Genomic DNA, 55,415 nt, shown 5'->3' with positions numbered 1-55,415 from the left:
CGCCTGCGCGCCCTGTGCCGTGGCGAGGGGGCCCAGGTGCTGTGCGGCGCTGTCCAGCAGTCCGAGGTCGGCCTTGGTGTGCGCGATGGCGGCGTCGATCAGGACGGCTACCAGCGGCTCGTCGGCGTGAGCGCGGCGCTGCCGGCCCAGGCCCGCGAGCTCGGACATATATGTCTGCCGCTGCGCCTCGATCAGCGTGTCCAGGGCCTGCGGGCCCAGCGCGACAGCGCCGAGGAGCTTCAGGAACAGCTCGTCGCGGAAGCCGCCGACGCGCACCCAGGCGGTGGTCGCCCAGGAGCGCAGCTCGGCCTCGCCCGCCTCGGTGAGCGTGTAGAGGTTCTTGTCGGGCCGGTCGGTCTGTGTGACCTGCGAGCGCGAGACATAGCCGTCACGGACCAGCCGTTCGAGGATCTGGTAGAGGTGACCGATGTTCAGGCCGCCCCACTGCGGGCCGACGGCCTCCTCGAACCGGGCCTTGAGTTCGTATCCGTGATTCGGTCGCCGGGTCAGCAGCGCGAGCACGGCGTGATGGAGCGGCATACATATCCCTTCTACATTGTGACAACATACCCCTGAATTGTCGCAATGCAGGGGCGGCGGCGCAGGTGCCGCGCGGTACGAGGGCGAGGTTGCATCCATGGCTGTGAGCGTGGCGTTGCGCGGGGTGAGCCGCCGGTATCCCGGCCTGACCGCCCTGGACGAGATCGACCTGGAGGTCGCGGCCGGCGAGGTGGTGATGCTGACCGGGCCGTCCGGCGCCGGCAAGTCCACCGTCCTGCACGTGACGGGCGGCATGGACCAGCCCGACGAGGGGCACGTCGAGATCGACGGCGCACGACTGATACCCCGGGATCTGGACCGTCACCGGCGGCGTGTCGGCTTCGTCTTCCAGCGCTTCCACCTGCTGCCCGCGCTGACCGCGCTGGACAACGTGCTCGCCCCCGTCCTGCCGCGCAGAGTGGACTTCGACCGGCGTGCGCGCGGCATGGAGCTGCTCGAGGCCGTCGGCCTGAACCAGCGGGCCGACGCCCTGCCCTCGCAGTTGTCGGGCGGCCAGCAGCAACGCGTCGCCGTGGCACGGGCGTTGATCAACCGGCCGGGACTGTTACTGGCCGACGAGCCCACGGGCAACCTGGACAGCGTCATCGGGCGGGAGATCATCGACCTGCTGATGTCGCTGCGCGAGCGCTACGGGATGACGATGCTGATCGCCACGCACGACGCGGAGGTCGCCGCCGGCGGCGACCGGGTGGTGCGGCTCCAGGACGGCAGGATCACCTCGGACCAGCGGATCACACCCTCCGGCGACGTGCTGCACCGGCTGGGGGGCCTGCGCCCGTGATGGCGATGATCCTCGACCAGCTACGGCGGCGGCGCGGGCGCGCGCTGGCCCTGGCCGCCGGCATCCTGGTGGCGGCGACCAGCTTCACCCTGCTGACCGCGACCGTGAGCACGAGCCAGGCGACCACCGTGGGCACGGTACGGAAGAACGCACGCTCCGCGTACGACGTCCTGGTGCGCCCGCCCGACGCGCAGACGGACGTGGAGCGGCGCAGCGGTCTGGTCACGCCGAACTTCCTGTCCGGCACGTTCGGCGGCATCACCGTCGACCAGTACCGGCGCATCCGCGGCATGGCCGGGATCGACGTGGCCGCACCGGTCGCCAACATCGGCTATCTCATGGTGGCGAGCACCGTCACCGTGGACGTGTCCCGCTTCCTGGACGGCGAGGCGTCCCGGCAGATCCTGCGCATCCGCCCCACGCTCACCTCCGGACTGGGCAGTTACCGCACCTCGGACGAGTACGTCTACCTCACCCGCTCCCCCCTGACGTCGGCCTCGGAGTCGGACGGCCTCTTCGAGTCCGACACCCTGGAGGCGGGTGCGGCCGACAAGAGCACCCGGCGGTACCGCATCAAGGGGAAGTACGACGTCTGCTTCTACTTCAACCGGGACAAGACCGAGCAGACCCAGTTCAACCTGGATCTGCCGCTGAAGCCGAACATCATCGCCGAGGACCTCAGGGACCGGTCGCCGTTCGACCCGGACCTGAGTTCGCACATGAACTGCCAGTCCGGCCAGGACAAGGCCACCATCGACGTTCCGGTCAGCTACCCCGTGCTGCTGGCCGCCGTCGACCCGGTGGCCGAGGACCGGCTGGTGGGCCTGGGCGACACCATCGCCTCGGGCCGGATGCTCACCGAGCGGGACAAGCCGTGGAGGGTGTCGGGCGCCAAGAGCGTCCACGGAAGCCACGACCGCTACATCCCGGGGCTGCTCAGCGACACCCCCCTGACCACCGGCATTCTCGACGCCACCGTCGAGCGGCTCGACGTCGGCGACCCGGCCGGGCTGCCGTCGAAACTGGGCAACCCGGCAGCCGCCGGCTTCGTCCGGAACCTGCCCGGCACCACGGTGGGCAGAACCCGCGTCGACCTGAGCAAGGGCTACCGGAAGGCACTGACCGAGGACTCGTTCGACACCGGCAGCTACTGGACGGTCGGCCCGGTCACCTACCTCCGGACGCCCGACGGCGGCCTCGCCGCGCAGTCGCAGCCCCCGCAGAAGCCCGGCCTGTGGATCACCAACTCCAACCGGCAGCCGTTCCCCAACGTCCCCGAGGAGAACCACCAGGGCACCCAGTACCGGAAGGTGACCAGTCACGCCGCCACGAACTGCATCGGACTGGGCACGTGCGACGGCGTCGACTCCGGACGCCTGCCCAATCCCTTCGTCCACCTGGTCGGCCGCTACGACACCGGCAGACTGCCCGGCTTCTCACCCCTGTCCGACACCCCCCTGGAGACCTACCAGACGCCGCAGGTCACCGGTGCGGACAGCGCGACCCGAGCGAAGCTCCACGGCAAGCCCCTCCAGCCCGACCGCAACCTCGGCGGCTACGTCAGCCCGCCGCCCACCATGCTGACGACGATGGACTCCATCACCGCGCTCACCAAGAGCCGTCGGATCCCGAGCCTCCAGGACAAGGCGCCGGTCAGCGCGATCAGGATCCGGGTGGCAGGAGTGACCGGCGTCGACACGGCCTCCCGGGCGCGGGTGAACGCGGTGGCCGGGAAGATCCGGGCCACCTACCCCCGGCTCCAGGTCGACGTCACCGTCGGCAGCTCGCCCGCGCCGCAGACGGTGGCCCTGGGCGACTCGGCACAGGTGACTGAGCGTTGGGTCGCCAAGGGCGTGGCACTGCGCATCCTCCGGGCGGTGGACACCAAGAGCGCGGTGCTCTTCGTCCTGGTCCTCGTCGTGTGCGCGCTCTTCCTCGGCCAGGCCGCGCTGGCCTCGGTGCGCTCACGTCGCACCGAGATCGGCACGCTGCGCTGCCTCGGCTGGAGCGGCGGCGAAGTGCTCCGCCTGGTCCTCGCCGAACTGGCGCTGATCGGCCTCGCCGCAGGAGCCGTGGGCACGGTGCTCGCGTACGTGCTGGGCCGCATGCTGGGTCAGCCCGAAGCCGGCGCCAAGTCACTCCTCGTCCTCCCGGTGGCGCTCCTCCTGGCCACCGCGGCGGGCCTGATCCCCGCCTGGCTCGCCACCCGGCTGGGCCCGATGGAAGCCGTCCGGCCCCCGGCGACGGCGGTCCGCCGCACGCACCCGGTGCGTTCGGTGGCCGGACTGGCCGTGCTCAACCTGCTGCGGGTACGGGGCCGCACGCTGCTGGGCGCGGCCGGGCTGGCGCTGGGGGTGGCCGCCTTCACGGTGCTGCTCGCCCTGACACTGGCCTTCCGGGGCGAGGTGGCCGGGTCGCTGCTCGGCAGTGCCGTGGTGGCGCAGGCGCGCGAGGCGGACTACTTCAGCGTCGCCCTGTCCCTGCTGCTGGGCGCCGCCGGCGCCATCGACGTCCTGGTCCTCTCGCAGCGCGAACGCGCCGCCGATCTCGCGGTGCTGCGCGCGACGGGCTGGACCGATCGCGAGCTGGCCAGGCTGACCCTCTACGAGGGAATCGGCCTGGCTCTGCTGGGCGGCCTGTCCGGAGCGGTGGCCGGCCTGGCCGGGGTGCTGGCCCTCGGCCGGGGCGTGCTGCACGGACACCTGTTCCCGGTCGCCGGCGCCGCACTGCTGGCCACGCTCGCGGCGACCGCCCTGGTGGTGGCGGCCCTGGCGGTGCCGATCCGGCGGCTGTCCCGCATCGCCCCCGCCCATCTGCTCGCCACCGACTGAGGCGGGCACCACTCTCTTCCACCCCGGTCACGGGCTCACGCGGGAGTCGCGAACACGCACTCCGCCCAGACGGTCTTGCCCGGACCTGTGGGCCTGAGGTGCCAGCCCCAGCGGGTGGCGAGCGCCGCGACCAGGAGCAGCCCCCGGCCGCCGGTGTCCTGCGAGCCGGGAGCGGGCAGCATCGCCGGTTCGGGCGGCGTGCGTTCGGTACGGGTGTCGGTGACCTCGATCCTGACCGTGCGGGCGGGTTCGCTCACGCGCAGGAGCAGGTGGAAGTCCCGGCTCGGGACGTGGCCGTGCCGTACGGCGTTGGCGGTCAGCTCGCCGACCACCAGCGCGATCGATTCGTGCGGGCCGGTGCCGTAGGGGACGCCCCAGGCGTCCAGCCGGTGCGCGGCCAGTCGGCGGGCGAGGCGGGCGCCCCGCGGGGTGGAGGTGAAGCACATGTCGAAGGTGCGGCTCAAGTCACCGCCGGGTCCCACGGGTTGCGAGGTGCTGATGAGGCTGGGGAGTTGGCTCGTCATGCCGCCAACGGTGTCCCCGGTCGCGTAGCGTGACCAGTGGTGACACACCGACGCGGAACGTTGTACGCGTGGAGGCGGTACGGGTACGAGCCGGGCGGCGTGACGGAGGCGGCCGTGACGGCGTTGGGCCAGGGAGGCGGTGGCGATGACCGAGGGCACGGACGAAAGGGCCGAGACCGTGGTGGCGGACGACTCGGGGCAGGCGACGGCGGACACGTCCGGCCAGGCCGTGGTCGTCGCGTTCGGGCACACGCTGAAGACGCTGCGGATGCGGGCGGGCCTGGAGCGCGAGGAGTTCGGACGGCGCATCGGATACTCGGCGTCCACGGTCGCGTCGTACGAGCAGGGACGACGCATCCCGGCGCCCCGAACCATCGAGCGGGCGGACGAGGTTCTGGACGCGGGCGGACTGCTGACGGTGTGGAAGGAGCAGGTGGAGCGGGCGCAGTATCCGGTGTTCTTCCAGGGGATGGCGACGCTTGAGAAGGGGGCTCTGGAGCTGCTCATGTACGACACCCATGTCGTCAACGGCCTGCTCCAGACCGAGGAGTACATGAGGGCCCTGCTCGCCATGCGATGTCCTCCCCTTGATCAGGAGACGATCGAGCAACGGGTGACCGCCCGGCTGGCCCGGCAGGACATCTTCGACCGTCGGCCCGCACCACTGCTGAGCTTCGTCATCGACGAGGCGGTGTTGCGGCACCGCTACGGCGGCAAGGACGTCCTACGCGGGCAGTTGGAACACCTTCTGCTGGCCGGCGACAAGCGGAACGTGGAGATTCAGGTCATGCCGGTCGAGTGCGAGGACAACGCGGGGGTGAATGGACCGTTCACGGTCCTCACACACAAAGACGGCAAGAGGTTCGCGTACTCGGAGGGTTATGCGACCAGCACCCTCGAGACCGACTCGGAGCAGACGGTTCTCGCCGCCGCCCGCTATGGGATCATCCGATCGCAGGCTCTCACTCCGCGAGAGTCACTGAAGTCGATCGAAGGGTTGTTGGGATCGCTATGAGCAACGCTGAGTCCTCAACCTCCGCCTCCGACCTCACCTGGTTCAAGAGCAGCTACAGCGGAACCGAAGGCGGACAGTGCATCGAGGTCGCGGCCGACAGGGGAACCGTGCACATCCGTGACTCCAAGGCCGTCGCCGGACCCGTCGTCCGTGTGTCGCGTGAGGCGTGGGCCGGGTTCGTCGGGGAGGCCTGACGGCCGTACGCGAAAGCGTGAGCCCTGTCGTCTGGTCAAGGACGGCAGGGCTCCTCGCGGGCGAGGCGCCGGAAGTCACTGCGCATGCCGCCCGCGACGGTGGACGGCCCTGTCTTCCCGCGCGGGTCTTCCCGCGCCACCGGGCACGGCTCACTGAGGCGGAGCGCCCAGCGGGCTCGCGGCCAGCGCACGCGCGGTGCCGTGCAGATTGGCGGCCATCGCGCGGCCGGTCTTGTGCGCCCAGTCGTGACCGCGTCGGTCGTCGAGGTAGTCCGGACCCGGCCCGGGGCCCAGGTGCCAGTAGGTCCACGACTGGCCGGGCACGGTGTAGCCGATGTCGCACAGGGCGCCGTTGATCTCGCTGATCACGTGGTGGGCCCCGTCCTCGTTCCCGGTGACGACGACTCCCGCGACGCGGTTGTAGGCGACGGGGCGGTCCTCGTCGTCCGTCTCGGAGAGCATGGCGTCCATGCGTTCCAGCACCCGCTGGGCGACCGAGGACGGGCGGCCGAGCCAGGTCGGGGACGCGATGACGAGGATCTGCGCCCGCAGCAGCGCGGCGTGCACCGCGGGCCAGTCGTCACCGGCGGCGACGGCTTCGCTGACCACGCCGGGGTGGATGTCGAGATCCACGGCCCGGACGTACTCGACCTCGACGCCCGCGTTCTCCGCCAGCCAGTCGCCGACGACCTGGGCCAGTGCGGCGGTGTTGGACGGCTCGGGGGACTTCTTGAGCGTGCAGTTGATCACCAGTGCCTTCATGACACAGCCGTACCCCGCCGCGGGCGGACGACTCCGCCGGGCCACCCGACCGGACCAGGAAGCCACCGGACCAAGAAGGCCCCGGGCCGACGCTCGGGCGACCGGGCGGACTACGTGGGAGCGACGTTTCGTCCCGGCTCCATGGTGAAACAGGGGCTCAAGGCCAAGGTCCAGGAAAAGCTCCCCGGCAGCCGCCACCGCGACGACCGCCCCGGCGCCGGCAAGCACGACAGCACCGAACAGAACAAGTGAGCCGGTACACGGACCTGAGCCGCAAGGCCCGTGGCCGCAAAGGCCGACGCCGTGGGTCAGCGGTCGAGCCGGGCGCCACTTCCGCTCATCCTTCGACGCCGGTGGAGGTGTGGGGGGCGCCGACGGGTTTCGACTCCGGGGAGCCACGCTGGCGCAGGTACACGGAGAGGATGGCCATGGACGCGACGGCCAGCAGCTCGGACTGCCAGTTCTGAAGGCTGCGGCTCCAGAAGTCGGCGGAGGCGATGTACTGCGTCCAGCTGACCGGGGCTTGCAGCTGCCTCAGCTGCTGCTCGTTGTAGGCGGCGACGCCCGCGACGGACTGAGCCAGCCAGGACAGGAGGAACAGCGCGCCCATCACCAGGCCGAGGGACCGGGAGAACACCGCCTGACGCACTCCGCCGCTCTTCGCCCAGCGCGGGGAGTCCGGGCCCGCGTGCTCGCCGACGCGCTGGTCCTCGTCCGATTCCGGACCGGCCTTGTGCATCTCCTTGGACTCCGGTGAGCCGCGTTGGAGCAGCCAGACGGTGGCGAAGATGTACAGGAAGAACTGCAGGTACTCCGACTGCCAGTTCTCCGTCACGTCCACGGCGAAGTCCGAGGACGTCAGGTAGTCGAGGAAGCCGATCTGCGCGAGGCCGTCGGTGGCGAGCTGGTTGTCGAACTCCGTCCAGCCCGCGATCGCCTGCCCGGCGAGTGCGAGCAGGAACGCGCATCCGAAGCTCAGAGTCATGCCGTTGTCCCGGACGAAGCGGCGCATGCGGCTTCCCACGGTGTCGGCCTTGTTCTGCTCCGAGGGGCCGGACGGGGGCGGCGACGTGGGGGCGGTCATCGCTGCATCAGTCCCACCGCGATGAAGTAGGCCAGGCCTCCCAGGACGACGGTCAGGCAGAGGGTGAACATGGTGCGCATGCGTCAGCTCCCTTTGACCGAGCACTCATAGGGCCGACCGGGGCGGGGCTCGCACCCGGCGGCGACGATCTTCCAGCCGCCCGGGAACTGCGAGAGGAACAACGTGTCCGAAGCCAGCACGGCGCGTGCCTGACGGCCATGGACGTCCACGCCACGAACCGGTCCCCCGGCAGGGAGGCCTTGGGTTTCAATGGCGTCGGCGCATGCCTTCTTCGCCGCACTCTCCACCTCCTGGCGTGTCTGCGGGGCGAGAGCCGTGCACAGTGCCGCCCCGTCGCCTTCGCTCAGTGCCTCCTCGAAAGCCGCGGCCGCCGTGGAGACTTGCGCCCGGCGCTGCCCGGTGCCGCCGCAGGCGGCCAGGAGCAACAGGAACACGCAGAGCGACAGGGCCCGAGCCCTGGTGAGACGCCGGCCTCGTCCACGCACGCTGACTCCCTTTCGCCGCGCCCACGCGAACTCCGCCGTCGCGGCCGCCCAGCCGACCGCGGCGGCGGCCGCGGCCCCGCGACGGCCGGCGAGGGCGAGTGCGCACGCCGCGGCGCCGGCCGCGGTGATCGCCAGATGGCGGCGCAGGCGTCCGCGCGGCGCGCCGGCCCTCGCCCACCAGTGGGGGCCGTGCAGGTAGCGCATCAGGGCGTCGTCGGCGTTGCCGCGCTGGGCCCGCAGGGACGCCCAGCGGTCGGCGGAGCGCACGGGATGGCGCGTGGTGCGGCAGCCCTGCCGGATGCTCCACCCGGCGTCCAGTATCCGCAGTGCGAGGTCGGCGTCCTCGCGGAAGGCCCGGCGGAAACGCTCGTCGAAGCCCCCGACCTGCTTGAGCGCGTCGGCGCGGTAGACCATGTCGGCGGTGATCCAGCGGGCCCGGGCGAGGCCGGCCGTCCCCCGCTCCCAGTCGGTGGGGCGGCGCTCACCGGGCAGCGGGACGGCGATGACGCCCTGGACGCCGGCGGTGTCGGGGGACGCGTCGGCCAGGTCCCGCGCCAGCTGCTCGCACCAGTGCGGGCCCACCTGGACGTCGTCGTCGAGGAACGCCACCCACGGGGCGGCGACCGCGTGCCGTCCGGTGTTGCGGGCGGCCGCGGGACCGCGCCCGCCGCTCGCCACGACGAACGTGCGCCCGCGCAGGTCACCGAGGACGCTCAGCGCGCGCTCCAGCGCACCGGGGTCGGACGCGGAGTCGGGCCGGTCGTCCACGAGGACGATCTCCTGCGGCTTCGGGCCGCTCGCGGCGGCGAGCGCCGTCAGGCAGTCCGTGAGGGTGTCCCGCACGAGCGTGGGAATCACGACGGCGTACGCCGTATCCATGCCGGTCACGAGAACGCCTTCCCCCGGCGCACCGCGTACGGTCCGATCGCCAGCAGGTCCACGGGCGCCGAGCCGAAGCACTCCAGGGCGTCGCGGGGATCGTCCACCATGGGGCGGCCCGCGGTGTTGAGACTGGTGTTGACGACGACGGGCAGCCCGGTGCGCCGTTCGAAGCCGCGCAGCATCCGGGCCACCAGGGGTTCCTGCCGCTCGTCGACGGTCTGGATGCGGGCGGTCCCGTCGACGTGCACGACAGCCGGGATGCGCTCGCGCCACTGCACTGCCACGTCGTGCACGAACAGCATGTACGGACTGGGCAGCGGCCCGGTGAACAGCTCGTCGGCCCGGTCGGCGAGGACCATGGGCGCCACGGGGCGGAACTCCTCACGCCCCTTCACGTGGTTGAGCCGCTCCAGATTCTCCGCCCGGCCGGGGTGGGCCAGCAGGGAGCGGTGTCCGAGAGCGCGTGGCCCGTACTCGCTGCGGCCCTGGAACCAGGCCACGATCCCGTCCCGGGCCAGCTCCTCGGCGACCGCCTCCGCGATGTCGTCGGGCTTCTCGTAGGGGATCGCGGCCTGGTCGAGCCAGGCACGCAGCTCCTCGTCGCTCCAGCCGCGGCCGAGGTCCGCGCCGGGCATCGCCCGGGGGTTGTCCGCGAGGTGGAGGGCCCCGCCGAGCGCGGTCCCGGCGTCCCCGGCCGCGGGCTGCACCCACACGTGCCGGTACGGGCCGCGCTCGGCGATCCTGGAGTTGGCGACGCAGTTGAGAGCCACACCGCCGGCCATCGTCAGCGCCTCTCCCCCGGCCTCGCGGTGCAGCCAGTGGACGAGTTCGAGCAGCAGCTCCTCCAGCACCGCCTGAGCACTGGCGGCGAGGTCGGCGTGCACGCGCGCCCATTCCTCAGCCCTCGGGCGGGGCGGGCAGAAGGCGGCCCAGTCGACGCCGTGGGCGCGGAAGCCGCCGTCGCCGGTCGGATGCACCTGCTGCCGCAACTGGGGCAGGAAGCGGGGCTTGCCGTAGGAGGCGAGGGCCATCACCTTGTACTCGTCGCTGCTGCGCAGGAAGCCCAGGTGCTCGGTCAGCTCCTCGTAGAACAGGCCCAGGGAGTGGGGCAGCGCCTGCGCGGCCAGGGTGTCGAGCCTGCCGTCGCGATAGCGTCCGGCCAGGTGGGAGGCGGCCTCGCCGCGCCCGTCGAGGACCAGGACGGCGCTGTCCGGGTGAGGCGAGGCGAGTGCGGCGGAGGCGGCGTGCGCCACGTGGTGGGGGACGAAGACGACCCGGTCCGGGTCCAGGCCGGGCAGGGCCTCGGCGAGGAACTCGGGAGCGCGGCGCGCGTAGTCCAGCCGCAGGGGGTCCCAGGGGTCGTTCAGCCCCATGTCACGGGCCGGGCGCGCGAGCTGCGGATCGAACGAGTAGGCGACCGCGTCGAGTTCCTCCGGCCGTACGCCCGCGTGCTCCAGGCACCAGCGGGCGGAGAGTTCGGGCAGCTCCCAGGCGGAGAACGGCACCGGCCGTTTGCCGTGTTTTCGGCGGCTGAAGCGCTCCTCCTCCGCGGCCGCTACCGTGCGGCCGTCGAGGACGAGAGCGGCGGCCGGGTCGTGAAACAGGGCGTTGATGCCGAGGATGCGCATGGACAGTAGCTCCGCCCCTGGGAAGGAAGTGCTGCCTGGGCCGCGAGGCCAGCCTGGGGTTGTCTCCAACACTTGGAGACAGCACGCCCGCGGGCAACCGCTGGCGCCGCCGCGGACCGCCCGGTCACTGCCCCCGGACGTCAGGGCGCATCAGTCGTCGGAGGCGGGCTGCTCTGGCGGGACGGGCCTGTGGCGTCCGTCCCGCGTGTCCGCGTCCGGCGCGACGCGTCGCACTCAGGCTGCCGCCGAACGGGTGAACCAGTCGATCGTGCGTTCCAGCCCCTCGCTCCACCCGACCCGCGGCTGCCAGCCGAGCCGCTCGCGCGCCAGCCGGGTGTCGGGCCGGCGACGCGTGGGGTCGTCGGCGGGGCGCTCGACGAAACGGATGCGGGAGGCGGAGCCGGTGAGATCGACGATCCGGCGGGCGAGGCCCAGCATCGTGATCTCCTCGCCGCCGCCGACGTTCACGGGCCCCGGCTCGTCCGAGGCCGCCAAGGCGAGGACGCCGTCGACCGTGTCGTCGACGTAGCACAGCGAGCGCGTCTGGCTGCCGTCGCCGGCGACGGTCAGGGGCGCGCCGTCCAGCGCCTGGGCGATGAAGGTGGGCACGGCGCGGCCGTCGCCGGCGCGCATGCGGGGGCCGTAGGTGTTGAAGATGCGGACGATGGCCGCGTCGGTGCCGCGCACGCCCCGGTGGGCCGTCACCAGGGCTTCGGCGAAGCGCTTGGACTCGTCGTAGACGCTGCGCGGACCGACCGGATTGACGTTGCCCCAGTACGTCTCCGTCTGCGGATGCTCCAGCGGATCGCCGTACACCTCCGAGGTGGAGGCGAGAACGAAGCGTGCGTCGTCGCGCCGGGCCCGCTCCAACGCGTGGCGGGTGCCGTCGCTGCCGACGGCGAGGGTCTCCAGCGGCAGCCGCAGGTAGTCGGCGGGAGAGGCCGGGCAGGCGAAGTGCAGGACCAGGTCGAAACGGCCGGGCAGCGCGCGCCAGGCCGCGGGATCGGTGGCGTCGCCCCGCACGAAGCGAAACCCGCTCTCGGCCCGCAGACCGGCCAGGTTCGACCGCGATCCGGTGGCCAGGTTGTCGAGGCAGACGACCTCGGCTCCCGCGCCGAGCAGCCGCCTGCACAGGTGCGATCCCACGAATCCGGCTCCGCCCGTCACCAGGGCCCGGCGGTATGCGCGTCCGCTCATCCGGCTCACCTCGTTCTCGCGTTCGGTGCCTGTCGATCTGAGTAACCCCGAGAAGCATTCGCATGCGCCACCCGGCAGGTGACCGCGTCGGCGACCCGGTCCATCCCTGGACGGGCCAGGCCAGGCGATGTCATGCCACGTCATGCCAGGCCATGCCGGAGCTGTTCCAGTCTCCGACGGGGCCGCGCGGCCCGCCCCCGGGACCGACGCCGCGGGGACCGGTTCCGACCCGTCCGTCAGCGCCGTAACGAAGGGCTGCGGCGCGGCCGGCGCGCGCTCTCTCCGGCCGGAGACGGATGGCGCGGGCGACCTGGAGAGGCAGGCGCGGGCGTCGGCCGGGAAGAGCCCTCCGTAGCCGACGTACGCCTCAGTTCCGTCCCGTACCGTCCCGTGCCCATGGCGTCGAACGTCAGGAAACGGGGAACCAGGCCGACAGGCGCTTGGCGATGGCCGGTACATCGATGTTGTCCTGCGCGACTTCCTCGACGAACGGGCCGGCCAGGGAGACGGGTGGCGGGACGGTACTGGCGCTGACGCCGTTGAACCGCAGGAAGACACGCATGGCAAGCCAGGCGGTGCGCTTGTTGCCGTCGATCAGCGCGTGATTGCGGGCAACGGAGTGCAACAGTGCCGCAGCCTTCTCGTGCGGCGTGGGATACAGCTCGGCCCCGAACACGTTCGTCCGGGGCCGTTCGATCGCCGACACCAGAAGTCCCATGTCACGCACGCTGTGCTCGGTACCGTTGACCGTGCGGGCGATGGCCAGGATCTCGTCGAGCTGGACGTAGCGCACTTCGGTCACTTCAGGTAGTCCAGGATCTCCGCATCGCTGTCCATCAGTTCGGCGAGGACGTCATCGACCTTCAGCTCGGCCCGATTCTGGGCGTCGCGGATGGCCTCGATGGCAAGTTCCTGCTTGCTGCGCCCCTCCCGACGAGCCCGCTCGGTGAGCTTCGCGTCCAGGTCGTCGGGGAGTCGGAGTGTCATCGCCATAGAGGAAATGATACCGGGCTGGTATCTAGGTGGCGAGGTGATACCAGCCGCTCAAGACCTCGGCCCACGACGCCGTCCTTCGTAGCCCGCCCGGGCCGCGGTCTCGGTCGCGAGGTGCGCGCGACGAGACAGCAGCACACGCGCGGGCGAAATCAGGCCGAGCTGACCATCCGACATACAAAACCGCAGGTCAGATCCCCTTCTCGGCAGGCTCCAGAATCGCCACGCACTCCACGTGATGCGTCATCGGAAGGATGTCGGCTTCGGCGAGGTCCTGAAAGGTGCAGTTCAGGGCCCCTTTTGCGGCCTGCTGCACCGCCTGTGGGCACCCGGAGCGTCAAACGAGCGTCATGACCAACACTGCGTCGTAGGGGGCGAGGGGAGGCGCGCCGTGATCGCCCTGTGCACACCCCCTGCGGCACAGGAGTAACGACGCGAAACGTCGCGCGCACTGGTCGCAGACAAGAGGGTGAGCTGCCACCGGCAACCCGCTCACACCGCTGATTGGAGTCCTCGGGCCAAGCGGAGTCCCACCCGCAGGAGGACCGTCCGCACCATGATCATCCTGCCTGGACTCTCGTTCTGCGGGACCTCGGTGAGCGGGAAGATCGGTGGGTGTGGAGGACGAGCAGCGCCAGGGCACCGGTCGCCGCTGACCAGGTGAGGGAGAACAGGCCGTGGACCGAGTTCGCCCGCACCACCAGCGGCCTGGACATCGCCGACCTGTGCGACCGCTTCCTGCACCACCAGCCCGAAGCGGCTTTCCCCGAGACCGAGCCCTTCTCACCCTCCGCTTCCCCCCACTGCCCGGACGGCCCTGCACTCAGCCGAGGGGCAGTTGGCCTCCCAGGCTGCCTCGATCATCCGGAAGATCTCGTCCACCGCGGCCTTCGGGTCGGCCGCCTCTCGGGCCAGCGAATAGGCGTCGATCACGAACCTCGCGATCGCCCGGCAGGCCGTTGTGGTCCGGGACAGGTCGGGGTCGGCGGCGATGGCCGTTGCCAGCGACTCCGCGTGGCGCAGTCTCATCGACTCCTCGTACTTCCGCAGGGCGGGCGACTCGTCGATCATGCGCCAGATCGGGGCGGCGCTGTCCGCCGTGCAGTGGCGCACCAGGGCCTGGACCTCGCGGCGCAGTGCGGGGACGAGCGGCTCGTGCGGCGCCCGTTCGCTGACCGCCCGCGTGAGGCGTTGCTGGAAGTCGTCGTCCCGCTCGAACACCAGGGCCTCTTTCGAGGCGAAGTGAGAGAAGAGCGTGGTGACGGCCACGTCGGCCTCTGCAGCCACGTCACGAATGCCTACGGCGTCGTACCCGCGTTCCAGGAAGAGCTGGAGGGCGGCGTCAGCGATCTTCTGGCGGGTCGCGGCCTTCTTGCGCTCACGGCGTCCGGTCGGCACGGTCATATCCTCACGCTATCAGGTGCGAATCCGTAACAACTCCAAAACCCTATCCGTTAGTGTTACGGTCGCCGCATGAAGAAGGTGAGCTTCGCCGAGTTCGGCGGTCCGGACGTCCTGCAACTCATAGATGCCGAGGAGCCCCACGCAGGCCCCGGCCAGATACGCATCGCTGTGCGGGCGGCGGGCGTGAACCCCGTCGACTGGAGGATCCGTGAAGGCCAGGTCCTGGGCGCCCATCCGATCGAGTTGCCCTCCGGAGTCGGGCTGGACGCCTCCGGGGTGGTTGACGAGGTGGGTGAGGGCGTCGGAGGAGTCAAGGTCGGCGACCGCGTGTTCGGCGAAGGGTCGAGCACGTATGCCGAGTTCGCCGTGCTGTCGGCCTGGGCCCGTATGCCCGAGGCGCTGACGTTCGAAGAGGCGGCCGGGTATCCCTCCGTGGTGGAGACCGCGTTGCGCGTCATCCGCGAGGCCGGTGTGCAGTCCGGGCAGACACTCCTGGTCAGCGGTGCGTCCGGAGGAGTCGGATCGGCGGTCCTGCAGATCGCCCGTGACCGCGGCATCACGGTCATCGGCACGGCTGGGGCCGCGAACCAGGACTACCTGCGGAGCCTGGGTGCCGTCGCCACGACGTACGGCGAGGGCTGGGTCGGGCGGGTGCGGGACCTCGGCCCTGTCGACGCGGCTCTCGACCTGGCCGGCTCGGGCGTGATCCCCGAGCTCGTCGAGCTGACCGGGGATGCGCACAAGGTGGTCTCCATCGCCGATCTCGACGCGCCGCAGTTCGGTGTCCGGTTCTCCGGCGTGGCGGGGAGCGTGCCGGAAGCGCTCGCCGAGGCCGTCGGCCTCATCTCGCGGGGAAAGCTCCACATCCCGGTCGAGAAGTCGTACACGCTCGCCGAGGCCGCGGCGGCGCACATCGACAGCCAGGCCGGTCACACACGCGGACGCCGGGTTCTGGTCGTCTGAAGCCCCTCCTGTGCGTCGCCCTCAAGCAGAAGGCGAGGGCGACGCCAGCCAGAATCTCGCTACTTGCGTCACCACGGACTACGGGCCAGAGCCACTCGTTCGACAGTCCCGGGCGCCACCCACCCGACCGAAGACACCCGCCAGCACGGACCCTCCTGCTCGGGGGCGCGCCACGGGCCTCACTGTCCGGCGGAACGGGACGGGTTCCGCCTGCCGTCGGCGTACAGGAAGCCGAGAAGGGCCAGGGCCTGCGCCGAGGGGCTGCCCGGTTCGGCGTGATAGATGACGAGTTGCTGGCCCGGGGCGTCCCGGACGTCGAAGGACTGGTAGGTGAGGGCGAGAGGACCGACATCCGGGTGGAGAAGCTGCTTGGCGTCCTGCGTCTTTCCGCGCACGGTGTGCTGCGCCCACAGCCGCCGGAATGCGGCACTGTGTTCGGTCAGTGTGCCCACCAGGTCTCGCAGACGCGGGTGCTCGGGGTCGAAGCCGCTCGCCTGGCGCAGGTTGGCGACGGCGGCCTGGGCGGCCCGCTCCCAGTCTCGGTAGAACTCCCGTCCGGCTGGGTCGAGGAAGGTCATGCGGGCCAGGTTGTCCGCGGGGGTGAAGGGGGCGTAGAGCGCGTCGGCCAGAGCGTTGGCGGCCAGGAGGTCGAGGGTGCGGCTCATCACGAACGCCGGGGTGTGCGGGTAGCCGTCCATCAGCTGACGCAGTGCGGGACTGACGTGCTCGGTGGTGTGGAGGGAGCCCTGGCCGTCCGGTGACACTCCAGCCAGGCGGCGCAGGTGGCCGCGGGCGTCCCCGTCGAGCAGGAGGGCACGGCTGAGCGCGTCCAGCACCTGTGGCGAGGGATGACGCTCGCGGCCCTGCTCCAGCCGGGTGTAGTAGTCGGCGTTCACGCCGGCCAGGACGGCGACCTCCTCGCGGCGCAGTCCGGTGACCCTGCGTACGCCGTGACTCGCCATGTTGACGTCCTGTGGCCGCAGGTGGGCACGGCGCGCGCGGAGGAAGTCCCCGAGATGGTTGTCGTCCATGGCCTCCAGGCTAGGCAGTGGATCCGCTCTCTGCCTGGGTGTGCCGCACCCAGGCGGAGAGCACCCTGGTACACCCACGATGACCTGCGCAGACTCGGTCGGGCAAGACACCCGCACCCACCGAGGAAGGCCATGTGATGACAGGCGACGCGCGGAGCGGCCGCGATTTCGGGCATGCCGACGTGGTCGGCATGTGGGTGACCGCGGACGGTCACATCCGTCAGGAGCTGTTGCCGGACGGGCGCTACGACGAGGCCCGCGGAGACCGGCGCAGCGCGTACACCGGCCGGTACACGGTGACCGGCGACCACCTCGACTACGTCGACGACACCGGCTTCACCGCCACGGGCGACATCCGGGACGGCGTGCTCCACCACGAACACCTCGTGCTCTACCGCGAGGACCGGACGGAGAAGCCCTCATGAGAAGGCGCGGCAGCGTCCTCGTCTCTCACCATCACGGACACGGAGTCCGCCGCGGCGGGGGCCCCTGGCCGCCGCCCCGTCACCGGAGGAAGGCAGAGCAATGAAACAGACCGACGAGATCGCCACGGGCGCCGGCGGAACCGGGGCCGTCACGGAGGTCTCCCCGCCACCCGGCACCCTGGCCCTGCTGGTGCTGTGCGCGGCTCATTTCATGGACGCCATAGACCTGTCCGACGTGGGCGTGGCCCTGCCCGCGATCCAGCGCGACCTCGGCATGACTTCGGGCTCCCTCCAGTGGGTGGTGTCCGCCTACGCCCTCGGCTACGGCGGGTTCCTCCTCCTGGGCGGCCGGGTCGCCGATCTGTTCGGCCGGCGACGCGCGTTCCTGACCGCGGTCGCCGTCTTCGGCGTGGTGAGTGTGCTGGGAGCACTCGCTCCGACCGGTGGCCTGCTGGTCGCGGCGCGGCTGGTGAAGGGCGTCGCCGCGGGCTTCCTGGCCCCGGCGGCTCTTTCTCTGATCACCACCAACTGGCCGGAGGGTCCGCGGCGCGGCCGTGCCCTCGGCTGGTACGCCACCGCCGGCGCCTGCGGCTTCATCGGCGGACTCGTTCTCGGCGGCGTGCTCACCGAACTGTCGTGGCGACTGGTCTTCGCGCTCCCCGTGCCCATCGCTGTGGGCGCGCTCCTCGCGGGGCGGCGCCTGCTCCCGGCGGACCCCCGGCGCGGCGTCCGCGAGAAGATGGACGTTCCTGGCGCACTGACGGCCACCGGAGCCCTGGCGCTCCTGGTCTACGCCCTCACCCAGGCTCCGTCGCACGGCCGGCTGTCCGCCCGCACCCTCGTCCTCCTCTTCGCCGCGGCCGGCCTGCTCGTCCTGTTCGTGCGGGTCGAGTCCCGCACACGCAGGCCCTTGGTCCCGCTGTCCTTCCTCACCCGGCGCACGACCGCCGGCGCCAACCTGACGATCTTCGCCATGTGGGGCGCCTACACCTCGTTCGCGTTCCTCGCCACGCTCTACCTGCAGAAGGTGCTGGACTGGTCGCCGTTGCAGACCGCCGGCGCCTTCGTCCCGCTGGGCCTCGCCAACGGCGCGCTGGCGCCGTTCGCGGGGCGGCTCGCCGCCCGGTTCGGAACGCACAGGATGATCGCCGCCGGGATGCTGCTCCTCGCGCTGTCCTACGTGCTGTTCTTCCGGATCGGCCCCCACAGCTCCTTCCTCACCGTGGTCCTGCCCGTCATGGTCGTCAACGGGATCGGCACCGCGGCGACCTTTCCCGCGCTGAACATGAGCGCCGTGACCGGGGTGCCGGACCGAGACCAGGGGCTGGCGGGAGCCCTGCTCAACACCTTCATGCAGATCGGCGGTGCCGTCGTCCTCGCCGTCGTCACCGCGGTCGTCGAAGCCGGACAGGGGACGAACCGGGGTGACCCTCTGGCGGGCTACGGCCTCGGTACCGGCGTCATCGTCGCCACCGTGCTCGTCGGCCTGGGCGCCGCGCTCCTCATCCGGCACCGGCCCGACAGCCGGGACCACTGATGACGGCCCCTCTTTCGGCCACGAAGCCGTCCGTGACCGCGTACGGACACCCCAACCCGACCCCACCGGGGAGCACCCGAATGATATCCACGACCCCGTCCGCCGAGGCCGCCGAGTTCGCCGGGAAGACGGCCCTCGTCACCGGCGCCGCGCGCGGTATCGGCAAGGAGACCGCATCCCTCCTCCACACCCGCGGCGCACACGTCGTCGCCCTCGACACACGTCCCGAACTCGCCGTGCTCTCGGAGGAGTTGCCCGGGATCGTGACCGTGACCGGCGACGTCACCGCGGAAGAAACCGCCGCCCGCGCGGTGGGTGCCGCCGTCGAAGCCTTCGGCGGACTGGACATCCTGGTCAACAACGCCGGACGCACCCTGAACAAGCCCGTCACGCACACCACCGCACGGGACTGGGACATGGTGATGGACGTCAACGCCCGCGGTGCCTTCCTCTTCGCCCGCGAGGCCTTCCGGGCCATGGAGGAGCGGGGCGGCGGCGCCATCGTCAGTACCGGTTCGTACGCGTCCACGGTCGGCCTGCCCGAAGGAGTCGCCTACAGCGCATCGAAGGGGGCTCTCGCCCAGCTGACCAAGGTGCTGGCACTGGAGGGCGGCCCCCTGGGCATCCGCGCGAACCTCGTCGCCGCAGGCGTTGTCGAGACCGACTTCCTCGACACCTTCCGCCCCGACAGCCGTGCCCATCTCGCGTCCTTCGCGGACGTCCACCCCCTGGGCAGGGTGGCGCAGCCCCGCGAGATCGCGGAAGTCCTGTGCTTCCTGGTCTCCCCGCGGTCCGCCTTCGTCACGGGCGCCGTACTCCCCGCGGACGGCGGCTTCACCGCCGCCTGATCCGTCGTCCGCCCACGGCCGGGCGACACGACAAGAACATTCGTTCCTTACTCAATGTGCTTTGTGCTAGTGCGCGAGGCTGCCCGGCGCGATCACCGACCGCCTGGTGGAGCACTTCGGCTCCTCTCAGCCTGAACGCCGGCTCGGACGATCCCGACCACGCGGCCGCCCGGATCGGGATGATCACTTCGATCGGCCACCGCGGCTGCGTCCGCGGCCCGCCGCTGATCGGGGCTCTCCCCGCATGGACCGAGCCAGCCACTTGGCCTTCGCTGCCCAGTGGCCGGACCGCCCGATGAGCGAAGTGGTCAGCTGTCGGGTTTCTTCGAGCGCCGCGCGGCGGCGGCCTGGGTGGGGCGAGCGCCGGCCTCGACCTGGAGGACGTACACGGCGTTCGTCACGAGCTCACGCGCGTATGCGGCGTCCAGTCGGCCAGGGCGGAAGAGGATGCGGTACATGATCGGCGCCACGACACGGTCGATCAGCAGTTCCGTCTCGGGCACCGGCTCCCCCCGCTGCACCGCACGGGCCACCACGACGTCGAGCTGCTCTGCGGCATACGCCGAACACTGACCGGCATTGGCGCCGTCGGGGTCGCCGAGCAGGGCGTCCCGGATGTAGGCGCGCCCGGGCGGCGAGGCCATCTCGTCGAGGAACTGTTCCGCCCACGCGTCGAGATCGGCCCGCAGGCTTCCGAGATCGGCCGGATCCGTTTCCGGGCGCAGTCGTTCGACGGCCACGTCGGACAGGAGTTCCTGCAGGTCGCCCCAACGACGGTAGATCGTGGAGGGGGTCACGCCCGCCCGAGTGGCCACCATCGGGACGGTGAGCGCGTCGCGGCCCACCTCCCCTACGAGCTCACGTACCGCCGCATGGACGGACTCCTGTACGCGCGCGCTGCGCCCGCCGGGGCGGACCATGGGCCTGGGACTCATGCGATCCACCTTAATGCGAATTTGTTGCTTCTAGCCGATGGCCGGCGTCGGCGACCGGCAGGGCTGCGCATCCGGGCAGCCGAGCACGGTGGACGCCCCTGCGGCGACGCAACCGCATGCCGGGCTGGAACGTCCGCCTTCCCTCAGCCGGCGAGGGGAGCGAGCCGCCCCGCGCCGGCCACCGACTCCTCGTAGACCCGGCCCGCACGGAGCACCGTCGCGTCGTGGAAGGGGCGCGCCATCAGCTGCATTCCGATCGGCAGTCCGGCGTGGTCGTGACCGACCGGCAGGGTGAGGGCCGGGACGCCGGTGATGTTGGCGGGGGCACAGAGGCGGACGTAGCTGTCCGACACGGCCTCGGTCGTGCCATCGGCCCACTCGACGGCTTCCTGCCCCGCCTCGGCGGCGGTCATCGGCACCGTCGGCGCGGCGAGGACGTCGATTCCGTCGAACATGCGAGCCCAGGCGTCGCGCATCATGGTGCGGGCCCGCTGGGCGCGGAGGTAGTCGCCGGCGGAGGTGAGTTCGCCGGCCTCCAGCAGGATGCGAACGTCCGCCGCGTACAGGTCGGGGGTGGCCCGCAGCGACCGCTCGTGGTAGGCGGTGGCCTCGGGAACCATCAGCCCCCACTGAACGGCCCGGATGTAGTGCGCCATCGGGATCTCGACGTCGACGAGCTCCGCCCCCAGCTCCGCCAGCCGCTCGATCGCGCCGCGTACGGACTCCTCGACCTCGGGGGTGACCCGATCGAAGTAGTGGTTGCGCGGTACGCCGACCTTCAGTCCTCGCAGGTCGCCTCCCGGGAAGCGGTCCAGCGTGGGGCCGGACACGCTCGCCGGATCGCGCGGGTCGTGGCCGGCGGTCGCCGACAGCACCAGCGCGGCGTCCTGGACGGTGCGGGTGAGAGGGCCCACATGGTCCAGGGACCAGGACAGCGAGGTCACGCCCGTACGGGGGACCAGGCCGTAGGTCGGCTTGAGGCCCACCACGCCGTTCAGGGCCGCGGGGACCCGGATGGAACCGCCCGTGTCCGTGCCCATGGCGAACGTCGCCCCGCCGGCGGCGACAGCCACCGCCGAGCCGCCGCTCGACCCACCCGCGACCCGGCTGTGGTCCCAGGCGTTGTGCGTCTGCGGAGTGGTCAGGCCGTAGGCGAACTCGTGCGTGTGCGTCTTGCCCAGGAGTACGGCCCCGGCGGCGCCGAGCCGTTCGGCCACCCGACTGTCGCGCTCCGCCACGTGCCCTGCCCGGACGCGCGAACTCGCCGTGGTGGGCATCCCCTCCGCGTCGATCAGATCCTTGAGCGCCATGGGGATCCCGTGCAGCGGCCCGCGCGGTCCGCTTACGGCGATCTCCCGTTCGGCGCGGACCGCCGCGGCCTGGGCCGCGTCGGCGACGACGGTGACGTAGGCGCCCACTCGTCCTTCGACGGCTGCCATACGGGCGAGCACCGATTCGGTGAGTTCGACGGGGGACAGCTCCCGTGCGCGCACCGCACGGGAGGCTTCGGTCAGCGACAGCTCAAACGGCTGCATCGGCGTTCCCCTGCCCGGCTCGGTAGGAGGACGCGGGAGGGGTCTCGCCGAAATCGAGCTCGCGCAAGGTGCTGATCACGGAGTGGATGTGGTTGGCCGTCAGGGCCACTTCTTCGTGTCGGCCGTCCTCGAGGGGGAGCCCCGCCCGCAGCGCCCCTCGGGCTGCCTCCTGGGGGGTGAGTTCACCGGTCATGGCTTCCTTCCGGATCTGTGCGGCGCGCCGGGCCGGGGCTGGTACAGGACCTCCGACCACCGTAAACGCGAACCATTTGCTTTAGTCGACCGTACGACCTACGGTGCCTTAAAGCAAACCAATCGCTTTTAGAACGGGAAGGACGCCCATGCAGGGCGTCCCCGCGGGCCGCACGCCTCCCCGCCCCCCCACCCGGACGCCTGCCGTTCGCATTGCCCCCCTCGATCCTCATCGCGCTGCTCACCGCGGGCTCCCACTCCCGCCCGGCAACGAGCGACTACACATCCGCATCACCCGCCCGCTCCAGACATCTCCGTCCTCGCGACTCATGACAGGTAAGGAAGGTCTTCGTGTTCACCTCATCGCAAACGGCCAAGTCCGCTACTCCCCCCGCCTCGTCCTGGACGGTGGGCGACCACACCGTGCGACGCGTCGACGAAGTGATCCTGCCCGCCCAGACCGGTCCGTGGCTGCTGCCCGGGGCAACCACCGACCTCGTGAGCCGGACTCCCTGGCTGAGCCCCGAATTCGCCGACGAACAAGGCGTCCTGCGCCTGGCGAGTCACAGCTTCTCCGTCGAGGTGGACGGCATGCGGGTGCTGGTGGACACCGGCATCGGAAACGGGAAGCGGCGCTCCAACCCCGCGTGGCACAACCTGAACAGCGACTACGAAGCACGGCTACGGGCGGCGGGCTTCGCGCCGGAGAGCGTTGACGTCGTGGTCCTGACCCACCTCCACGCCGACCATGTGGGGTGGAACACGCGTGCCGAGGGCGACGCCTGGGTGCCCACCTTCCCGAACGCGCGCTATCTCACGTCACGCACCGAGTGGGACTACTGGGCGGGTGTCGACATGGAGGAGGCGCGCCGGCAGATGTTCCGGGACTCGGTCCATCCCGTCCGGGAAGCAGGTCTGTTCGACCTCATCGATGTCGCGGACGAGGGCACGGACGTCGCGCCGGGCATCCGTCTGCTGCCCACCCCCGGCCACACACCGGGGCAGGTAGCGGTGGAACTGAGCAGCCGTGGCGAGACCGCACTGGTCACCGGCGACAGCATCCACCACCCGGTCCAGATGGCGCACCCGGAGCTGTGCAGCTGTGTGGACGTCGCTCCCGAACTCGCGGCCAGGACCCGGAACCAGATGCTCGGCTCACTGGCCGGTACGTCAACTCTCCTGCTCGGGAGCCACTTCCCGCCGCCGACCGCCGGACACGTGCGACGCGAGGACGGCGGGTACCGACTGGCCCCGGCTCCCGCGGGGGTCACGCCCATCGCCGGCTGAAGCGGATCGGAGCACCTAGGCCAGCCCGCGCACCGAGTCGCACCGTCCGTACGGGTGACGTCCTGGGCGTCCGCGACCGGACGGCCCGGGAGCGGATCCGAGACTCCTCCGGCATACGCTCCGTGGTCACCGATGGGGCCGGAGGAGGTGATGACCGATCACCGGCTTGCGCCCTTTGCTAAGCCGCTGTCGGCTGCCCTCGTGGGCGACAGTCACGCCGACACGTCGCGAACGAGGGCGACCGGCCGGCCCCACTCGCCCCTGGCGGGCCACCGCAGGTCAGCGAGTTTGAACAAGCAGTGCGTCTGCCCGACCCGCTGCACAGAGGGAAACTGTGCACCCTCCGTGGAGCCGGGAGTGTTCAGACGATGGCGTAGTGGCCGAGGGAGGGTTCGAGCAGGTCGAAGGCGAGGGATGCCTCCGCGTCGACGGTCTCGGCGATCTCGGCATTGGGGCGGTCGGCCAGGGTGAGGTCTTGGATGCGCTGGAACAGGATGCGGTGGACGGTGCCGAGCAGTCCGGCGGCGGTGCGGACGGTGATGTCGTCTCGTGGTGCGCCGACAGCCGCAGCGAGAGCCTCGGCCAAGGCATGTTCGCGCCGGTCGTGCAGGCCGCGCAGGCAGGCCGAGAGGGTGGGACTGTCGGCGATCATGCGGGCGAAGGCGGGGCCGGAGAACCCGGCGACCGGATCCGCGGCCGCCGCGGCGTCGGCGAAGGCGCGGCGTAGTGCCGCCAGGGCGGACTCGCCGGGCCGACGGTCGGTCACGGCGTGAGCCAGGGAGGCGATGAAGGCGTCCTGATGGTCCAGGGCCAGGTCTTCCTTGCGTGGGAAGTAGTTGGTGACGGTCTTCTTGGCAACCCTGGCGGCGGTGGCGATCTCGGCGATGGTGGTCTGTTCGAAGCCCTGCGCGATGAACAGGCGGGTGGCGTGGTCGGAGATGAGCTGCCTCGTCTCCTGCTTCTTGGCGTCCCGCAGGCCGGTGGGCTGCGCGGACGATGTGGTGTCGGTAGCCATGGACGCAATCTTACACTCGTAGCATTTTTATGTTGACAGGCTTGATGCTGCCGGAATAAGTTTATGTCCATCGTAAGTTTCCATCCTCGGCTGGGCGCCCCGCCAACCGGCCGACGACAAGCCCCACCCATAAGGAGCACCCGCTTGCAGATCACCGCGTCAACCGTCTCGCTCACCGTCAACGACCTTGCCGCGTCCCAGCGGTTCTTCATCACCCACCTCGGCTACGTCGAGCAGGCCGCCGCCCACGGATTCGCCTCCCTGTCGCGCGACGACGCCGCGATGGACGTCGTCCTGCTCGCACGCGGCACCCAGGTGTTGCCGGCCGACCAGCGCGACCAGCGCGCCTCCGGCCTGATCCTCGCCTTCACCGTCACCGACGTCGCCGAAGAGGAGAAGCGGCTGCGCGCCGCGGGCGTCGAGATCACCATGCCGCTGCGCGAGGAGCCCTGGGGAGAGCGCCTCTTCCAGGTCACCGACCCCAACGGCGTGATCGTCCAGTTCGTCGAGTGGGCGACCCCGACCGGAATCGAGCACGCCTGACCCCCGCCACCGGCCCTCACCACCAGCCCGACGAAGCGAGCGCACCCATCAAGCCCCTGCAGACAGTCGTGCTCCTGGCGTCCATGGCGTCCACTGTGAGCACCGGCCTGATGGCCGGACTGTTCGCCGGCTTCGCCTGCTCGGTCGTGCCCGGCCCGGGCCGGCCCTCCGACCGCACCCTGGTCAAGGCGATGCAGAACATCAACAAGGCCATTTCAAGCCCACGTTCACGATCCCTTTCGTGGGCTCGATCCCCCTGCTGGCGCCGGCCGCCGTCCTGGCCTGGCGCGGCCACAGCCGACCCGCCCCCCTGGATCATCGACGCCCGCACTGCTGCTGTACCTGGTGGCCTTCGGCATCACTGGCGCAGTCGACGTCCCGCTCAACGACCAGCTCGCCAAGGTCGCCCCCCTGCGCGACGCCGACGGCCTGGCCATGGCCCGTGAGCACTTCGAGAACCGGTGGGTCACCTGGAACCTCGTCCGCGCACTACTGCACACCGCCGCGTTCGGGTGCCTGGTCTGGGCGCCCTGTGGTTCACCGAGTGGAGCGGCAACCGCTCCATCACCGCCCAGGGCGTGATCGAGGTGTACGACCTGCCGACCCCCGGGGCCGAGCCGCACGGCATCGCCTCTGGCCCCGACGGCGCGCTGTGGACGGCACTGGAGATCGGTGCGCTGGCCCGCATCAGCCCGACAACTGTTCCCTCAACCCCAGAAGTCGACCCATGCCCGTGACCTTCAACCACACCATCGTCCCCGCCAGGGACCGCGAGGCATCGGCCCGGTTCTACCGGGACCTGCTCGAACTCCCCGAAGCGCCGTCGTGGGGGCCGTTCACCAACGTCCAGCTCGATGAAGGCGTGCTGCTGCAGTTCGCCGAACTACCCGGCGTCGACGAAATCCAGATGCACCACTACGCATTCCTCGTCGAGGACGACCTGTTCGACCGGGCCTACGCCCACCTCCGCGCCGGCGGCATCGAGCACTGGGCCGATCCCCAGATGACGCGTCCCGGTGAGACCAACACCGAGCACGGCGGCCGCGGCGTCTACTTCAAGGACCCCGCCGGCCACGCCATCGAACTGATCACCAAGCCCTATCTGTGAACCGAACCGCCCCCGAAAGAACCGCATGACCAGTCCACCCATCCTGCCCGGTCGCGTGTTCGAGACTGTAAACATCTGCCGACCGGATGCCCTCGCCGTCGATCTGCCGTCCCGTTTCACCGATCCCTGCCCCGCCCGTCTGCCCCAGCACTTCCCCGTGCTGCCCCCCTGCCCCCTGCCCGCCTGCCCGCCGCAGTCGGGCAGGCGGGCAGCGCTTCGGGCATACCGGCCTGACGCACCATCAGGACGAGCGTCACGTGAGCGTCGAGACTGCCGTGCGCCGTCCCTGCGGAACGGGTGGCACGACATGTCGTCAGCCTCACGTCACTGGCAGAAACCCCAGGTCAGCGACGTTCGTCCGGATTACGGCGCACTCCACGTCGTGTGCCTTGGGAAACAGGTCGGCCCCACCCGCCCCGAACAGGGGCGCAAGAAGAACCAGCAGGTCACAGGCTCTTGGCGACCGGCTCCAGAATCGCCACGCACTCCACGTGATGCGTCATCGGGAACAGGTCGAACGCCCGCAGCGTCCGCACCCGGTAGCCGCCGTCGTGGAAGTACGCCAGGTCCCGGGCCAGCGCGGCCGGGTCGCAGGCGACGTAGGCGATCTTGCGGGCGCCCAGCGACGACAGGTGCTCCACCGTCTTCTTGCCCGCGCCCGCGCGCGGCGGGTCCAGGACGATGAGGTCGACCTCGGTGATCCCGGTGCGCGGGAGGACGCTCTCGACCTTGCCCTGCTCGATCCGCACCCGGTCGAAGCCCGCGAGGTTGTGCCGGGCGTCTTCGACGGCGCGCTTGCCGGACTCGATGCCGAGGACCGCGCCCTTGTCGCCGAGGCGGTCGGCGAGCGCTCCGGCGAAGAGGCCGACGCCGCAGTACAGGTCGAGCGCCATGTCGCCCTTGCGCGGCAGCAGGCCCTGCATGACGGCCTTGACGAGGGTGTCGGCGGCCTGCGGGTGGACCTGCCAGAAGCCGCCGCTGCCGACGCGGTAGGTCCGGCCGTCGGCGCGCTCGCGGACGAAGGCGCGGCCGTGGACGCGGTGGATGCCGCCGTCGTGCTCCTCGACGCGCATGACGGAGACCGGCCGGTCGAGTTCGACGAGGGGCAGGCGGGCGCCGGGCCGCGGTTCGAGGATCACCATGCGGTCCTGGGAGCCCGTCGCGGCGATGGCGTCGACGGATTCCATCCCCGACCAGTCGCGCTGTTCGATCCCCAGCTCGCTGACGCCCTGCGCGGCGATCATGCAGTGCTCGATCGGCTCGACCTCGTGCGAGCGGTGGCGTCGCAAGCCGGCGTTGCCGTCGGCGTCCACCGCGTACTGCACGCGGGTGCGCCACTGCGGGACCTGTCCGGCGGGCAGCTTGTCGCCCTCGGCCGGCATGACGGTGCCGTCCCAGCCGGCTTCCTCGGGCGTGAGGCCCGCGAGCCGCTGCAACTGCTCGGCGATCACCTCGCCCTTGAGGCGGCGCTGCGCGCCGGGCTTGGCGTGCTGCCAGTCGCAGCCGCCGCAGCGGCCGGGCCCGGCGTAGGGGCAGGGGGCCTCGACGCGGTCCTTGGAGGGCTCCAGTACGCGCACGGCGTCCGCCCGCAGGAAGCGCGCGCCCTCCTCGCCGTCGGTCACCCGCGCCACGACCCGTTCGCCGGGCAGCGTGTGGCGGACGAACAGCACCTGTCCGGCCTCGGTGCGGGCGATGCAGTGGCCGCCGTGGGCGACGGGCCCGACCTCGACCTCGTACTCCTCGCCGACGAGGGATGCCGCCTGCGACTTCTTCGGTTCTGCCTGCATGGCGGGGGGACTCCACAACGTCGAACGAGGAACGGCCGGACAACAGCCCACCAGTCTACGTGGCTGTCGTCCGGCCGTTCACCACGCGCCGGCGCGCCCGACCGCGCCCGCCGCCTTGCGCAGTGCCGGCCTGCGCACTGCCGGCCTGCGCACTGCCGTGCGCGCGGTGGTGGGGAGCGCGGGGTGTGGGGCGGGGGTCAGTGCTCGTCGTCCGGGCCCGGGGCGGGAGCCGACGCGGAGCCCGACGGCTCCTTGGGACGGCCCACCTGCGCGGGGCCGCGCCGCACCGAACCCGGGGCGTTCCACTCCGAGCGCCTGCGGGCCCGCTTCTTCGCCGCCTCGGACGACTGCAGCTGGTAGGGGACGGACGTCACCATGACGCCCGGCGTGAACAGCAGCCGGCCCTTGAGCCGCAACGCGCTCTGGTTGTGCAGCAGGTGCTCGTACCAGTGACCGACCACGTACTCGGGGATGATCACCGACACGGCGTCACGCGGCGACTCGCGGCGCAGGCTCTTGACGTACTCGATGACCGGCCGGGTGACCTCGCGGTACGGCGAGTCCAGCACCTTGAGCGGTACGTCGATCCCGCGCCGCTCCCACTCGTCGCGCAGGGCCTTCGTCTCGGTCGGGTCGACGTTGACGGTCAGCGCCTCCAGGGTGTCGGAGCGCATCAGCTTGGCGTAGGCCAGGGCGCGCAGGGTCGGCCGGTGGATCTTAGAGATCAGCAGCACCGAGTGGACCCGCGAGGGCCGGACGCTGTCGTCGCTGGGGCCCTCGGGGGCGGCGATCTCGGCGGCGACTCCGTCGTAGTGGCGGCGGATCGCGGTCATCACCCCGTAGAAGATCACCATGCCGAGCAGCGCGACCCAGGCGCCGTGCGTGAACTTGGTGATGAGGACGACGACCAGGACCAGACCCGTGAAGAAGGCGCCGAACGTGTTGATCGCCCGCGAGCGGACCATGTGACGGCGCTTGGCCTGGTCGGTCTCGGTGGACAGGAGCCGGTTCCAGTGGCGGACCATGCCCGTCTGGCTGAGCGTGAACGACACGAACACGCCGACGATGTAGAGCTGGATCAGCCGGGTGGAGTCGGCGCCGTAGATGACGACCAGCAGCATGGCCGCGCCGGCGAGCAGCACGATGCCGTTGGAGAAGGCGAGGCGGTCGCCGCGGGTGTGCAGCTGACGGGGCAGGTAGCGGTCCTGGGCGAGGATCGAGCCGAGCACCGGGAAGCCGTTGTAGGCGGTGTTGGCCGCGAGGAACAGCACCAGGGCGGTGGCCGCGGCGAGCACGAGGAAGAGGAAGCTGCCCTTGCCGAAGACGGCCTCGGCGACCTGGGTGATCACCGGGTTCTGCACGTAGTCGGCGCCGACGCCGACCCCGTTCTTCAGCAGGTCGGTGGCCGGGTTCTCGGCCATGCGGACCTTGGTGACGAGCGCCAGCACGATGATCCCGCAGAACATGGTGACCGCCAGCAGCCCCATCGCCGCGAGCGTGGTCGCCGCGTTCTTCGACTTGGGCTTGCGGAAGGCCGGCACGCCGTTGGAGATCGCCTCGACTCCGGTGAGCGCGGCGCAGCCGGAGGAGAACGCGCGCAGCAGCAGGAAGACCAGCGCGAAACCGGCCAGGCCCTGGTGCTCGGCCTTGATCGTGTACTGCGAGGTGGGCGCGCGCATCGTGTCGTCGAGGACCAGCCCACGGAAGGCGCCCCAGGCGATCATGATGAAGACGCCCGCGACGAACACATAGGTGGGGATCGCGAAGAGCTTGCCGGACTCCTTGACGCCGCGCAGGTTCATCAGCGTCAGCAGCACGATGACGGCGACCGCGCAGGCCACCTTGTGCTCGACGACGAAGGGGATGGCGGAGCCCAGGTTCTCGATGCCGGAGGAGATGGAGACGGCGACGGTGAGGACGTAGTCGACGAGCAGCGCGCTCGCCACCGTCAGCCCGGCCTTGGGGCCGAGGTTGGTGTTGGCGACCTCGTAGTCGCCGCCGCCGCTGGGATAGGCGTGGACGTTCTGCCGGTAGGAGGCGACCACCGTGAACATCAGCACGACGACCGCGAGGGCGATCCACGGGCTGAAGTGGTATGCCGACACGCCCGCGATGGACAGGACCAGCAGCACCTCCCCGGGCGCATAGGCCACGGAGGACAGCGGGTCGGAAGCGAAAACGGGAAGGGCGATGCGCTTCGACAGGAGCGTCTCTCCCAGTCGGTCGCTGCGCAGTGCACGCCCGATCAGAATCCGTTTGGGCACGTCGGTCAGTTTGGACACAACAGAGGATCGTAGGCCTTCGAACACGGGACCGCCCACCCTCCCCCGGGCTCAGCCGGGTGACAGGCCGCCGCGTCTGCCTCTCGGGTGAAATCGGCCGGGCCCGGGTTGCGGATTCCGCAGCCTCGCGGATCGTCATGGCTATATGACAATCCCCCGCCCGCTGACGCCCCCCGGAGGCTCCATGCACACGACCGCGGAGATCATCGGCGCCGTCGGCACCCTCGTCGGCCTCGGAATCCTTACCTTCCTCAGCGTCTGGAGCATCAGCAGGCGCTGAGCGGGCCCGGAGCGGGCGAACCGCGCGCCGACCGTGCACGGGGGTGCCCTGCGAGGACCGCGCCTGTGTAGCTTGGGCGGCGGTCTGAGACCCTGTTCGGGGCCGAGCGCCATGGCCAGGCCGGAAAATTTATGGACTTCTTTACTTGTTGACCTCGGAAGGACGGTCGTGCACATCGTCATCATGGGCTGCGGCAGAGTGGGTTCCGCTCTCGCGCAGACCCTGGAGCAACAGGGGCACACGGTCGCCGTGATCGACCAGGACCCCACCGCCTTCCGACGACTCGGCTCCGGTTTCGGCGGCCGTCGTGTCACCGGCGTCGGCTTCGACCAGGACACCCTGCGCGAGGCGGGGATCGAGGAGGCCGGCGCGTTCGCCGCTGTCTCCAGCGGTGACAACTCCAACATCATCGCGGCCCGCGTGGCCCGCGAGATGTTCGGCATCGAGAACGTCGCCGCCCGGATCTACGACCCGCGCCGCGCCGAGGTCTACCAGCGGCTGGGCATCCCCACCGTCGCCACCGTCCGCTGGACGGCCGACCAGATGCTGCGCCGGCTGCTGCCCTCGGGCGCGGAGCCGCTGTGGCGCGACCCCACCGGCGGCGTCCAGCTCGCCGAGGTGCACACCGCCGCGTCCTGGGTCGGCCACAAGATCAGCACGCTCCAGGAGGAGACGGGCGTGCGCGTGGCGTTCCTGACCCGCCTGGGCGAGGCGATCCTGCCCAGCTCGCAGACGGTCCTCCAGGAGGGCGACCTGGTGCACGTGATGCTGCGCACCGACGAGGTCGAGAAGGTCGAGGCCTCGTTCGCCGAGGGTCCCAAGGAGGACGGTCACCGATGAGGGTCGCCATTGCCGGAGCCGGCGCCGTCGGACGTTCGATCGCCGGCGAACTGCTGGAGAACGGCCACGAGGTCCTCCTCGTCGACAAGGCGCCGACCGCCATCTCGGTCGAGCGCGTCCCCCAGGCCGAGTGGCTGCTGGCCGACGCCTGCGAGATCACCTCCCTGGACGAGGCGGCGCTCCAGCGCTGCAACGTCGTGATCGCCGCCACCGGCGACGACAAGGTCAACCTGGTCGTCTCGCTGCTGGCCAAGACGGAATACGGCGTCCCGCGCGTCGTCGCCCGCGTCAACAACCCGAAGAACGAATGGCTCTTCAACGAGTCATGGGGCGTCGACGTGGCCGTGTCGACCCCGCGTCTGATGTCGGCCCTGGTCGAGGAAGCGGTGAGCGTCGGCGACCTGGTCCGGCTGCTCCGCTTCAGCCACGGCGACGCCAACCTCGTCGAACTGACCCTGCCCGAGGAGTCGGCCCTGGCCGGCACCCAGGTCGGCGACGTGGAATGGCCGGAGGACACCTCCCTCGTCACGATCATTCGCGGCACCCGCGTCCTGACCCCGACCCGCGAGGACTCGCTGGAACCGGGCGACGAACTGCTCTTCGTGGCCGCCCAGGCCCGAGAGGAGCAACTGGAGGACCTGCTGTCGGTCCGCAAGGACGACGACACCAGGAGCTGAGCCCGGCGGTCCGGTCGGTCCGGTCCGTTCCCTACCTGAGCGGGCTGGGCCGGGCCGGGTCGGGCCGGATCCAGTCGGGCCGGATCGCGGCGGGACCATCCGGATCGCGGCGGGACCATCCGGTTCGCGACGGGACGATCCGGTTCGGTCCAAATCCGTTCGGTCCGCATCCGTTCGGTTCGGCCCGAGGGTGCGGCGACGGGGACGGGGACGGCCGAGGGATACGACTTGGGGGCGCTTGGAGATCTCCGGGCGCCCCCAAGCGGTTGCCGGGCAGCCACAGTCGCGCTTTGCGCCGCGCCGTCGAGCTTCCAGCCGCGCGGTTGCGCTGTCAGCCGGTTGGTTGCACTGTCAGTCGGTCAGTTGCGCTGTCAGCCCGACGGTTGCGCTGTCAGTCGGTTGGTTGCACTGTCGGCTGGACGGTTGAGCTGTCAGCCGGACGGCAGCTCCTGGGGCGGTCGCCCCGGCGCCGGGAACTATCCCTCCCGACGGTGCCGCCCACCGGCCTCCGACGCCTCAGCCTCAGCCCCCGCGGCAGCGGCGGCGGCCTCTGCCTTCTCCGCCGCCTCCATCTCCGCGAACACGTCGATCGGCGCGGGCGCCTTCCCCAGGAAGACCCAGGTCAGCCAGACGGCGAGCAGGAACGGCGGGATCTTGAGGGCCACCAGCACCCAGCCCAGCTGCTCGGTGTCCGCCCACCAGTAGAGGGGGAAGAGGATCGCGCACTTGGCGAGCAAGATCAGCCCCCACGCCCAACTGGCCTTGGCGTAGGCCTTCTTGCGCCCCGGATTGCGGGTCCGCCAGGAGAGGTTCTCCTTGAAGACCGGCCCCAGGATCAGCCCGATCAGAGGGACCCCGCACAGGGTCGTGACGATGTAGGCGAGCGCCAGACCCAGCGTGTAGAGCATGCCGGGCAGGTAGAAGGCCTTGGCGTTGTCGGTCATCATCGCGAAGACGACGCCGAACGCGACGCCGAAGACCCCGCTGAACGCGTGCTTGACCGTGTCCCTCATCGCCAGGCGGACCACGACCAGGGCCAGCGACACCGCGAGGGCGGCGATCGCGGACATGTGCAGGTTCTTGTTGATCGTGAAGATCGTGACGAAGACCAGGCCGGGCACCACCGTCTCGACCATTCCGCGGACCCCGCCGAATGCCTCGAACAGCGCGGCCTCGGTCACCGCCCGGGCATCGGCCGCGGCCTTGTCCTCCGCGGTCGTGTCTTCGGTCGGCTTGTCGAGCGACGTCACCGGCTACTCCCTACCCAGGGGTCTCAGTTCGTACTTGGGGTTGAACAGCACCCGGCGGCCCCGGCTCATGGAGACCCGGCCCGATGCTATGAGCTTGCGCCCCGGTTCTATGCCCACGATGGAGCGCCTGCCCAGCCACACCACGTCGAGTGCCGCGCTGCCGTCGAACAGCTCGGCCTCCAGCGCCGGGACTCCGGCGCGCGGCCGCAGGGTGACCGTGCGCAAGGTACCAGTAACGGTGACGATCTGCCGGTCCCGGCAATCCCCGATCCGCGTGCAGCCCGCCGTCTCGGAGTCCTCACGCAGCTCCTCGGACTCCAGGTCCTCCTGCGACGAGGAGAGCCGGTCGAGCATGCGCCGGAACCGGCCCACCGGCTTTTCGGAACGAGGAACAGCGCTCATATCTGAAGCGTACCGGGGCCTGCCGGCAGACCCGTACCCGCGCCGGTCGCCCGCCTCCCCGCCCAGGTGTGGGACCTACCGTTCGAACCGGTACCCCGTGCCGGGTTCGGTGACGAAATGTCTCGGATGCGAGGGGTTCGCCTCGAGCTTGCGTCTGAGCTGCGCCATGTACACCCGCAGGTAGTTCGTCTCCGTCCCGTATGACGGCCCCCACACCTCCTGGAGCAACTGCCTCTGGCCGACCAGACGGCCGGTGTTGCGCACCAGCACCTCCAGCAGCCGCCACTCCGTGGGCGTCAGCCTCACCTCCTTGTCTGCCCGGTACACCTTCCGCGCGGCGAGGTCGACGGTGAACCCGTCGGTCTCCACCAGGACCTCGGCCTCGCTGCCGTCAGCGGCTTCGGCGCGGTGGACGGCGGCCCGTAGCCGGGCGAGCACGTCGTCCACGCCGAAGGGTTCGGTGAGGCAGTCGTCCGCGCCCGCCCCGAGCGCCTCGGCCCGCACCCTCCGGGCCTCGTCCTCCCGGTCGCCCTTGGCCTCACCCTCGCCGTCACCCTCGTCGTCAACCTCGCCCTTGTCGTCACCCTCGTCCGAGGAGTGGCCGGCGGACAGGACCAGGATCGGCGCGCCGGTCCGGGCGCGCAGCTTTCTGATCGCCTCGGGTCCGTCCATGTCGGGCAGTCCGGGATCGAGGAGGACCACGTCCGGGTGGCGGGCCGCGGCGAGCCGGAGCGCGGTGACGCCGTCGTGCGCGATGTCGACCTCGTGGCCGCGGGCCCGGAGGCCGGTCACGAGGGCGCGCGCGGTCTGCGGCTCGCCGTCGACGACGAGCACCCTCGTGGGAGCCTGGGGCGTCCCCCCGGCCGGGCTCTGCATGCGGCCTGCCTCTCGGATGTCGTGGGTGGAACGGGTGCCACGGATGTTGCGGGTGCCCCGGGTGGTGCGGGTGCCACGGATACTGCGGGTGTCACGGATGGTGCGGGTGTCACGGATGCTGAGGTGCCGCGGAGGACGCGGGTGTCGGGTGGGTACGCATGCGAAGGCCTGCTGACGTCTTCCGCGTGCCATGGGCTCATTGTCTTCCTCTCTTCTCATCGCTGTCCGTGCGGCGTCTGCCTGGCGGCCGGCGCCTGCGGTACGGGGGGACGGACCGAGGGGCGGGGTGCGCCGCCGGTGCACCCTCGACGCCGGCGGACGTCGTGGCCCCTCAGCCCTTCATCGGATGAGCCCCCCGCATCGGTTCACGCGGGATTGTCCCCGTGGGTCAGGGTCTCCCAGGCGACGAAGAGGTTGTTGCTGCCGGCCGGGCGGTTCCGCAGGGTCAGCGTCTGGGTGTTGCTCATCGCGATGCCCAGCCGGTTGTGCAGCGCGTTGTAGCCGACCTCCGTGACGGGGCCGAGTTCCTGCTTCAGGGAACCGCCGCACAGCCAGCTCGGGACGGCGGCGCCGAGCTGGTACTTGGCCTGGAAGCCGAGCGCCTGCCGCAGTCGCTCGCCCACGTCGGTGCCGTACAGGTCCTGGCCCTGGATCCGGCTGGTCTCGGCGACGTGGGAGATCGCGGAGACGCCGTACCCGGTGTGGGTGAGATCCCGGCAGGTCTCCTGGGTCAGCCCGGTGACGAAGGTGCTCTGTCCCTGCCAGTAGGCGACGATCTTGGCGCGGGTGTTCAGGTTCTGACTGGGCACGGTCTTCGGGAGCTCGCCGTCGGAGGCGAGGTAGACGTAGGCGGCGGTGCGGGTGCGGAACTTCGCCATGGCCTTGTCGTACGAGGCCTTGTCCTCCAGGAAGACGGAGATGCCGACGGCGGCCTCCGTCATGGACAGCTCCCAGTTGCCGTTGGAGTTCGAGCCGTTGATCACCTCGGGCAGGTACACGTCGCGCAGCATGGTCGCGAAGCGTGCGGAGTTCGCCCAGTTGCCCGGGTACGTGTACTTGACGATCTCGGCGGCCCTCGGCCAGGTGGAGCCCGCCCAGCCGGTCTGCAGCGGGGCGTTGCTGTCGGTGTGGTCGGTGATGACGCCCGACCAGGCGTCCATCAGCGCGATGGCCTTCCTGGCGTACCGCTCGTCCCGTGTGATGTACCAGGCGAGGGCGTCGGTGTAGGCGGCGAGGGCGTCTTCGCGTTCGTCCGTGCAGCCGTGGTTCGGGTTGGAGTAGGACCCGCACTCGACGACGGCACGGGGCTTGGGCGTGCGGTTCAGGTCGGCGTACTTGCTCGCCAGGAGCTGGTCGAAGGCTCCCTTCCACGGCTGGGCCGAGGCGTCGACCTTGGCCCGGACGAAGTCCAGTTGCCCTCGGGAGACGGTCACTCCGGGGTGGGCGAAGATGGCCGGGGCGGCTTGCGCCGGTGAGGGGTCCGGGGACGCCAGGGCGCCCACGACGGCCAGCGAGGTGAGGGTCACGAGGAATGCGGCTCGACGCACGGAGGCTCCGATCTTGTTCCTGTATGTGAACACAGAGCGCCCTTGTGAACTCAGGCGTTGAGCGGAGACCGTAGGTTCAGACCAATGACGCGTCAAGCCTTCCCGCACGCTGATGTGCGGACAGCCGGGGGCATGGCGAAGGGCCGCACCCCGGTGAGGGGTGCAGCCCTGTCGGCCGTGCGTTCCACCGAGGCGCCGGCGTCGGCGCCTTCGGCGGGTCGGTCAGGTGCGGGTCAGCGGACCTCGGTGATCTCCGGTCCCCGCTGGAGCTGGCCCATGCCGCCCGAGAAGCGGGAGTTCTCGTCCTGCTGCTGGATGCCCTCGGGCACCATCTGCGCGTCGTTCGGCAGCTTGAGGACGATCGGGTCGCGGGGCGCCATCGGGCCCTCGCCGCGGACCACGACCGTGTCGCGGAAGATCTGCTCCAGCAGACCCGCCGCCTGCGGCTGCACCGCACCCTGGCCCGAGATCACCCCGCGCAGGAACCAGCGGGGGCCGTCCACGCCGACGAACCGCACCACGTGGAAGCCGCTCGTGCCGTCCGGCAGCTGCACCGGGACCTGCGCCCGCAGCTCCCAGCCCAGCGGGCCCTCGACCTCGTCGACGATGCCACCCTGCTGGGTGATGCCGGAGCCGATCTCCTCGCGCACCTCGCCCCAGATGCCCTCGCGCTTGGGGGCGGCGAAGGCCTGCAACTGGATGGCGCTGTCGCGCAGTACGACCGTCGCGGCGACGATCGCGTCACCGGCGACCTCGACCCGCAGCTCCATGCCGTCGACCCCGGGCACGAAGAGACCGCCGAGGTCCACGCGGCCCTCGGCGGGGTCGCGCACCTCCGAGTCGTCCCAGGGCCCGTCGGGCCGCGGCTCCGGCTCGAGCCGTACGCGCTCGCGCTCGCGCTCGCCCTCTACGTCGTCCGCCTCAGTGTCGACACTGTCGACGACCTGCTCGGCCTCGCCGGCCGCGTCCTCGGCGGCACCCTTCTTGTTGCGACGTCCGAACACGTCACTGTCCTTCCCGGTCGGATACGACCGAAGCGTATCGATTCCCACCCGTCGCGCCGCCCACGGCGGCCTGACCGCTTGTACCGCTTGCGCCGCCCACGGCGGCATGGCCGCCGGTGGACCCGAAGCCCCCCGCGGCCCGCGCCGAACCGGGAAGCTCCGCCACCTCCTGGAAGCGGACCCTCTCGACCTGCTGGACGACCAGTTGGGCAATCCGGTCGAAGCGCTCGAACCGCACGGACTCGCGCGGGTCGAGATTCACCACGATCACCTTGATCTCCCCACGGTACCCGGCATCAACCGTCCCCGGGGCATTCACGAGGGCTACACCGCATCGGGCGGCCAGCCCCGAACGCGGGTGCACGAAGGCCGCGTAGCCCTCGGGCAGGGCGATCGACACCCCCGTGGGCAGTACGGCCCGCTCCCCCGGCGCCAGTTCCCGGCTCTCGGTGGTGCGCAGGTCGGCCCCCGCGTCCCCGGGGTGCTCGTACGCCGGAAGCGGTACGTCGGGGTCGACGCGCCGGATCAGGACGTTCAGCGGGGGGCGGCTCACGGGTTCACCTCGAAGGCGCGGGCGCGCCTGATCTGGTCCGGGTCGCTCATGGCGGCCCGGATCTCCTCCTCGCGGCCGTGCTGCACGAAGTGCTCGACCGCGACCTCCACGAAGAGCGCCTCGGCACGGACGGCGAGCGGCCCGTCGGGGCCGCCGATCCGGCCGACGGCACGCGAGTAGATCTTGCGGCGGGCCACGGCCGTCACCTCGGCCTCCAGGTACAGCGTGGCGCCGACCGGAACGGGCCGTACGAAGTCGGTCTCCAGCCGGCCGGTCACCGCGACCGTGCGCAGCAGCCAGTTCAGGGAGCCGAGCGTCTCGTCGAGGGCAGCCGCAAGGATCCCGCCGTGCGCGAGTCCGGGCGCCCCCTGGTGAGCCTCCCGCACGGTGAACTCGGCGGTGACGCTCACCCCCTCGCCGGCCCGCGTCTCCAGGTGCAGCCCGTGGGTCTGCCCGCCGCCGCATCCGAAACAGTGTTCGTAGTGGGCGCCCAGAAGCTCGCCGGGCGCGGGAGCGTCGGGGTGGCGCACGGGTTTCACGGCGTCGGCCGGAGGCTCTGGAGCTGCGGAAGTACCACTCACAGCCGCAGACCTTACCCGCGCGTCCGCGATATCCGGACACCGTGCCAAGCTTGGCTCCATGCAGCTCTCCGCCGCCCCTTATGAAGAACGTCTCACCGCGCCCCGCTCGTGGTGGTTCGTCTCGTTCCTGGTGGGCGTCTCCATGGCCCTGATCCTGTTGCCCTTCGGCACCCTGCCGTTGCTCGGCGGCCTGGTCGGCGGCACCGCCGTCGCGGCCGTGGTGGCCAGCTCCTACGGTTCGCTGCGCATCCGGGTGGTGGGCGACTCCCTGATCGCGGGCGAGGCGAAGATCCCGGTCGCGGCGCTGGGAGAGACGCAGATCCTGGACGCCGAGGAGGCGCGCGCCTGGCGCACCCACAAGGCCGACACCCGCGCCTTCCTGCTGCTGCGCTCGTACATCCCCACGGCGCTGAAGGTGGAGGTCACCGACCCGGACGACCCCACCCCGTACCTGTATCTGTCGACCCGGGAGCCGGAGCGCCTGGCGCAGGCCCTCGCGGCGGCGCGGGAAGCGGCGGCGTAGCGGACGGCGTGAGGGGCGGCGCAAGAGCGGGCACAGCCCCGGTCGCCGCCTACTGGATCACGGTCGTCGGCGGAGCGGCTCCGGGCGGACGGCGGGGTCAGCGCCCGGGCTCCTCGGGGCTTCCGGGGATCTCCCCCATGGTCAGCGGGTCCGCCGGCTTCTCCAGCGCGGGAAGTTCCCTCAGCTCGTCCCAGGGGACCTGCATTCTGCGCAGGTCGGCCCGGACTTTCGCGGCGACCCTTCTGGTGTCGCGCCGGTTCATGACCGCGCCGACGACGGCGCCCACCATGAACGGCATCAGGTTCGGCAGGTCGCGGACCATCCGCTTCATGATCTGCTGGCGCAGCTCGCGTTTCATCTGGCCGCCGAGGGCCGAGTTGATCGTGGACGGCTTCAGCACGTCGACGCCGCGTTCACCCGACCACGAGCGCAGGTAGGCGGTGCTGCGGTCCTTGAGACCGCCCGGCGGGCGCAGGCCGTAGACCTCGTGGAGTTCGGCGATCAGTTTGAGTTCGATGGCCGCGACGCCGGTGATCTCCGCGGCCAGCTCGGTCGGCATCGCGGGCGGCACGGGCAGCATCGCCGCCGCTCCGATGCCCGCGCCGACGGTGGACGTGGCGTTCGCCGCGCCCGTCACGAGTTTGTCGGCGATCTCCTCCGGCCCGAGCCCCGGGAACTGCCGTCGAAGCGTCTGAAGGTCCCGTACGGGGACCCGGGGGGCGAGGTCGATGATCCGGTCGGCCAGGTGCCCGAGGCCCGCCCTGGCCCGTTTGCCGCCCTGTCGGGCGCCTTCCCGGGCCAGGCCCGCGGCCTTGTCCCGGATGACCGCCGCCCGCCGCCTTGCGACGGGGGCGGCGTTCCGCGCCGGCGCCGGGAGGTCACTCCGGTCCGCCGCGGGTTCGAGCGAGGCAGATCCCGCCGGGACTGCTCCCGTGCCGGATGAGCCTCGCTCGTCGTCACGCACGCCGTGAGGGCCGTCAGACGGCCCTTTGTCCGTTCCCCACAGGGGGAAGCGGCGCTTCCGAGGTGGGGTCGAGCCAGTCACGGCCGACCCCGCCTCAGTCGCAGTCGCGGCAGATCGGCTGACCGTTCTTCTCCCGGGCCAGCTGGCTGCGGTGGTGCACCAGGAAGCAGCTCATGCAGGTGAACTCGTCCTGCTGCTTCGGCAGCACCCGGACGGCCAGCTCCTCGTTCGAGAGGTCGGCGCCGGGCAGTTCGAGGCCTTCGGCGGCCTCGAACTCGTCGACGTCGACCGCGGAGGCGGACTTGTCGTTCCGCCTCGCCTTCAGCTCTTCAAGGCTGTCTGAGTCGACGTCGTCATCGGTCTTGCGTGGGGTGTCGTAATCGGTAGCCATTTCGCCTCTCCCCCTCTGGGTTTTTGCGGTGTCTCCAGCGCACGTAACGCGTGAGAGGCCGGACTTGTGCCCGCCTCGAGGCGGAGATTTTGCCTCACATCAAGGTCTGTTACTCAATCGACACCCAACCGAACCCCTCACGAGTGATCCGCTTGGATGGCGAACGGGACCGTACACGGTCCGATTGCCGCACTTCAAAGGCGCCTCACCGTGTACTTCCCGTGATCAGGACCCCCGAAAACCCGGATTTTCCGGGCTCTACACGGGCATCATGATCACGGAGAGTAGATGGCCGGAAATTCGCCCCTGTGAGCGATCACACATGAGGCGGTCCGCCGTCAGCCCGGAAAATTCCGCGCAAAGCGAACATCCCCGTGTGTGTCGCGACATGGTCTCAGACGGGGAAGGTGACCCGCATCACGAGTCCACCCCCCTCGCGCGGCTCGGCCACGATATGGCCGCCGTGCGCCCGGGCCACGGACCGCACGATGGACAGACCGAGCCCGACCCCCTTGTCGCTGCCCGTCCGCTCGGTGCGGAGCCGACGGAACGGTTCGAAGAGATTGTCGATCTCGTACGCCGGAACGACCGGGCCGGTGTTCGACACGACCAGAACCGCCTGGCCGTGCCGGACGTCGGTGGTCACCTCGACCCAGCCGCCCTCGGGCACGTTGTACCGCACGGCATTCTGCACGAGATTCAGCGCGATCCTCTCCAAAAGGACGCCGTTGCCCTGAACGACCGCGGTTTTCTGCTCACCGCGGATCACCACGCCCTTCGCCGCCGCTTCGGCGTGCACCTGGTCGACCGCCTGCTCGGCGACCTCCGCGAGGTCGACCGGCCTGCGCTCGACGACCTGGTTGTCGCTGCGCGCGAGCAGCAGGAGACCCTCGACGAGCTGCTCGCTGCGCTCGTTGGTCGCCAGCAGCGTCTTGCCGAGCTGCTGGAGCTCCACGGGCGCGCCGGGATCGGAAAGGTGCACCTCGAGCAGCGTGCGGTTGATCGCCAGCGGTGTCCTGAGTTCGTGCGAGGCGTTGCCCACGAAGCGCTGCTGGGCCGTGAAGGCCCGCTGGAGGCGCTCCAGCATGTCGTCGAAGGTGTCGGCCAGCTCCTTCAGCTCGTCGTCCGGGCCGTCCAGCTCGATACGACGCGACAGGTCCGAGCCCGCCACCGCGCGCGCGGTGCGGGTGATCCGGCCGAGCGGGGACAGCACGCGGCCGGCCATGGCGTAGCCGAACGCGAAGGCGATCACGGCGAGGCCGAGGAGGGCCAGCAGGGAACGGCTGAGGAGATCGTCGAGGGCCGCCTGCCGCTGGTGATCGATGCAGGCGCTGACCGCGGAGTTGAACTGGGTCAGACCCGACTCGGCGGTGAGCCCGGAGCAGGTCGTGCTGGCCACCTTGATCAGACCGGTGGCGCTCACGATCTTGAAGGGCGGCTGGTTGCCCGTACTGATGGCCTGCGCCGCCAGCAGATAGATGATCGACAGCAGCATGATGCCGGCGATCAGGAACATGCCGCCGTACAGCAGGGTCAGCCGTATGCGGATGGTCGGGCGGAGCCACGGGAAGGGCATTTGCGGGCTGCGGGGGTCCCAGGTGGGCTTCGGGGGCGCCTGAGGCGGCGCGGGTGTCGATGCCACGGCGGTCAGATCCGGTAGCCCGAACCGGGAACGGTGACGATCACCGGCGGTTCGCCCAGCTTGCGGCGCAGCGTCATGACCGTCACGCGCACGACGTTCGTGAACGGGTCGGTGTTCTCGTCCCACGCCTTCTCGAGGAGCTGCTCCGCGGAGACGACCGCGCCCTCGCTGCGCATCAGCACCTCCAGGACGGCGAACTCCTTGGGCGCGAGCTGCACCTCCTTGCCGTCGCGGAAGACCTCGCGGCGGTTGGGGTCGAGCTTGATGCCGGCCCGCTCGAGGACGGGCGGCAGCGGGACACTGGTGCGCCGGCCGAGCGCGCGCACGCGGGCGATCAGCTCGCTGAAGGCGAAGGGCTTGGGAAGGTAGTCGTCGGCGCCGATCTCCAGGCCCTCGACACGGTCGCTCACGTCGCCGGAGGCCGTCAGCATCAGCACGCGCGTGGGCATGCCGAGTTCGACGATCTTGCGGCAGACGTCGTCGCCGTGCACGAGGGGGAGGTCGCGGTCGAGGACGACCACGTCGTAGTCGTTGACGCCGATGCGCTCCAGGGCGGCCGCGCCGTCGTACACGACGTCGACGGCCATGGCCTCCCGGCGCAGTCCGGTGGCCACCGCATCGGCGAGCAGCTGCTCGTCCTCGACGACGAGTACGCGCACGTCGCAGTCCTTCCTGTGTCCACCCGGGCAGCCTTGTCGGACGCACGCGGGCGGGGGTCTCGGTGAGTGTTGCGTCCATCCTGCCCTTTTCGGCCGTAAGTCGGCGGTAAGACGGGTGGGAGGTGGATGAAGGACGGGTGTGAGGCCCGGGAATGCGAGATTTTCTCGTGCGGTTGAGGTTTCCGTGGAGGGACGCTGGGGGAGGACGGCTTTACACCCCGCGATCACGCTCTGCATGTGCCGCTGCACCATGTGGCACTCCGCGGTCCGCTTGCCGCAGAGCGGGCGTGGGTGTCCGGCACCGTCGCCGCCCGGCAGGGCAGCGCTGGGCACCTGTGAGAGACGTGATCGCCCCTTCCCAACCCGGCACACCCCCGTGCCAACGACCCACGACCCAGGACGAGGGGGCGCAGCATGGACGCATTCACCGCAGGACTTCTGCAGCGCATAAGGGCGACCGAGACCGACCTGACGCGGGCTCGCGACGAGGGCGACGACTTCCTCGTCGAGGTGGAGCAGGCCGAGCTCGACGACCTGCGTCGCCTCGCCGCCGAGCACGGTGTGGAGGTCGGCGCGACGAGCGTCTAGCGGTAGGCGCGTACGCGCCTGGGGCCCCGGCGAATCCAGCGCCGGGGCCCCTCCGCGTGTCCGCCCGGGGCCGGGCGGGTTCGTGCTCAGTCGTGCCAGGCTCCGAAGTCCTCCAGCAGGCGCTGGAGGGGCTCGAAGACGCCCGGGGTGGCGGCGATCGCGAGATCGCGTCCGGGGCGCTCTGCGGGCCGTCCACCGGTCAGCGCGCCCGCTTCCCGGGCGATGAGGTCGCCCGCGGCGAGGTCCCAGGGGTGCAGGCCGCGCTCGTAGTAGCCGTCGAGGCGGCCGACGGCCACGTCGCACAGGTCGACGGCGGCCGAACCGCTGCGCCGGATGTCCCTGAGGAGCGGGATGAGCCGCTGCGCGACGTCCGCCTGGTGGGTGCGGACCTCGGTGACGTAGTTGAAGCCGGTCGAGACCAGGGCCTGGTCGAGCGGGGCGGTCGGCCGGCAGGCCAGCACGCGCTCCCCCGCCCAGACGCCGGTCCCCCGCGCGCCGGCGCCGCGCACGGCGTGGAACGTCTCACCGCGCATCGGGATCGCGACGACGCCGACCACGGTCTCGCCGTCGTGCTCGGCGGCGATGGAGACGGCCCACGTGGGCAGTCCGTAGAGGTAGTTGACCGTGCCGTCGAGGGGGTCGATCACCCAGCGGACGCCGCTGCTGCCCTCGCTGGAGGCTCCCTCCTCGCCGAGGAAGCCGTCGTCGGGGCGGCGCTCGGAGATGATCCCGGTGATCAGCTTCTCGGCCGCGATGTCCATCTCGGTGACGACGTCGATGGGGCTGGACTTGGTGGCGGCGACCGCGAGGTCGGCCGGGCGGCCGTCGCGCAGGAACTCGCCGGCGCGGCGGGCGGCCTCCAGGGCGATGGCGAGCAGTTCTGTGTGCAGGGGGTCGGTCACGCCGTTCCTCACGCGTAGGGGCTGTCGGCGCCCGCGGCGGCGGGCTTGGGGGCACGGGCGGGGCAGCAGCCGGCCGGGCACAGGTGGTGGCTCGGCCCGAGCGCCCCGAGGGCGCACGGGGTGACCTCCAGGCCGTTCTCCACCGCGGCGCGCTCCAGGACGAGTTCGCGGACGGCTGCGGCGAAGCGGGGGTCGGCGCCGACGGTGGCCGAGCGGCGCATCGGCAGGCCCAGCTCGCGGGCCTTGGCCTCGGCCTCGGTGTCGAGGTCGTAGAGGACCTCCATGTGGTCGGAGACGAAGCCGATGGGGGCGACGACGACCGCCGGGACGCCGGCCGCGTGCCGCTCCTCCAGGTGGTCGCAGATGTCGGGCTCCAGCCAGGGGATGTGCGGGGCGCCCGAGCGGGACTGGTAGACGAGCTGCCAGGGATGGTCCACGCCGGTGCGCTCGCGGACCGCGTCGACGACGAGGCGCGCGGTGTCCAGGTGCTGCCTGACGTACGCGCCGCCGTCCCCGTGGTCCTCGACCGGGCCGGAGGCGTCCGCGGCCGAGGTCGGGATGGAGTGGGTCGAGAAGGCGAGGTGGGCGCCGTCGCGGACGTCCTCGGGGAGGTCGGCGAGCGAGCGCAGCACGCCGTCGATCATGGGCTCCAGGAAGCCGGGGTGGTTGAAGTAGTGGCGCAGCTTGTCGACCCTGGGCGGCTGAAGGCCCTCGGCCTCGAGCGCGGCCAGGGCGTCGGCGAGGTTCTCGCGGTACTGGCGGCAGCCGGAGTACGAGGCGTAGGCGCTGGTGGCGAGGACGAGGACGCGGCGACGGCCGTCGGCGGTCATCTCGCGCAGGGTGTCCGTGAGGTACGGGGCCCAGTTGCGGTTGCCCCAGTAGACGGGCAGGTCCAGGCCGTGGCCGGCGAAGTCCTTGCGCAGGGCGTCCATCAGGGCGCGGTTCTGTTCGTTGATGGGGCTGACCCCGCCGAACAGGAAGTAGTGCTGCCCCACCTCCTTGAGGCGTTCCTTGGGGATGCCGCGCCCGCGGGTCACGTTCTCCAGGAACGGGACCACGTCGTCCGGGCCTTCCGGGCCGCCGAACGAGAGCAGGAGCAGGGCGTCGTAGGGGGTGGCATCGAGCGCGTCTGGCATGAGTCGATCCTGCCACCCGGCTCCGACAGGCGGGAAACGGCCGGGGCCGGGCGTGCCCCGCGCGCGGGCCCGGTCCACGGCAGTGCGTTAGGGTTGCCTAAGTTCCTATGTCAGCTGTATGAGCCGCAGTCGCGCCTTACGCTTCTGCCGGGCCCGGTACGCCGCGCGCCGAGCCCCGCGGAGCCGCCTTCCCTCGTGCCGCGCCGTGCGTCCCGCGCGCGTGACCGGACCACCGGAGATCCCTGTGCCCAGCCCGTACCGCGCCCTGTTCGCAGCCCCCGGCTCCAAGGGCTTCTCCGCCGCGGGGTTCCTCGGCCGGATGCCGCTGTCGATGATGGGCATCGGCGTGGTCACGATGGTCTCCCAGCTCACGGGCCGTTACGGGCTCGCCGGCGCCCTGTCGGCCACGATCGCGCTGGCGGCCGCGGTCCTCGGGCCGCAGATCTCGCGCATGGTGGATCTGCACGGGCAGCGCCGGGTGCTGCGACCGGCGACGCTGGTCGCCCTCGTGGCCTCGGCCGGGCTGCTGCTGGCCGCGCACTTCGAGTGGCCGGACTGGGTGCTGTTCGTGTGCGCCGTCGGGATCGGCGCCGTGCCCAGCCTCGGGGCGATGGTCCGGGCCCGCTGGGCGGCCGTGTACCGGGGCACTCCGAAGCTGCACACCGCGTACTCCTTCGAGTCCGTGGTGGACGAAATGTGCTTCATCTTCGGGCCGATCATCTCCATCGGCCTGTCCACGGTGTGGTTCCCGGAGGCCGGGCCCCTGCTGGCGGCCTGCTTCCTCGCGGTCGGCGTCTTCTGGCTGACCGCCCAGCGGGCCACCGAGCCCGCGCCCCATCCGCGCGAGCAGCGCGACCGGGGCTCCGCCCTGCGCTCGCCGGGTCTGCAGGTCCTGGTGTCCACCTTCGTGGCGACCGGAGCGATCTTCGGAGCGGTCGACGTGGTCACCGTGGCCTTCGCCGACGAGCGCGGCCACAAGGGTGCCGCGAGCGTCGTCCTGGCGCTGTACGCGGCCGGTTCCTGTCTGGCGGGCATCGTGTTCGGCCTGCTGCGGCTGAAGGGGTCGCCGGAGCGTCGCTGGCTGCTGGGCGTGTTCATGATGGGCGTGAGTATGATCCCCCTCCTACTGGTCGGAAACTTGCCGTTCCTGGCCGTGGCGCTTTTCGTAGCGGGCCTGGCCATCGCTCCCACGATGATCACCACCATGTCCCTCATCGAAGAGCACGTACCGCGCGCGCAACTGACCGAGGGCATGACCTGGATTAGCACCGGGCTCGCGGTCGGGGTCGCGCTCGGCTCCTCCGTAGCCGGCTGGGTCATCGACGCGGCCGGGGCGCGGGCCGGGTACGGGGTTCCGGCGGTGTCCGGGGCCGTCGCGGTCGCGGTCGGTTTCCTGGGCTACCGTCGGCTGAGCAGGCCGGCTCCGGGTCGGGGAGGCACCGTTGAGCAGCACAGCGAGCGCGAAGAACGGCACGTGGCGTAACTGGGGCGGCAACGTCGTCGCCCGCCCCGCGCGGGAGGTCATGCCCGCCTCCGTCGACGAGCTGGCCGAGGCGGTCCGCCGGGCCGCCGAGGACGGCCTGAGGGTGAAGGCGGTGGGAACCGGCCACTCCTTCACGTCGATCGCGGCAACTGACGGCGTCTTGATCCGCCCTCAACTGTTGACCGGCATCCGCAAGATCGACCGTGACGACATGACCGTCACGGTCGAGGCCGGGACGCCGCTCAAGAGACTCAACCTGGCCCTGGCGCGCGAGGGGCTGTCGCTCACCAACATGGGCGACATCATGGAACAGACGGTCTCCGGAGCCACCAGCACCGGCACGCACGGCACCGGCCGGGAGTCGGCGTCCATCGCCGCCCAGATCAAGGGGCTCGAACTCGTCACGGCGGACGGCTCGGTGCTCGTCTGCTCCGAGAAGGAGAACCCCGAGGTCTTCGCGGCCGCCCGGATCGGCCTGGGCGCCCTCGGCGTCGTCACCGCCGTCACGTTCGCGGTGGAGCCGGTGTTCCTGCTCACCGCGCGCGAGGAGCCGATGCCCTTCGACAGGGTTCTCGCCGAGTTCGACGAGCTGTGGGCCGAGAACGAGCACTTCGAGTTCTACTGGTTCCCGCACACCGGCAGCACCAACACCAAGCGCAACAACCGCAGCGCCGGCCCCGCGAAGCCGGTGAGCCGGGTCGCGGGCTGGATCGAGGACGAGTTCCTCTCCAACGGCGTCTTCCAGGTGGCCCAGTGGGTCGGGCGGGCGGCGCCCCCGACGATCCCGGCCATCGCCCGGCTCTCCAGCAGGGCCCTGTCGGCGCGCACCTACACCGACATCCCCTACAAGGTGTTCACGTCGCCGCGCCGGGTGCGGTTCGTGGAGATGGAGTACGCGGTGCCGCGCGAGGCGGTGACCGAGACACTGCGCGAACTGAGGACGGCGATCGACCGGTCGGGGCTGCGGATCAGCTTCCCCGTCGAGGTGCGCACCGCGCCCGCCGACGACATCACGCTGTCCACCGCCTCGGGGCGCGAGAGCGCGTACATCGCCGTCCACATGGTCAAGGGCACGGCGTACCAGGGGTACTTCACCACGGCCGAGCGCATCTTCACGGCGCACGAGGGCCGTCCGCACTGGGGGAAGGTGCACACGCGGGATGCCGAGTACTTGGCCGGCGTGTACCCGCGCTTCGAGGAGTTCACGGCGCTGCGGGACCGGCTGGACCCTCATCGCCTCTTCCAGAACGACTACCTGCGCAGGGTCCTGGGCACCTGACGCGACCTCACGGGGCGCGTCTCCGCGCGGCGTCGGCGGCCCCGTGGCGCCGCTCGGACGACGGCGTCCCGGCCCGGCCGGAAATCTTCGGTCCATGGCCCGAAGATCGCGTGAAGTGTGCCACGTCCAAGATCGGGAAGGCGTGTGACAGAGGGCCGGAAGCCCTCTCTTGCGAGAAGTCGGGTGGCGCGCCAATCCACGCACGTGGCCCAAATGGAGTACTGTTGCGAGCCCTGGGCCCGGTCTCCCGCCAGGACGTCCGGGGCCTCGCTGGACCGCCTGGAGGGGACTCGTTGCACAGGGTGACGGTGTTGGTCACTTAGCGTGGCGAATAGGTAACCGTGCCATAACGGCGACGCAGGGCCTGTGCCCGACACGCCGGGCAACTCGGCAAGGTTGTGGCAGGCTGCACCCGGGCAGGCCACACTCGACTAGCGGAAGCAGCGACGCACGTGACGTCGGCAGGCACCACCCGGGAGGTCCCCATGCCCGAACTGCGTGTCGTGGCCGTCTCGAATGACGGCACACGGCTGGTGCTGAAGGCTGCGGACAGCACGGAGTACACGCTTCCGATCGATGAGCGTCTGCGCGCCGCCGTACGCGGCGACCGTCCCCGCCTCGGCCAGATCGAGATCGAGGTGGAGAGCCATCTCCGCCCCCGCGACATCCAGGCGCGTATACGCGCCGGTGCGACAGCGGAAGAAGTCGCGCAGATGGCCGGCATCCCCGTCGACCGTGTGCGCCGTTTCGAGGGCCCCGTACTGGCCGAGCGGGCCTTCATGGCCGAACGCGCCCGCAAGACCCCGGTCCGCCGGCCCGGCGAGAACACCGGTCCGCAGCTCGGCGAAGCCGTCCAGGAACGGCTGTTGATCCGCGGCGCCGAGAAGGACACCGTCCAGTGGGATTCGTGGCGCCGCGACGACGGCACCTGGGAAGTCCTGCTGGTCTACCGGGTCGCGGGCGAGCCGCACTCGGCGAGCTGGACGTACGACCCGCCCCGGCGGCTCGTCCAGGCCGTCGACGACGAGGCCCGTTCGCTGATCGGCGAGTCCGACGACCTGGCCGCGCCGGAGCCCAGCTTTCCGTTCGTGCCGCGTATCGCACGGCTGCCCCGCGACCGCCCGCTGGACCGCACCCTCGACCGGCCCAGCCTGCCGCCCCAGCCGTCCGAGCCGGACGAGGAGAGCGAACGCGAACGCGACTCGCTGACCAGCCTGTTGGAGGCGGTGCCGAGCTTCCGCGGCGACATGGTCGTCCCGGAGCGGCCGACGGCCGAGCCCGTCACGGAGGAGCCCGACGAGCAGGAGGCCGTCGCCGAGGAGCCCCCGGCGCCCGCCGCCTCCGCCGGTTCCGCCTACGCGGACGTCCTCATGCCGCGTTCCGTCGGCAGCCACCGCGACCGTCTCGTCGGCGCCACCGACCGGCAGGCCGAGGCGGACGGCGTCCGCCCGGGGCGCCGGGCCGCGGTGCCGAGCTGGGACGAGATCGTGTTCGGCACCCGGCGCAAGAAGCAGGAGTGAGCCCCCCGCGGCGACAACTCCCCCGGGGCGCACGCCGGTTCGCGTGGCGCCGCGTACAGGTGTGAGGGCCGCACCGGACAAGGTGCGGCCCTTGCGCGTGCCCGGCCCTCCGTCCTCGCCAACCGCCCCTCGTCTGCCCGTACGCGAGGTCACGCGGGACGGATCACCGATCGGTTCATCGCGGGTCCGGGCCCACGGCGACCGGCCGGGACGGGTCCGCGGACCACTCCGACCAGGAGCCGACGTACAGGGCGGCCGGAATGCCCGCCACCGCGAGAGCCAGCACCTCGTGGGCGCCGGAGACGCCCGAGCCGCAGTAGACGCCCACCTCCACGCCGTCCGACGCCCCCAGCGCCTCGAAGCGGTCCCTCAGCTCGTGCGCGGGCAGGAAGCGGCCGTCCGGGGCCACGTTGTCGTTGGTGGGCGCGGACACCGCGCCCGGGATGTGCCCGCCGACCCGGTCGATCGGCTCGACCTCGCCCCGGTACCGCTCCCCCGCGCGCGCGTCGAACAACACGCCGGAACGGGCGAGGCCCGCCGCGCCGTCCGCGTCGAGCAGCCCCGTGGCGCCCGGCGCCGGCTCGAAGTCGCCCTCCCCGCGCGTGGGGACGTCGACCGACAGAGCGCCCTGCCACGCCGGCAGCCCGCCGTCGAGGACTCGCACGTCCGGGTGACCCGTCCACCGCAGCAGCCACCACGCGCGGGCCGCCGCCCAGCCCTGCCCGCCGTCGTACACGACCACCGGCGTGCCGGCCGAGACGCCCGCCCGGCGCATGGCCGCGCCGAACTCGGCGAGATCCGGGAGGGGATGGCGGCCGCGGTCGCCCGCCGGCCCCGCCAGTTCCCTGTCCAGGTCCACGTAGACCGCGCCGGGCACATGTCCCGCCTCGTACGCGGCCCGGCCGTCGAACGGCGGCTCCCCCGCCGCCTTGGCCACGCTGAGCTGCCAGCGGACGTCGAGGATCACGGGCGGATTCGCCCCGGTCAACTCGCCGGCCAGTTCCGATGCGGTGATGATGGCGTTCATGTCCCCCATCCTCGCGTACGGGGTGGCCCCGCCGCTCATGTCCGGCTACTCTGCTCCGCCGGACACGCGCGATCACGACGCGTGCGGGAACGGACACGTGCCGTACAGGCGATCCACCTACGACGACAAGCGCGCGTGAACCGGTGAGAAACCCCCGATCAGGCATCCTCCGAAGGCTGAAGCGACGCGGCCGCCACGAGTGGCCGAGGAGAGAGTGACGATGACCGAGGCAGGTGGGCCGGTCGGCCCGACCGGCACAGCACACGCACGCTACGCGCCCGGTACACCCTGCTGGGTGAGCCTGATGGCACATGGGTTGACGGCGACTCAGGCGTTCTACGGTGAGCTGTTCGGTTGGGAGTTCCAACCCGGTCCGCAGCAGCTCGGCCCCTATGTGCGGGCCATGCTGGACGGCCGCGAGGTGGCCGGCATCGGACAGCTGGCCCCGGACCGTCACCTCCCCGTCGCCTGGACGCCCTACTTCGCCTCGGACGACGTGGACTCCACCGCCGAAACGGTCCGCCTGTGCGGGGGCACGATCGGCGTCGGCCCGCTGGAGGCCGCCGAAGCCGGGCGGCTGGCGATCGGCTCCGACACCTCCGGCGCCGTCTTCGGCGTCTGGCAGGCAGGCGCCCACGTGGGCACCGAGATCACCGGCGTTCCCGGCACGCCCGTCTGGTACGAGCTGACGACCTACGAGACGGCCGGCGTCCGCAAGTTCTACGCGACGGTGTTCGGCTACGAGGAGCAGCCGACGCCGGCGGCCGACTTCGATCACGTGACCCTGCGCGTCGGCGGCCGTCCGGTGGCCGGCGTCCACGGGGTGGGCGCGGCGCTGGCCCGGGATCTGGGGCCGCACTGGACGACGTACTTCGAGGTGGCGGACGTGGACGCGGCGCTCACGCTCGTCGCCGGCCTCGGCGGGCGCGTCCTGGAACCGGCGCACGACAGCGCGCACGGGCGCGTGGCGGCCGTGGCCGACCCCGAGGGCGCCCACTTCTCCCTGATCCAGGACGCGCGCTGAGCATCCGCCCCGGCCCGCCGCCGAGCCGGGGCGGGGCCGGGGCTGGGGCCGTCGTCCGGATCGGGCCGGACCGAAGCGCGGAGCCTCGTCACCGACGCGACGCAGGGGCGGCGGGCCCGGCAGGCTCTAGACCTGCTGGACCGGCAGCACGTCGGGCGACAGGGCCGCCGCCCGCGCCGACGACGCCGTCATCCGGCGCCGGTGGTGACGTCGGCACAGGACCTCGTAGCCGATCGTGTCCGCCTGGTCGACGTCGCCGACGACGACCTGCGCGCCCTCGACGACCATGACGCCGCCCACGGTGCGGGCGTTGTGCGTGGCGCGGGCGCCGCACCAGCACAGCGCCTCGACCTGTAGCACCTCGACGCGGTCGGCGAGTTCGACGAGCCGCTGGGAGCCGGGGAACAGCTTGGAACGGAAGTCGGTGGTGATGCCGAAGGCGTAGACGTCCAAGCCGAGATCGTCGACCACGCGCGCGAGCTGGTCGATCTGCTCCTCGGCCAGGAACTGCGCCTCGTCGGCGATCACGTAGTCGGCGCGGCCGCCCTGCGAGAGGTGTTCCACCAGGTAGGCGTAGAGGTCCTGGCCGTCCTCGACCTCGACCGCGTCGGTGACCAGGCCCAGGCGGGAGGACAGCTTGCCCTGGCCCGCGCGGTCGTCACGGGTGAAGATCATGCCCTCCAGGCCGCGCGCGGAGCGGTTGTGCTCTATCTGGAGAGCCAGCGTCGACTTCCCGCAGTCCATGGTTCCGGAGAAGAACACCAGCTCGGGCATGGGGAGTCGAGCGCCTTTCGGTCAGGGAGAGGGAACTGCGGGGCGAGGCCGTTGCGGCTTCAGGAGCGTACTTCGAGCAGCGGGACGAACTGCTCGGCAGGGGTCATGGAGCCGTGGTTGCCGACCATGGCCGACTCCTTGGGCTCCCGCTCCGAGGCGACGATCAGGACGTCGTCCCGGGCGGCCGCGATCACGTCGCCGAGGCGGGCGTACACCCGCTCGTCGACCTGCGGACCGAACCAGCCCGCGGCGATGGCCTCGTCCCGCGAGGCGACCCAGAACTGCTCGCCGAGCACCTCGCGCCAGCAGGTCAGCACGTCGTCCGCGGCGCCCGGCACGGCGTAGACATGGCGGGCGCGGCCCTCGCCGCCCAGCAGGGCGACGCCGGCGCGCAGCTCCCAGTCGGCGTCGAAGTCGATGCGGTGCTCGTCGTCGAAGGGCACGTCGACCATGCCGTGGTCGGCGGTGACGTAGAGCGCGCTGCGCGGCGGGAGCTGTTCGGCGAGACGCTGGACGAGGCGGTCGACGTACATGAGCTGGCCGCGCCATGTGTCGGAGGCGACGCCGTAGCGGTGTCCCGCGCCGTCCAGTTCGGCGTAGTAGGTGTAGACGAGGGAGCGGTCGCCGGCGGCGAGTTGTTCGGCGGCGAGGTCCATGCGCTCCTCGCCGGTGAGCCGTCCGTGGAACGTTCCGCCGCTGAGCGCGATCTTGGTGAGCGGGGTGTTCTGGAACGCGGGGGCCGACACCTGCGCGGCGTGCACGCCCGCCCGGTGGGCGAGCTGGAACACGGTCGGGTACGGCTGCCACGCGCCGGGCGCGGTCCACGGCTGCCAGCGGAGCTGGTTCATCAGCTCGCCGGTGTCGGGGTTGCGCACGGTGTAGCCGGGCAGGCCGTGCGCGCCGGGCGGGAGGCCGGTGCCGACGGAGGCGAGGGAGGTCGCGGTGGTCGCCGGGTAGCCGGCGGTGAGGGGGCGGCCGGTGCCGCCGCGCGAGCTGCCGAGCAGGGCGTACAGGTACGGCGCCTCGTCGCGGTGGGCCCTGATCTGCTCCCAGCCCAGGCCGTCGACGAGGAAGACGCAGTTGCGGTCCGCCGGCGCGAGTTCCGGGATCGCCGCGGTCATGCCGGGCACGGCCATGCCGGCGGCCAGCGTGGGCAGCAGGTCGGCGAGGGAGCCGGAGCCGTACTCGGGTACGGGGGCGGAGGCCACGGCGAGCGGCTCGGGGTAGTCCCAGGAGGGGGCGGACCGCTCCATCAGCGGGTGACGTCCGCCGTGGCTTCGGAGAGCGACTGCGCGAAGGCGAGAGCCTGGCGCACCGTCTCCGGGCCGTCCCCGGCCTCGCTCACGCGCAGGCTGAGGTCGTCCGCCGTCGAGCTGCCCGCGTAGCCGTGGTCGGCGTCGCAGTTGGGGTCGCCGCAGGCAGCGGGCTCCAGGTCGATGCGGGAGACGGCGCCCCAGCCGATGGTGAGCACGACCTCGCGGGGCAGTGCGCCCGGCGTGTACGACTCCGGGTTGGCGACCACCCGGCTGAGCACGACCGAGGAGATCCTGCCGAGCTTGACCGACTCCGTGGACGTCGTGGCGTACGGCGTCGGGGAGGTGCTGTCGGCGGCCTGCTCGTCGGTGTGGCTGACGATGAACCGGTTGCCGGTGAGCACCAGCACGGTCACGTGCCGGCGCACCTCGTTCTGGTCGAACGTGGTCTCCTGGTGGACCAGGAACGACCGGATCGGCTCGCCGCCCAGGGCGGCCTCCACCGCCTCGGCCACGAGGGCCGGGTAGTAGCCGCTGCGCTCGATCGCCGCGCGCAGCCCCTGGGTCGTCGTACTGGTCTTGGCCATGCCCTCCATCCTACGGGGACCCACTGACTGCGGGGCACCGCTCGGGCGGGCTCCGGCGGGCTCCGGCGGGCCCGGGGCGTGCGCGGCCGCCCGTTCGGCGTCGCGGCGGCCGGGGGCGCGGACCGCGTCCGGGCGAGTGCCGTGTCGTCGGTCGGCTCAGTACGCCGGCAGGGTCCTCGGGCCGAGGTCGTCGCGCGCGGGCGGGGGCGCGAGGCGGACCGACGCGCCGAGGACGCTGACTCCGTGGGGTGCGACGACGACGGGTTCCAGGGTGACGGCGACGACCTCGGGGTGGTCGTCGACGAGCCGCGAGACGCGCAGCAGGAGCTCTTCCAGGGCCGGGGTGTCGACGGGCGTCGAGCCGCGCCAGCCGAACAGGAGCGGGGCCGTGCGGATGGAGCGGACCAGCGACGTGGCGTCGCGGTCGGTGACGGGGACCAGCCGGTGCGCCATGTCCCCGAGGAGCTGCGAGGCGGCCCCCGCGAGGCCGAAGGACAGCACCGCTCCCGCCGCCGGGTCGATGACCGCGCGCACGACGGTGTCGACGCCGCGCGGGGCCATCGCCTGGACGACCGGGCGGAGTTCCTGCGGCTTGCCGAAGAGTTCGGTCAATTCGGCGTAGGCCCTGCGCAGTTGGTCCTCGTCGGCCAGGTCGAGGCGTACGCCGCCCAGGTCGGCGCGGTGGCGCAGGTGCGGGGCGGTGGCCTTGAGGGCGACGGGGTAGCCGAGGTCGCGCGCGGCCCGCGCGGCCTCGTCGGGGGTGGGGGCGGGGATCGCCCGGCGGGTGCGGACGCCGTAGCGGCCGAGCAGCTCGCAGGTCTCCTCGGCGCCGAGGGTGAGCCCCTGTCCGCGCGCGAGGAGCCCGTCGATCAGCCGGGCGGCGCCCTTCTCGTCGATGTCGTCGTACTCGGGGACCTTGCCGGGGTCGGCCGCCTCGCGTCGCCACTGGGCGTACCTCACCGCCTCGGCGAGGGCGCGGACGGCGCGTTCGGCCGCGGGGTAGGCGGGGATGAGGCGGGCTCCCTCGGGCGCCTCGACGGCGGCCGGCTGGGGCTCGGTGGCGCTCTCGGCCGCCGCACGCGCGCGTGCGGCGCCTTCCGCGCGGGGTGCGGTGCTCGCGGCGGCGGACAGAGCCGCCGCGAGGCCGCCGATTTCGACGTGCACGACGAGGACCGGCTTGGCGGGGGCCGCCGCGGCGGCCGAGCGCAGCGCCTGCGCGAGTTCCGCGTCCCCGGGCGAGCGTTCGCCGATCGCCGGGATCGCCGTCACCACCACGGCGTCGCACGTCTCGTCGGCCAGGGCCCGCGCCAGTGCCGCGTGGAAGTCCTCCGCCGAGGCCTCGGTCGTCAGGTCCGACGGCGGCAGTGGGCGCAGCCCCTCGGAGAGGCACGCGTCGTGGGTGAGCAGCCCGAGGGACTCGGAGTTGCCGAGGATCGCGACCCTCGGGCCCGGCGGCAGCGGCTGGCGGGCCAGCAGCAGGCCGGCGTCGACCAGTTCGGTGATGGTGTCCACGCGGATCACGCCCGCCTGCCGCAACAGCGCCGACACGGTCGCGTGCGGCAGCCGGGTGGCCCGCACGGCGTGGCCCTGCGGGGCCGAACCGGCGCCCTGGACGACGACGAGGGGCTTGGCCGCCGCCGTGCGCCGCGCGAGGCGGGTGAACTTGCGGGGGTTGCCGATGGACTCCAGGTACATGAGGGCGACGTCGGTGTCGGGGTCGTCGTACCAGTACTGCAGGACGTCGTTGCCGGAGACGTCCGCGCGGTTGCCGGAGGAGACGAAGGTGGAGACGCCGGTGACGCC

At 71.4% G+C, this 55,415-nt stretch carries 54 protein-coding genes and 4 pseudogenes (2 of these 58 only partly in view); 21 read left to right on the top strand and 37 right to left on the bottom strand.

All coding sequences use genetic code 11. From position 1 onward, the window contains the following. Window positions 1-540 carry the 5' portion of a helix-turn-helix transcriptional regulator gene (locus OG802_RS27065; protein WP_329414493.1) on the bottom strand. The gene continues 66 nt to the left of window position 1, outside the view, so the window shows 540 of its 606 coding nt (coding positions 1-540); the start codon lies at window positions 538-540; the stop codon falls past the left edge of the window. A 97-nt stretch (window positions 541-637) separates the two neighbouring features. Here OG802_RS27065 and OG802_RS27060 point away from each other — a divergent pair, with 97 nt between their 5' ends. After that, window positions 638-1,342: an ABC transporter ATP-binding protein gene (locus OG802_RS27060; RefSeq protein WP_329414491.1), complete on the top strand. Its 705-nt coding sequence runs from the start codon at window positions 638-640 to the stop codon at window positions 1,340-1,342. Continuing rightward, the gene (locus tag OG802_RS27055) at window positions 1,342-4,173 is read left to right on the top strand and encodes an FtsX-like permease family protein (protein WP_329417422.1); all 2,832 of its coding nucleotides are present in this window, start codon (window positions 1,342-1,344) and stop codon (window positions 4,171-4,173) included. The genes OG802_RS27060 and OG802_RS27055 overlap by 1 nt, the downstream gene beginning before the upstream one ends. A gap of 35 nt (window positions 4,174-4,208) precedes the next feature. Here the strand turns inward: OG802_RS27055 and OG802_RS27050 are convergent, their stop codons facing one another. Beyond that, entirely contained in the window at window positions 4,209-4,697 is a 489-nt protein-coding gene (locus OG802_RS27050; RefSeq protein ID WP_329414490.1) for an ATP-binding protein, read from the bottom strand. A 145-nt stretch (window positions 4,698-4,842) separates the two neighbouring features. Between OG802_RS27050 and OG802_RS27045 the strand changes: the two genes are divergently transcribed. Both OG802_RS27045 and OG802_RS27040 read left to right on the top strand, forming a co-directional pair. After that, a complete protein-coding gene (locus OG802_RS27045; protein ID WP_329414488.1) occupies window positions 4,843-5,712 on the top strand; it encodes a helix-turn-helix domain-containing protein in 870 nt (289 codons plus the stop codon). Continuing rightward, complete coding sequence (locus OG802_RS27040) at window positions 5,709-5,906, top strand: DUF397 domain-containing protein (RefSeq protein WP_329414487.1); 198 nt, start codon at window positions 5,709-5,711, stop codon at window positions 5,904-5,906. Before OG802_RS27045 ends, OG802_RS27040 begins: the two co-directional genes overlap by 4 nt. 150 nt (window positions 5,907-6,056) lie before the next feature. Here OG802_RS27040 and OG802_RS27035 read toward each other — a convergent pair whose 3' ends face one another. The 9 genes and pseudogenes from OG802_RS27035 to OG802_RS26995 all read right to left on the bottom strand — a co-directional run bounded on the left by OG802_RS27035 (window position 6,057) and on the right by OG802_RS26995 (window position 14,362). After that, window positions 6,057-6,668: a flavodoxin family protein gene (locus OG802_RS27035; RefSeq protein ID WP_329414486.1), complete on the bottom strand. Its 612-nt coding sequence runs from the start codon at window positions 6,666-6,668 to the stop codon at window positions 6,057-6,059. Between the two features lie 337 nt (window positions 6,669-7,005). Next, window positions 7,006-7,680 carry a DUF6766 family protein gene (locus tag OG802_RS27030; protein ID WP_329417420.1) on the bottom strand — a complete coding sequence of 225 codons (675 nt, stop codon included), beginning with the start codon at window positions 7,678-7,680 and terminating at the stop codon, window positions 7,006-7,008. 593 nt (window positions 7,681-8,273) lie between these two features. Continuing rightward, window positions 8,274-9,137 (bottom strand): annotated as a pseudogene (locus OG802_RS27025) (glycosyltransferase family 2 protein); the annotation flags it as partial. 5 nt (window positions 9,138-9,142) lie between these two features. Further along, entirely contained in the window at window positions 9,143-10,768 is a 1,626-nt protein-coding gene (locus tag OG802_RS27020; RefSeq protein ID WP_329414484.1) for a carbamoyltransferase family protein, read from the bottom strand. Between the two features lie 234 nt (window positions 10,769-11,002). After that, window positions 11,003-11,965 carry a UDP-glucuronic acid decarboxylase family protein gene (locus tag OG802_RS27015; RefSeq protein ID WP_329414480.1) on the bottom strand — a complete coding sequence of 321 codons (963 nt, stop codon included), beginning with the start codon at window positions 11,963-11,965 and terminating at the stop codon, window positions 11,003-11,005. A 409-nt stretch (window positions 11,966-12,374) separates the two neighbouring features. Beyond that, on the bottom strand, window positions 12,375-12,767 hold the full coding sequence (locus OG802_RS27010; protein WP_329414478.1) for a type II toxin-antitoxin system death-on-curing family toxin: 393 nt from the start codon (window positions 12,765-12,767) through the stop codon (window positions 12,375-12,377). Further along, window positions 12,764-12,958: a ribbon-helix-helix protein, CopG family gene (locus OG802_RS27005; RefSeq protein ID WP_037672007.1), complete on the bottom strand. Its 195-nt coding sequence runs from the start codon at window positions 12,956-12,958 to the stop codon at window positions 12,764-12,766. The genes OG802_RS27010 and OG802_RS27005 overlap by 4 nt, the downstream gene beginning before the upstream one ends. Before the next feature lie 190 nt (window positions 12,959-13,148). Further along, window positions 13,149-13,274: a hypothetical protein gene (locus OG802_RS27000; RefSeq protein ID WP_329414476.1), complete on the bottom strand. Its 126-nt coding sequence runs from the start codon at window positions 13,272-13,274 to the stop codon at window positions 13,149-13,151. A gap of 467 nt (window positions 13,275-13,741) precedes the next feature. Continuing rightward, on the bottom strand, window positions 13,742-14,362 hold the full coding sequence (locus OG802_RS26995) for a TetR/AcrR family transcriptional regulator (protein WP_329414474.1): 621 nt from the start codon (window positions 14,360-14,362) through the stop codon (window positions 13,742-13,744). Window positions 14,363-14,431: 69 nt separating this feature from the next. Here OG802_RS26995 and OG802_RS26990 point away from each other — a divergent pair, with 69 nt between their 5' ends. After that, window positions 14,432-15,325: an NADP-dependent oxidoreductase gene (locus OG802_RS26990; protein WP_329414472.1), complete on the top strand. Its 894-nt coding sequence runs from the start codon at window positions 14,432-14,434 to the stop codon at window positions 15,323-15,325. Between the two features lie 179 nt (window positions 15,326-15,504). Here OG802_RS26990 and OG802_RS26985 read toward each other — a convergent pair whose 3' ends face one another. Next, a complete protein-coding gene (locus OG802_RS26985) occupies window positions 15,505-16,356 on the bottom strand; it encodes a helix-turn-helix transcriptional regulator (protein ID WP_329414469.1) in 852 nt (283 codons plus the stop codon). A 137-nt stretch (window positions 16,357-16,493) separates the two neighbouring features. Here OG802_RS26985 and OG802_RS26980 point away from each other — a divergent pair, with 137 nt between their 5' ends. The 3 genes from OG802_RS26980 (at window position 16,494) to OG802_RS26970 (ending at window position 19,166) form a co-directional block, all read left to right on the top strand. Beyond that, complete coding sequence (locus OG802_RS26980; protein ID WP_329414467.1) at window positions 16,494-16,781, top strand: Atu4866 domain-containing protein; 288 nt, start codon at window positions 16,494-16,496, stop codon at window positions 16,779-16,781. A gap of 100 nt (window positions 16,782-16,881) precedes the next feature. Beyond that, on the top strand, window positions 16,882-18,318 hold the full coding sequence (locus tag OG802_RS26975; RefSeq protein ID WP_329414465.1) for an MFS transporter: 1,437 nt from the start codon (window positions 16,882-16,884) through the stop codon (window positions 18,316-18,318). Between the two features lie 80 nt (window positions 18,319-18,398). Beyond that, window positions 18,399-19,166 (top strand): SDR family NAD(P)-dependent oxidoreductase, encoded by a 768-nt coding sequence (locus OG802_RS26970; protein ID WP_329414463.1) that lies wholly within the window; start codon window positions 18,399-18,401, stop codon window positions 19,164-19,166. A gap of 308 nt (window positions 19,167-19,474) precedes the next feature. Here OG802_RS26970 and OG802_RS26965 read toward each other — a convergent pair whose 3' ends face one another. The 3 genes from OG802_RS26965 to OG802_RS26955 all read right to left on the bottom strand — a co-directional run bounded on the left by OG802_RS26965 (window position 19,475) and on the right by OG802_RS26955 (window position 21,829). Further along, window positions 19,475-20,101: a TetR/AcrR family transcriptional regulator gene (locus tag OG802_RS26965; protein ID WP_329414462.1), complete on the bottom strand. Its 627-nt coding sequence runs from the start codon at window positions 20,099-20,101 to the stop codon at window positions 19,475-19,477. Window positions 20,102-20,244: 143 nt separating this feature from the next. Further along, window positions 20,245-21,636, bottom strand: a complete 1,392-nt coding sequence (locus OG802_RS26960; protein WP_329414461.1) for an amidase — start codon at window positions 21,634-21,636, stop codon at window positions 20,245-20,247. Then, window positions 21,623-21,829, bottom strand: coding sequence for a hypothetical protein (locus OG802_RS26955; protein WP_329414459.1), 207 nt, complete (start codon window positions 21,827-21,829; stop codon window positions 21,623-21,625). The genes OG802_RS26960 and OG802_RS26955 overlap by 14 nt, the downstream gene beginning before the upstream one ends. Window positions 21,830-22,179: 350 nt before the next feature. Between OG802_RS26955 and OG802_RS26950 the strand changes: the two genes are divergently transcribed. Beyond that, the gene (locus OG802_RS26950; RefSeq protein WP_329414457.1) at window positions 22,180-23,115 is read left to right on the top strand and encodes an MBL fold metallo-hydrolase; all 936 of its coding nucleotides are present in this window, start codon (window positions 22,180-22,182) and stop codon (window positions 23,113-23,115) included. Between the two features lie 361 nt (window positions 23,116-23,476). On the opposite strand, the gene OG802_RS26945 is transcribed toward OG802_RS26950, so the two are convergent. After that, window positions 23,477-24,130 carry a TetR/AcrR family transcriptional regulator gene (locus tag OG802_RS26945; RefSeq protein WP_329414455.1) on the bottom strand — a complete coding sequence of 218 codons (654 nt, stop codon included), beginning with the start codon at window positions 24,128-24,130 and terminating at the stop codon, window positions 23,477-23,479. Between the two features lie 144 nt (window positions 24,131-24,274). Between OG802_RS26945 and OG802_RS26940 the strand changes: the two genes are divergently transcribed. From OG802_RS26940 to OG802_RS26925, 4 genes and pseudogenes are all read left to right on the top strand, one after another. Next, window positions 24,275-24,673: a VOC family protein gene (locus OG802_RS26940; protein WP_329414453.1), complete on the top strand. Its 399-nt coding sequence runs from the start codon at window positions 24,275-24,277 to the stop codon at window positions 24,671-24,673. 345 nt (window positions 24,674-25,018) lie between these two features. Beyond that, window positions 25,019-25,255 (top strand): DUF1772 domain-containing protein, encoded by a 237-nt coding sequence (locus tag OG802_RS26935; RefSeq protein ID WP_329414452.1) that lies wholly within the window; start codon window positions 25,019-25,021, stop codon window positions 25,253-25,255. After that, window positions 25,180-25,410: pseudogene (locus OG802_RS26930) on the top strand (virginiamycin B lyase family protein); the annotation flags it as partial. The gene OG802_RS26935 and the pseudogene OG802_RS26930, both read left to right, overlap by 76 nt. Continuing rightward, entirely contained in the window at window positions 25,401-25,781 is a 381-nt protein-coding gene (locus tag OG802_RS26925; protein ID WP_329414451.1) for a VOC family protein, read from the top strand. The pseudogene OG802_RS26930 and the gene OG802_RS26925, both read left to right, overlap by 10 nt. A 446-nt stretch (window positions 25,782-26,227) precedes the next feature. Here the strand turns inward: OG802_RS26925 and OG802_RS26920 are convergent, their stop codons facing one another. Then, complete coding sequence (locus OG802_RS26920) at window positions 26,228-27,568, bottom strand: class I SAM-dependent RNA methyltransferase (RefSeq protein ID WP_329414450.1); 1,341 nt, start codon at window positions 27,566-27,568, stop codon at window positions 26,228-26,230. A 197-nt stretch (window positions 27,569-27,765) separates the two neighbouring features. Next, window positions 27,766-29,850, bottom strand: a complete 2,085-nt coding sequence (locus OG802_RS26915) for an APC family permease (protein WP_329414449.1) — start codon at window positions 29,848-29,850, stop codon at window positions 27,766-27,768. Between the two features lie 448 nt (window positions 29,851-30,298). On the opposite strand from OG802_RS26915, the gene OG802_RS26910 reads away from it, so the two are divergent. Both OG802_RS26910 and OG802_RS26905 read left to right on the top strand, forming a co-directional pair. Continuing rightward, window positions 30,299-30,970 carry a potassium channel family protein gene (locus OG802_RS26910; RefSeq protein ID WP_329414447.1) on the top strand — a complete coding sequence of 224 codons (672 nt, stop codon included), beginning with the start codon at window positions 30,299-30,301 and terminating at the stop codon, window positions 30,968-30,970. Further along, complete coding sequence (locus OG802_RS26905) at window positions 30,967-31,647, top strand: potassium channel family protein (RefSeq protein ID WP_329414445.1); 681 nt, start codon at window positions 30,967-30,969, stop codon at window positions 31,645-31,647. The genes OG802_RS26910 and OG802_RS26905 overlap by 4 nt, the downstream gene beginning before the upstream one ends. Window positions 31,648-32,123: 476 nt before the next feature. Here the strand turns inward: OG802_RS26905 and OG802_RS26900 are convergent, their stop codons facing one another. The 8 genes and pseudogenes from OG802_RS26900 to OG802_RS26870 form a co-directional block, all read right to left on the bottom strand. Further along, complete coding sequence (locus OG802_RS26900; RefSeq protein WP_329414443.1) at window positions 32,124-32,897, bottom strand: DUF3159 domain-containing protein; 774 nt, start codon at window positions 32,895-32,897, stop codon at window positions 32,124-32,126. Window positions 32,898-32,900: 3 nt separating this feature from the next. After that, on the bottom strand, window positions 32,901-33,299 hold the full coding sequence (locus OG802_RS26895) for an OB-fold nucleic acid binding domain-containing protein (protein ID WP_329414441.1): 399 nt from the start codon (window positions 33,297-33,299) through the stop codon (window positions 32,901-32,903). A 75-nt stretch (window positions 33,300-33,374) separates the two neighbouring features. Next, window positions 33,375-33,797 (bottom strand): annotated as a pseudogene (locus tag OG802_RS36005) (winged helix-turn-helix domain-containing protein); the annotation flags it as partial. Between the two features lie 87 nt (window positions 33,798-33,884). Beyond that, a pseudogene (locus tag OG802_RS36000) lies at window positions 33,885-34,175 on the bottom strand (response regulator); the annotation flags it as partial. Between the two features lie 365 nt (window positions 34,176-34,540). After that, complete coding sequence (locus tag OG802_RS26885; protein WP_443055358.1) at window positions 34,541-35,722, bottom strand: alginate lyase family protein; 1,182 nt, start codon at window positions 35,720-35,722, stop codon at window positions 34,541-34,543. Between the two features lie 233 nt (window positions 35,723-35,955). Further along, complete coding sequence (locus OG802_RS26880) at window positions 35,956-36,726, bottom strand: DUF3710 domain-containing protein (protein ID WP_329414437.1); 771 nt, start codon at window positions 36,724-36,726, stop codon at window positions 35,956-35,958. A gap of 1 nt (window position 36,727) precedes the next feature. Further along, entirely contained in the window at window positions 36,728-37,279 is a 552-nt protein-coding gene (dut, locus tag OG802_RS26875) for a dUTP diphosphatase (RefSeq protein ID WP_329414435.1), read from the bottom strand. Then, a complete protein-coding gene (locus tag OG802_RS26870; RefSeq protein WP_329414434.1) occupies window positions 37,276-37,860 on the bottom strand; it encodes a PaaI family thioesterase in 585 nt (194 codons plus the stop codon). Before OG802_RS26870 ends, dut begins: the two co-directional genes overlap by 4 nt. A gap of 58 nt (window positions 37,861-37,918) precedes the next feature. Here OG802_RS26870 and OG802_RS26865 point away from each other — a divergent pair, with 58 nt between their 5' ends. Next, window positions 37,919-38,383: a DUF3093 domain-containing protein gene (locus tag OG802_RS26865; protein ID WP_329414432.1), complete on the top strand. Its 465-nt coding sequence runs from the start codon at window positions 37,919-37,921 to the stop codon at window positions 38,381-38,383. 97 nt (window positions 38,384-38,480) lie between these two features. Here the strand turns inward: OG802_RS26865 and OG802_RS26860 are convergent, their stop codons facing one another. The 4 genes from OG802_RS26860 to OG802_RS26845 form a co-directional block, all read right to left on the bottom strand. Next, window positions 38,481-39,428 carry a hypothetical protein gene (locus tag OG802_RS26860; protein ID WP_329414431.1) on the bottom strand — a complete coding sequence of 316 codons (948 nt, stop codon included), beginning with the start codon at window positions 39,426-39,428 and terminating at the stop codon, window positions 38,481-38,483. 13 nt (window positions 39,429-39,441) lie between these two features. After that, the gene (locus OG802_RS26855) at window positions 39,442-39,738 is read right to left on the bottom strand and encodes a DUF4193 domain-containing protein (RefSeq protein ID WP_003993510.1); all 297 of its coding nucleotides are present in this window, start codon (window positions 39,736-39,738) and stop codon (window positions 39,442-39,444) included. A gap of 394 nt (window positions 39,739-40,132) precedes the next feature. Then, a complete protein-coding gene (locus OG802_RS26850) occupies window positions 40,133-41,380 on the bottom strand; it encodes a sensor histidine kinase (RefSeq protein ID WP_329414429.1) in 1,248 nt (415 codons plus the stop codon). Between the two features lie 5 nt (window positions 41,381-41,385). Then, the gene (locus tag OG802_RS26845) at window positions 41,386-42,039 is read right to left on the bottom strand and encodes a response regulator transcription factor (protein WP_003993508.1); all 654 of its coding nucleotides are present in this window, start codon (window positions 42,037-42,039) and stop codon (window positions 41,386-41,388) included. Between the two features lie 414 nt (window positions 42,040-42,453). Here OG802_RS26845 and OG802_RS26840 point away from each other — a divergent pair, with 414 nt between their 5' ends. Further along, on the top strand, window positions 42,454-42,627 hold the full coding sequence (locus OG802_RS26840; RefSeq protein WP_167467697.1) for a hypothetical protein: 174 nt from the start codon (window positions 42,454-42,456) through the stop codon (window positions 42,625-42,627). Window positions 42,628-42,713: 86 nt separating this feature from the next. Here the strand turns inward: OG802_RS26840 and OG802_RS26835 are convergent, their stop codons facing one another. After that, the gene (locus OG802_RS26835) at window positions 42,714-43,529 is read right to left on the bottom strand and encodes an inositol monophosphatase family protein (protein ID WP_329414425.1); all 816 of its coding nucleotides are present in this window, start codon (window positions 43,527-43,529) and stop codon (window positions 42,714-42,716) included. An 8-nt stretch (window positions 43,530-43,537) separates the two neighbouring features. After that, entirely contained in the window at window positions 43,538-44,665 is a 1,128-nt protein-coding gene (locus OG802_RS26830) for a ferrochelatase (RefSeq protein ID WP_329414423.1), read from the bottom strand. A gap of 244 nt (window positions 44,666-44,909) precedes the next feature. Between OG802_RS26830 and OG802_RS26825 the strand changes: the two genes are divergently transcribed. From OG802_RS26825 to sepH, 3 genes are all read left to right on the top strand, one after another. After that, a complete protein-coding gene (locus tag OG802_RS26825; protein ID WP_329414421.1) occupies window positions 44,910-46,148 on the top strand; it encodes an MFS transporter in 1,239 nt (412 codons plus the stop codon). Continuing rightward, on the top strand, window positions 46,108-47,427 hold the full coding sequence (locus OG802_RS26820) for a D-arabinono-1,4-lactone oxidase (protein ID WP_329414419.1): 1,320 nt from the start codon (window positions 46,108-46,110) through the stop codon (window positions 47,425-47,427). Before OG802_RS26825 ends, OG802_RS26820 begins: the two co-directional genes overlap by 41 nt. A gap of 485 nt (window positions 47,428-47,912) precedes the next feature. Further along, on the top strand, window positions 47,913-48,947 hold the full coding sequence (sepH, locus tag OG802_RS26815) for a septation protein SepH (RefSeq protein ID WP_329414418.1): 1,035 nt from the start codon (window positions 47,913-47,915) through the stop codon (window positions 48,945-48,947). Between the two features lie 175 nt (window positions 48,948-49,122). Here the strand turns inward: sepH and OG802_RS26810 are convergent, their stop codons facing one another. Beyond that, on the bottom strand, window positions 49,123-49,974 hold the full coding sequence (locus OG802_RS26810; protein WP_329414416.1) for a sulfurtransferase: 852 nt from the start codon (window positions 49,972-49,974) through the stop codon (window positions 49,123-49,125). Window positions 49,975-50,194: 220 nt separating this feature from the next. On the opposite strand from OG802_RS26810, the gene OG802_RS26805 reads away from it, so the two are divergent. Next, window positions 50,195-50,998 (top strand): VOC family protein, encoded by an 804-nt coding sequence (locus OG802_RS26805; RefSeq protein WP_329414414.1) that lies wholly within the window; start codon window positions 50,195-50,197, stop codon window positions 50,996-50,998. A 126-nt stretch (window positions 50,999-51,124) separates the two neighbouring features. On the opposite strand, the gene OG802_RS26800 is transcribed toward OG802_RS26805, so the two are convergent. From OG802_RS26800 to OG802_RS26785, 4 genes are all read right to left on the bottom strand, one after another. Continuing rightward, the gene (locus OG802_RS26800; protein WP_329414413.1) at window positions 51,125-51,772 is read right to left on the bottom strand and encodes a thymidine kinase; all 648 of its coding nucleotides are present in this window, start codon (window positions 51,770-51,772) and stop codon (window positions 51,125-51,127) included. A gap of 59 nt (window positions 51,773-51,831) precedes the next feature. Next, window positions 51,832-53,025 (bottom strand): alkaline phosphatase family protein, encoded by a 1,194-nt coding sequence (locus OG802_RS26795; RefSeq protein WP_329414410.1) that lies wholly within the window; start codon window positions 53,023-53,025, stop codon window positions 51,832-51,834. After that, window positions 53,025-53,621: a DUF5998 family protein gene (locus tag OG802_RS26790; RefSeq protein ID WP_329417415.1), complete on the bottom strand. Its 597-nt coding sequence runs from the start codon at window positions 53,619-53,621 to the stop codon at window positions 53,025-53,027. The genes OG802_RS26795 and OG802_RS26790 overlap by 1 nt, the downstream gene beginning before the upstream one ends. A 147-nt stretch (window positions 53,622-53,768) precedes the next feature. After that, a protein-coding gene (locus OG802_RS26785; RefSeq protein WP_329414409.1) for a bifunctional acetate--CoA ligase family protein/GNAT family N-acetyltransferase crosses the window boundary here: on the bottom strand, window positions 53,769-55,415 show its 3' portion. 1,167 nt of this gene lie beyond the right edge of the window; the window shows 1,647 of its 2,814 coding nt (coding positions 1,168-2,814); the start codon falls outside the window, past its right edge — the gene reads right to left on this strand; its stop codon occupies window positions 53,769-53,771.

The organism is Streptomyces sp. NBC_00704 (assembly GCF_036226605.1).
Lineage (GTDB): Bacteria > Actinomycetota > Actinomycetes > Streptomycetales > Streptomycetaceae > Streptomyces.
This window is presented reverse-complemented; position numbering and strand designations above follow the sequence as displayed.

What these genes read in the sequence shown, in the direction of transcription:
- OG802_RS26945 (WP_329414455.1), bottom strand. Translation starts at nt 24,130, where the DNA reads ATGGCTACCGACACCACATCGTCCGCGCAGCCCACCGGCCTGCGGGAC.
- OG802_RS27045 (WP_329414488.1), top strand. Translation starts at nt 4,843, where the DNA reads ATGACCGAGGGCACGGACGAAAGGGCCGAGACCGTGGTGGCGGACGAC.
- OG802_RS26985 (WP_329414469.1), bottom strand. Translation starts at nt 16,356, where the DNA reads ATGGACGACAACCATCTCGGGGACTTCCTCCGCGCGCGCCGTGCCCAC.
- OG802_RS27020 (WP_329414484.1), bottom strand. Translation starts at nt 10,768, where the DNA reads ATGCGCATCCTCGGCATCAACGCCCTGTTTCACGACCCGGCCGCCGCT.
- OG802_RS27055 (WP_329417422.1), top strand. Translation starts at nt 1,342, where the DNA reads ATGGCGATGATCCTCGACCAGCTACGGCGGCGGCGCGGGCGCGCGCTG.
- OG802_RS26970 (WP_329414463.1), top strand. Translation starts at nt 18,399, where the DNA reads ATGATATCCACGACCCCGTCCGCCGAGGCCGCCGAGTTCGCCGGGAAG.
- OG802_RS27040 (WP_329414487.1), top strand. Translation starts at nt 5,709, where the DNA reads ATGAGCAACGCTGAGTCCTCAACCTCCGCCTCCGACCTCACCTGGTTC.
- OG802_RS26790 (WP_329417415.1), bottom strand. Translation starts at nt 53,621, where the DNA reads ATGGAGGGCATGGCCAAGACCAGTACGACGACCCAGGGGCTGCGCGCG.
- OG802_RS26865 (WP_329414432.1), top strand. Translation starts at nt 37,919, where the DNA reads ATGCAGCTCTCCGCCGCCCCTTATGAAGAACGTCTCACCGCGCCCCGC.
- OG802_RS26855 (WP_003993510.1), bottom strand. Translation starts at nt 39,738, where the DNA reads ATGGCTACCGATTACGACACCCCACGCAAGACCGATGACGACGTCGAC.
- OG802_RS26980 (WP_329414467.1), top strand. Translation starts at nt 16,494, where the DNA reads ATGACAGGCGACGCGCGGAGCGGCCGCGATTTCGGGCATGCCGACGTG.
- OG802_RS26960 (WP_329414461.1), bottom strand. Translation starts at nt 21,636, where the DNA reads ATGCAGCCGTTTGAGCTGTCGCTGACCGAAGCCTCCCGTGCGGTGCGC.
- OG802_RS26800 (WP_329414413.1), bottom strand. Translation starts at nt 51,772, where the DNA reads ATGCCCGAGCTGGTGTTCTTCTCCGGAACCATGGACTGCGGGAAGTCG.
- sepH (WP_329414418.1), top strand. Translation starts at nt 47,913, where the DNA reads ATGCCCGAACTGCGTGTCGTGGCCGTCTCGAATGACGGCACACGGCTG.
- OG802_RS26955 (WP_329414459.1), bottom strand. Translation starts at nt 21,829, where the DNA reads ATGACCGGTGAACTCACCCCCCAGGAGGCAGCCCGAGGGGCGCTGCGG.
- OG802_RS26830 (WP_329414423.1), bottom strand. Translation starts at nt 44,665, where the DNA reads ATGCCAGACGCGCTCGATGCCACCCCCTACGACGCCCTGCTCCTGCTC.
- OG802_RS26810 (WP_329414416.1), bottom strand. Translation starts at nt 49,974, where the DNA reads ATGAACGCCATCATCACCGCATCGGAACTGGCCGGCGAGTTGACCGGG.
- OG802_RS26795 (WP_329414410.1), bottom strand. Translation starts at nt 53,025, where the DNA reads ATGGAGCGGTCCGCCCCCTCCTGGGACTACCCCGAGCCGCTCGCCGTG.
- OG802_RS26905 (WP_329414445.1), top strand. Translation starts at nt 30,967, where the DNA reads ATGAGGGTCGCCATTGCCGGAGCCGGCGCCGTCGGACGTTCGATCGCC.
- OG802_RS26920 (WP_329414450.1), bottom strand. Translation starts at nt 27,568, where the DNA reads ATGCAGGCAGAACCGAAGAAGTCGCAGGCGGCATCCCTCGTCGGCGAG.
- OG802_RS26895 (WP_329414441.1), bottom strand. Translation starts at nt 33,299, where the DNA reads ATGAGCGCTGTTCCTCGTTCCGAAAAGCCGGTGGGCCGGTTCCGGCGC.
- OG802_RS27005 (WP_037672007.1), bottom strand. Translation starts at nt 12,958, where the DNA reads ATGGCGATGACACTCCGACTCCCCGACGACCTGGACGCGAAGCTCACC.
- OG802_RS26990 (WP_329414472.1), top strand. Translation starts at nt 14,432, where the DNA reads ATGAAGAAGGTGAGCTTCGCCGAGTTCGGCGGTCCGGACGTCCTGCAA.
- OG802_RS27035 (WP_329414486.1), bottom strand. Translation starts at nt 6,668, where the DNA reads ATGAAGGCACTGGTGATCAACTGCACGCTCAAGAAGTCCCCCGAGCCG.
- OG802_RS27060 (WP_329414491.1), top strand. Translation starts at nt 638, where the DNA reads ATGGCTGTGAGCGTGGCGTTGCGCGGGGTGAGCCGCCGGTATCCCGGC.
- OG802_RS26965 (WP_329414462.1), bottom strand. Translation starts at nt 20,101, where the DNA reads ATGAGTCCCAGGCCCATGGTCCGCCCCGGCGGGCGCAGCGCGCGCGTA.
- OG802_RS26805 (WP_329414414.1), top strand. Translation starts at nt 50,195, where the DNA reads ATGACCGAGGCAGGTGGGCCGGTCGGCCCGACCGGCACAGCACACGCA.
- OG802_RS27050 (WP_329414490.1), bottom strand. Translation starts at nt 4,697, where the DNA reads ATGACGAGCCAACTCCCCAGCCTCATCAGCACCTCGCAACCCGTGGGA.
- OG802_RS26975 (WP_329414465.1), top strand. Translation starts at nt 16,882, where the DNA reads ATGAAACAGACCGACGAGATCGCCACGGGCGCCGGCGGAACCGGGGCC.
- OG802_RS26995 (WP_329414474.1), bottom strand. Translation starts at nt 14,362, where the DNA reads ATGACCGTGCCGACCGGACGCCGTGAGCGCAAGAAGGCCGCGACCCGC.
- OG802_RS26925 (WP_329414451.1), top strand. Translation starts at nt 25,401, where the DNA reads ATGCCCGTGACCTTCAACCACACCATCGTCCCCGCCAGGGACCGCGAG.
- OG802_RS27030 (WP_329417420.1), bottom strand. Translation starts at nt 7,680, where the DNA reads ATGCGCCGCTTCGTCCGGGACAACGGCATGACTCTGAGCTTCGGATGC.
- OG802_RS26840 (WP_167467697.1), top strand. Translation starts at nt 42,454, where the DNA reads ATGGACGCATTCACCGCAGGACTTCTGCAGCGCATAAGGGCGACCGAG.
- OG802_RS27015 (WP_329414480.1), bottom strand. Translation starts at nt 11,965, where the DNA reads ATGAGCGGACGCGCATACCGCCGGGCCCTGGTGACGGGCGGAGCCGGA.